Raw genomic sequence first — 56,974 nt, forward strand, 5'->3', positions numbered from 1 at the left:
TACTAGGGGCGCTCGTCGCCGGGCATGGCCGGTTCCGCGACTTCCGCGAGACGGACGACGACCGCCGCGACGGGTTCGACAAGCCCGATCCGAGAAGAAGAAGGACGAGGGGACGCTGGTGGCGACCGGGACGACGGTGTTCAGCCGGGTGACCGTGGTGGCGCCGACCACTCGCATCGACGTCGCCCTGCCGGCCGACGTCGCGGTGGCCGACCTGCTGCCGATGGTGCTGGACATGGCCCGCAGGGCCAGCGGCGAGGGCGGCCCGCTCAACGCCAGGGACGGCGGGGTGCGGCACGGCGGCTGGTGCCTGGCCAAGCTCGGCGAGTCCGAGCCGCTGGACCCGAGCCGCACGCTGGCCTCGCAGGGTGTCGTGGACGGCGAGCTGCTCCAGCTCCGCCGGCGCAACGAGAACCCGCCGCCCCCGCTGTACGACGACGTCGTCGACGCCATCGCGGACTCCGCCCCGGACAGCTACCGGCCGTGGACCACGGAGACCGCCGGCCGGATCGGCCACCTCGCCGGCGGCCTCGCGCTGGTGGGCGCGGCGATGGCCGCGTGGCGCGCCGGCCCGAGCTACCCGCTGGCCACCGCGCTCGTCGCGGGAGTGGCCGCGGTGGTGGCGGTGGTCGTCGGCGCGGTGATCGCCAGGGCGTACGCGGCGGCGACCACCGGCGTGGTGGTCGCGGCGGCGGGCGGCCTGCCGCTGGCGCTCGTGAGCGGCCTCTACATCGTGCCCGGCACCGAGGTGCTCGGCCTCGGCCGCGCGAACCTGTTGCTGGGCAGCGCGTTGGTGCTGGTGGTCGCCACCGCCTCGATCATGGTGCTGGGCGCGGGGGTGACCGTGTTCGTCGCGGCCGCCACCGCCGGCACGTTGGGCGTGCTCGCGTTCGCGGTCGCCACCCTGGTGGACACCCCGGCGCCGGGCGTCGCGGCGGGCGCCGGCGCGGTGGCGCTGGCCGGCCTGTCGACGCTGCCCCGGCTGACGCTGCGGCTGGCCCGCCTGCCGTTGCCCCAGGTCCCCGGCAGCGCCGAGGACCTCAAGGAGGACACCGGCTTCCCCGAGTACACCGTGATCGAGCGGCGCACGGGCCTGGCGCACGAGTACATGACCGGCATGCTCGTCGGCTGCGGCGTGGTCGCGGCGATCTCGGCGATCCTGGCCGCCACCGACGGCAGCGTGTTCGGGCCGCTGTTCGCGGTCGCGCTGTCCGCCGTCATGTTGATGCGCGCCCGCGCCTACGCCAACGGCAGCCAGGCCGTGGCGTTGCTGGTGACCGGCATGGTGGCCGCGACCGGCGTGCTCCTGGGCTGGCTGTGGACCGCCACCCCGTTCACCCTGCTGCTGTGGGTGTTCGGCGCGTTGGTGCTGCTGGCGGCCACCGGTCTGGTGCTGGGCGTGGTGTTCCCGGAGAAGAAGTTCTCGCCGGTGCTGCGCCGCACCGCCGACATCGCCGAGGCGGTGCTCATCGCGTCCGTCCTGCCGCTCGCGCTGGCCGTGATGGACCTCTACAGCACGATCCGCCACCTGAACATCAACATCTGAGGTCGTCGCCGATGCGCAGCCCGCGGACGCTCCGCAGGCTCGTGGCCGCCGTCGCGGCCACGAGCCTGATCACCCTGGCCGGACCGGTGCTGTCGGCGGCGGCCCAGCCGACGCCGACCGGCGGCCAGTCCCCGTCGGGGCAGCGGACGGCGGGCGCGTCGCCCGCCGCCAAGCCGTCCCAGAAGTCGCCCCGGCCGCCGGCCGGCGACATCCCGAAGGGGATTCCGCCGCTCGACCCGGACGAGAGCAAGCTGCCCGGCGCCGGACCGGCCAAACCGGAGATCTCGTACGCGCAGAAGGACGGGTGCGTCAAGACCCTCCCCGACACCGCGAAGAAGATCGAGCACAAGCCGTGGGGCCAGGTCGCGCTGAACTTCGAACAGGTCTGGGCGCTGACCAAGGGCGAGGGCGTCAAGGTCGCGGTGATCGACACCGGGGTGAACCGGCACCCCCGGCTCGGTGACGGCCACGGCGACTACCGGGTCGAGGAGGGCGGCGACTACGTCGTCGAGGCCGAGAAGGGCGTCAAGGACTGCGACGGCCACGGCACCGCCGTCGCCGGCATCATCGCCGCCGACAACCGCGACCCCAGCGTCGGCTTCTCCGGGGTCGCCCCGGAGGCGCGGATCATCTCCTACCGCCAGTCCAGCCCGAACTACCGGGGCAAGGACTCCAGCGGGCGGGAGCGGCCGGCGGGCACCGTGGAGACGATGGCGCACGCGGTCCGCAAGGCGGCCGACGACGGCGCCAAGGTCATCAACATCTCGGAGTCGGCCTGCCAGCCGCCGGTCGCGTCGACCTACTACGCGCCGCTGCACGCCGCCGTGCGCTACGCGACCAAGCAGAAGAACGCGGTCGTCGTGGTCGCCGCCGGCAACGTCGACGGCCAGACCTGCAAGCAGAACGAGCCCTACGGCAAGATCGAGACCCTGCCGAGCCCGGCATGGTTCGACGACGACGTGCTCACCGTCGCCGCCGCCGACGAGAACGGCGCGCCGGCGAGCTTCTCGATGAACGGCCCGTGGGTGGACGTCGCGGCGCCCGGCACGAAGATCACCTCGCTGGACCCGGCGGAGAACGGCAGGGGCCTGGCGAACATGCTGTCCCAGAACGGCAGGTACGAGACCATCCAGGGCACCAGCTTCGCCGCGCCGTACGTGGCCGGCGTCGTCGCCCTGGTCAGGGCCCGGTTCCCCAACCTGCCGGCGAAGCAGGTCATCGAGCGGATCGAGAAGACCGCGCAGCACCCCGCGGGTCCCGGCGGGTGGAACCCGCAGCTCGGCTGGGGCATGGTCGACCCGGTCGCCGCCGTGACCGCGGTGCTGCCGGAGGAGCAGGGGGTCGTCGCTCCGACCGCGACCGGCGCCCGCATGCAGATGCCGCCGGCGGTGGAGAAGGACTGGACGCCGACCATCGTGGCGCTCGGCGGCGCGGGCGGCGGTGTCGTCCTGCTCGGGATCACCCTGTTCGCCGTGCACACCGTGGGGCGGGTCCGCTCGCGGCAGGCGCAGCGCGCTCGCACCTGATCCACAACCCGACCTCCTCCGTCCACAGTGGACGGAGGAGGTCGTTCGTCACCGTCCCCTGAGGACGGTCCCCAGCACTCCTCCAGTCACCCGAACCGTCCTGCGCCCTGGCAGCGAGGCATTGCCGCAGCCTTCGAGAGCACAGCCTGGCGCCGGACGAGCAAGGCCGACGATCTTCGACATGGCCAGTGCCCAAGAGACCGGCAGCGCGGCCGGGGTGGGAAACCAGGTGCCGCCGCAGAACGGCAGACCCGCGCGAGGGTGACCGGCAGACGCCGTATTGCGCCCATCCCGCCAACTGCCAGCGCCTGACCGCCGGTCGGGAGCGGGCAAGGCGAATCCCCACTGTCCTCGGGGCCACCGCCAGGGTGAGCGGCTCCGCGTCGGTCAGCTCCAGCCCGTGTCCCGAAGCCAGATCGGTGCCACCACACGCCTGGCGGGAAGCCGCGACCCCGAACCGCGGGACGGTTGTGGGACCGAGAACACCGGCGGCACACCGGCTTCGTCCTGATCGACCGATTTCCCACGGCGCGGAGGGACGTGGCCGGACACCGACCTGACAGTCCTCAATGGACGATTGTCGGTCACTCGATGACCGGCGGGGCGGCCTTCCTGGGCTCGCCGAACAACTCGGACGGGTCGCTGGTGAGCCGCGACTTGTTCCTGCGCTCGGTCTCGCCGCCGCCCTGGCCCTGCCCGCCACCCATCATGCCGCCCATCGGCATCATCCCGCCCGCCATCGGGGAACCCGCGGGGGACGGCCGACCGGCGGCCGCGGCGGGAGCGCCGGCGAACCCGGACTTCGGTTGCTCCTTCGGCGTTTCCACCGCGGCGGTGTGCGCGCCCGGAACCAACGGCTGTTGCTGTTGGGTCTGGGCGCCCGCGCCCGCGCCCGTCCCACCGCCGAGGGCGCCCCCGGTGACCGCCCCACCGACCGCACCGGCGCCAACACCACCGCCGGCCACTCCGCCGCCGGCCGCGCCCAGTCCCGGGGACTGCTCCTTCGGCGTCTGGGTGGGCTTCGTGTCGGCCGGCGGCCCCTCCTTCGGCTTCGGCACGTCGAACGTCCAGTTCCGGTCAGGGAACGTGTGCGGCATGGCGACCTTGCCGAAGCCCTGACCGGCGTCGATGCCGTCGCACAGGCGGACGAACGCCTCCAGGACCTCCCGCACCGACTCGAAGATCTCCCGCGTCGGGCGCTTCATGTCGTCCAGGTGTGCCCGGGCCCGCGCCTCGCCGTGCAGGGGGACGGTCAGGGCCTGGGACAACGAGTCCGCGCCGTCGGCGAGGACGGCGGCCATGTCCCGCACCAGGCCGCGGATCGCCTCGGCGGTGACGTCCAGCGCCTCGGCCATCGCGGTCATGGCGTCGCCGAGGTCGGTGCTGGCCTGGCCAACCTGGCGCATGTGGTCGAGGAAGGAGTCGGAGTCCGCGCCGTCCCACACCGCGTCCAGCGCGCCCAGCGGCTTGTCGACGTCCTGCCGGACCCGCTCCAGCACCCGGCTCGCCGCCCGCCAGGCCTCGGCCTGCTCGTGCATGTCGTTCCAGCGGCCGACCACGCGGCCGAAGTACTCCTCCACCGGGTCGGGCACGCCCAGGTCCCTCGCGAGGCGGGAGAGGTAGTCGAGGTGTCCGAGCAGCCCGTCGGCCACCCGGTCGCCGTCCGGCCCGTGCGCTCCGGGTCTGGACGCGCCCCGCGGCGGATACGGCAGGGGTGCCGGCGCCACGGGGCCGGGATGCGGCAGGGTGCGGGGCAGATCCGCACCGGGACGCGGGGCCGGCGCGGGCGGCTCGGCTGCCGGATACCGCTGCGGCTCGGGTCGGAGGTGACCCGGCCCGGGATACGGGGCCGGGGGCGGCGAGAAGGCCGGTCGGTACGGGTTTCCGCCGGGCGGCTGGCCAACCGGATCACGTGGCAGCACTGGTGGGCTCCTCCCCCTCGACTCGCACTCGCTCCGCGACGCCGTGCCCCCCGAACGCCGTGCGCCGTGCCCCGCTGTGACTCCGTGCCGCCGGGCTCCGTGGCTCGTGTGGCCCGGTGCCGTGCCCCGTGCCCGTACCGGCGTGCTCAGTGCCGCTGGGTGCGCTTGAGGGTGCTGGCGTTGTCGGAGTCGTGGCCCTCGTAGTGGTCGGCCACCTTCACCAGGCCCACGCCGGCCGCCCCGAGCACCTCGCACGCGCGGTCGAGCTGCTGGCGCAGCAGCGCGGCGGCCCGGCCGTAGGCGTCGGTCACCCGCACCGTCCGCCCGAGCTCGCCGAACGCCTCGGGCGGCAACGGGTGGGCGTTCACGGTGTCGCGGGCCCGCCGCACGGCCTGCGCTCCCTGGTCGACCCGTCGCGCGTAGTCGCGCAACCAGTCCGTCTCGACCCTGATGCCGTCCACGCGCGCCCCCCTCGTCCCCGCGCCCACCGCCGAAGTCACCCGCACCGGCGGGCGCACCCGGGCGGCCGGCCCGGCGCCGTCCCCGCACTGTCGCGAGTGGACGGTCGCCGGGCCGCCCGGTCTCACTTCCCGGTCTGGCCGGTGCCCTGCTGGCCGTTGGCCTGGCCGCCCTGCTGCTCGCCGGGGGGCAGCTCGGCCTTCGGCGCGCTCTGGTCGACCGGCAGGCTGTCGTAGATCCGGTCGGCCATCGCCGGGTCCAACGCCGGCCCGTTGGGCAGCAACTGCAGGATCGACTGCGGCGCCGGCGCGTACTTCTCGCCGAGCCCGAGCCCCTTGGCGATCTCCTCGCTGGGCACGCCGTAGCGCACGCCGCGGTCGGAGACCACCGAGATCGGCCCGGAGGCGACGTCCATCTGCGTGTTCACGCTGCGGACCACCGCACCCTTGCCGGGCGGCATGAACGCCAGGTCGATGTTCTCCAGGTTGTCCAACTTGTACTGGGCGAGCTTGACCGGCCGCATCTTGTCCGGCAGCGGCACGCGGCGGCCGACGGTCACCGAGGTCTCCGGCTTGCCGTCCTTGCCGCTCCACCGCAGGCAGGTCACCGGGGCCTCGGCCACGCCGAGCGCCTTCTCCGGCGTCACCACGGGCAGGTCGTCGATCTTCAGCTTCTGCGCGTCCGGCGCGGTCTTGGCCACGTCGGCCGGCGGCACGTCGATCGGCTTGACGGCGCCGGTCTTCGGGTCGGAGTACCGGATCAGCTCGGCGACGGCCTGCGGCACCTGCTGCACACCGTCCCTGAGCACGACGAAGTACTCCTCGGCCTGCCCGGTGCGGTAGGCCCGGACCACGTTGCCGACCTTCGCGCCGCGGATGGAGAAGTTGGGCTCGCCGTTCTGCCCGGGGATGGCCGGCGCCTCGACCCTGCCCACCTCGGGAATCGTGTTGAGCAGGGCGGTGCTGATCGGCCGCGGCTCCACGTTGGTCAGCCGCAGCGCGCTCATCACCTGCTGGTTCGCCACGTCGATCAGGCCGCGGACGACGGTCCTGCGGTCCTTCTTGTTCGTGTAGAGCAGGTAGTGCTGGCCGTTGCTCGCCCGCACGAGGACCACGCGGTTGTCCCCGAGCGGGTCGATCGTCTGCTCGACGCCGATCAACGCCGTCGTCTCGACGTCCGGCTTCTTCTCCTGCGGCGCGGTCGGGTCGGTCCGCAGCTCGTCGCAGACCGACCACACCGGGACGGCCTGCTGGTCGGCGTGGGTGGGCAGCATCTCCGGGGCGCCCGGCATGCCGGTCAGCGGCCCCTTCGGGGTGTTCTGCAGCGCGGTCTCGTCGACGACGATGGGGTCGCCGCCACCCGGTCCGGGACCGGCGCCGGCCGGGCCGCCGCCCTGTCCGCCCTTCTGGGCGCGCGCCATCAGCAACAACTTGGCCGAGGCGATGTTCGGCGTCGGGATCAGCTGCTGCGGGTTGCCGGCGACCACGTAGACGGCGCCGGTCTGCTTGCTGATGACGATGCCGCCCTCCTTGGGCAGGCTGCCCTTCGGCTTGAGCACGCCGAAGATGAGGAAGCCGAGCACGCCGACCACCGCCAGCAGGGCGCCGGCGGCGAGAGCACGTTGGTGGGTGCGCATCGGCTCGTGCAGCATCACGGCGTCCTTGCGCGTGAGCGCGGACTCCATGCGGCGGAGCACGAATCGATACGCCTGAACCTGGGACTTCGTCGTGGGTGTTGAGGGCATTCTCGGCCTGCAGCTCTCCCGTCCGCGATACGGTTCCGCAGGATAGCCGGCCGGTTCGACGTCCGGGTCCGGTTCGACCGAACCGGATTCCGGGCCGGACGCCGGCCGCACCAGAGCAGTCGCCCGCGCCGACACCGAACCCGACTGACCCGTGCCGGCGCGAAGGGAGCGAGGGGGAGAGACCGAACGGATGTCCGTGACCACATCACGCCCCGCCCCGCCGGGGCCGGCCGCGGCCGTGAACGCGATGCGCGCCGCCATGCGCGCCCGCCGGCGCACGATGGGCGCGAGCCTGGGCGCGTTGCCGGTCGTCAACCTCGTGGTGATCGAGGTCGGGCTGGCGCTCGGGCTCCTGCTGCTCGCGGCGAACTCCGCCCTGTGGCCGGTCTCGGCCGCCGTGCTGCTGATCGCCCTCGTCGTGGCGTTCATCCGCTGGCGCGGCCGCTGGTTCACCCAGTGGGTCGGGCTGACCCTGCGCTACACCTTCCGCTCGCACGCCAGGGTGGTCCGCCCGGCCGAGGTGGCGGCCGCGGCTCCGGCCGCGACCGGGGAGCGGGCCGACGACGAGGCGGTGACCGGCCCGGAGGACCCGAGGGTCGCCGTGCTCCGGCTGGCCGTGCCCGACCTCGTGGTCGCGCACGGCACCGACCACGAGCGCCGGCAGGTCGGGCTGGCCTGGCACGAGGGCACCTGGACCGCCGTGCTGCTGGTCGACACCCCGCAGCCCATGGTCGGCCGGGTCGGCACGGCGCCGAACCTGCCGCTGAGCGTGCTCGCGCCGTGCCTGGAGGACCGGGGCACCGTGCTGGACGCGATCCAGGTGATCTGGCACTGCTACCCCGGCAGCGCGGCCCTGCCGCCGAACTCCCCCGCGTTGGCCTCCTACCTGGAGGTGCTGGGCCAGCTTCCGGCCGCGGCGCGCCGCACCACGTGGATCGCGGTGCGCCTCGACCCGCGGCGCTGCCCCGCGGCCGTGCGGGAGCGCGGCGGCGGCGTGGTCGGCGCGCACCGCGCGTTGATCGGCGCCCTGTCCCGCGTACGCAGCGCCCTGAACGAGCGCGGCATCCCCACCCGCCCGCTGGACGTCGACGAGCTGCTGCGCGCGGGCATCTCCGCGGGAGAGCTGACCGCCGCGCTCGGGTCGAAGTCCTCGGTGACGCTGCGGGAGCGGTGGGCCGGGGTGACCGCGGGCGGCATCGGCCACGCGAGCTACGCGATCACCGGTTGGCCGAGCCGACCGGCGGAGAGCCTCAACGCGTTGACTGGCGTGCGCGCGTTGTCCTCCACCGTGGCGCTGTCGCTGGCGCCCAGCGGCGAGGACGGCCAGGTGGGGTTGCGCGGCCTGGTCCGGGTGAGCGCGCGGACGCCGAGCGAGCTCGACGCCGCCGACGGCCAGCTCCAGCAACTCGGCGACCGGCTCGGCGTCTCGTTGACGCCGCTGCGGGGCCTGCAGGCCGCCGGGCTCTCGGCGACGCTGCCGATGGGAGGTGCCGGGTGAGCCGGACGCGGTTGGAGAACCAGGGCGGGGCCGGTGGGGTCGCGCCGGAGTTCCTGGTCTCGCCCGAGGCGCTGGACGCGGTCAGCCCGTCCGGCGACCGGGGCGGGATGATGCTCGGCGCCACCCCGCAGGGCGAGCCGCTGAGCATGTCGATCCTGCGCGCCGAGCCCACCCGGATCGTGATGGTGGGCGGGTTGTACCTGGCCAGGCAGCTCGCGCTGCGGGCGATGGCGACCGGCGCCTGGGTGATCGTGGCGACCGGCCGGCCGCAGGCGTGGCAGGTGCTGGCGCGGGCCGCCGGGCAGCGCCCCGACGGCGGAGCGGTGCCGCTGGTGCAGATCCGCCGGCTCGTCCCGGTGGAGCTGCCCAGGGCAACCGAGGACGGCCCGCTGCTGGTGATCCACGACGGCGGCGCTGCGCCGCAGGAGATGTTCCCGCCGCGGTCGGCGTGGCAGACCACGGTGTACGTGCTGCCGTACCTGCACCCGAACGCGATGGCCGTGGCGAACACCGCGGACCTGGTGCTGCTCCAGCGGATGCCGATGGGGCAGGCGCAGATGGCCGCCCGCACCTGGCGGCTCGGGCCGCAGCACGTGCAGCAGCTCGCCACGATGAAGAACGACGCGGTTGTGGCGTTGGGCGCCAACCTGTGGCAGCCGCTGCGACTGATCAGCAACGCGCGGGAGCAGCAGATCCTCGGGCCGGTGCGGCTGGGGGACTGAGCTCCTCCGTCACCATCGGTGATCACGGGGCGTCACCTTTTGGGGTGGCGCCCCGTCTCGTTCTCCGAACACCGCGGTCGCCGATCCCCCCGTTCCACCGCACCCGGCACGCTGCGCGCGGATCAGCGGACTAGCCCGAAAAGCCCAGTTTCCGAACGGGCGACAATTCTTTGTGGTACCACGGGCCCACGCCGTTTTCAATGACTGTTTGCCCAGGTCAGGGGACCATATCCTGGGAAGACGTCCCCATGGACGAGTCATTCCCCAGACCGCGCCCGGTTGAACCAACCGATGCGCACCCCTGCCTGAGGGAGCACAGCCATGGAATGGATCATGCGCGCCGCCCGGAGATCAGTCGGGCTCGGCGCGGCGACCGCAGCCGCGGTTGCCGTCACTCTCAGTGGATCATTACCCGCCGGCGCCGACGAGGGCGTCATCCGAGCGGCGGGAGCCGCCGAGCCCGTCAAGGACAGCTACATCGTCGTGTTGCGGAACGACCGGGTCTCCGCCCAGTCGCTGCAGGCGACGGTCGACGGCCTTGTCGCCAGGCACGGTGGAGCCGTCACGCACACCTACCGCTCGGCCCTCCACGGCTACGCCGCCGCCATGAGCGAGAAGCAGGCCCGGCGCCTGGCCGCCGATCCCCTGGTCGCCTACGTCGAGCAGGACCAGGTGGTCCGCGCGAGCACTGACCAGGACGACCCGCCGTCGTGGGGCCTGGACCGGATCGACCAGCGGAACCTCCCGCTGGACAACAAGTACTCGTACGGGAACGACGGCAGCGGCGTCAACGCGTACATCATCGACACCGGTATCCGCACCACCCACACCGACTTCGGCGGCCGCGCCAAGCACGGTCGCGACACGGTCGACAACGACAACGACGCCACCGACTGCAACGGCCACGGCACGCACGTGGCCGGCACGGTGGGCGGCACGGAGCACGGGGTCGCCAAGGGCGTCACGCTGTGGGCGGTCCGGGTGCTCAACTGCCAGGGCTCCGGCAGCTTCGCCGGCGTCATCGCCGGGATCGACTGGGTCACCGCCAACGCGGTCAAGCCGGCCGTGGCGAACATGAGCCTCGGCGGCGGCGCGTCCAGCGCGACCGACGACGCCGTCCGCAAGTCGATCGCCTCCGGCGTCACCTACGCGGTCGCCGCCGGCAACGGCGACGCGGCCGGCAACGCCCAGGACGCGTGCACGGTCACGCCGGCCCGCACCAAGGAGGCCATCACGGTCAGCGCGACCGACAAGGCCGACACCAAGCCGAGGTGGGCCAACATCGGCACCTGCGTGGACCTCTTCGCGCCCGGGGTCGGCATCACGTCGGCGTGGCACACCGGCGACGACGCCACGAACACCATCAGCGGCACCTCGATGGCCACCCCGCACGTGGCCGGCGTGTCCGCCCTGGTGCTCGCGGCCGACCCGTCGGCCACTCCCCAGCAGGTGAGCGACAAGCTGGTGGGCGAGTCCACCCCGGACGTCGTCAAGAGCCCCGGCCGGGGCACCCCGAACAAGCTGCTCTACTCCGCCCCCGGCGGCGACCCGGGGCCGAAGTGCAGCAAGACCAACACCACCGACGTCCAGATCCCGGACGGCGGCTCGACGGTGAGCAGCGAGATCACGGTGACCGGCTGCGCGGGCCGGGCTCCTGCCGCCGCGAAGGTGGAGGTGCACATCAAGCACAGCTACCGGGGCGACCTGGTGATCGACCTGGTCACGCCGGGCGGCGCGGTGAAGAACCTCAAGCAGTCGACCTCGTGGGACTCGGCGAAGGACGTCAACGAGACCTACACGGTGGACCTCTCGGCGGAGAACCGTGACGGCACCTGGAAGCTCCAGGTGAAGGACCTCTACCAGCAGGACACCGGGTACCTCGACAGCTGGTCCGTCAGCCTGTGATCGGCGTGCCCTGACGACCGTGCTCTGACGACCGTGCCCCTGCTGGCACCAGCACCGACGGCACCAGCACTGCCGGCGCCAACACCGCCGGGCCCGGCCTGACCTGACCCGGCGCCCACAGGACGTGACGCTCGGACGCGCCAAGCCCGGGCGTCACGTCCGCGCGCCACCCGGTTCGCCGAGGTCCCGGCACGACGCGTCGGGGACGCGAAGCCGGCGGGTGGCCTCGGCGCGCGCCGCCAGCTCGGCGTCGGCCGGGTAGTCGACGCCGACGAGCGTGAGCCCGTGCGCCGGGGCGACGGTGACGCCGTTGGCCCGCTCCGTCGCGCGCAGCAGGGCGGCCGGCCAGTCGGTCGGCCGGCGGGCCTCACCGACGGAGAGCAGGGCGCCGACCAGGCTCCGCACCATCGAGTGGCAGAACGCGTCGGCCGACACGAACGCCGTGAGGAAGTGCCCGTCCCTGACCCACTCGAACCGCTGCAGCTCCCGGACGGTGGTCGCGCCCTCCCGCCGCCGGCAGAAGGCCACGAAGTCGTGCTCGCCGAGCATCAGCGCGGACGCCGCGTTCATCGCCGCGTCGTCGAGCGGGCGGGGCCACCCCAGGACGTGCCGCCGCAGGGACGGCTCGACGCCCCACGGCGCGTCGCACACCCGGTACTCGTAGTGCCGGCGCAGCGCGGAGAAGCGGGCGTCGAAGCCCTCCGACGCGCGGACGACCGAGAACACCCGCACGTCGTCCGGTAGCAGCCGGTTGAGCCGCCGCGCCAAATCGTCCACTTCGGACTCGGCGGGCACGTCGGCGTGCGCGGTCTGGCCGTTCGCGTGCACACCGGCGTCGGTGCGGCCGGCGACGGTCAGCCCCACGTCGGTGCGCAGCAGGCGGGACAGCGCCGCCTCGAGTTCACCCTGGACGGTGCGCCGCCCCGGTTGCTTGGCCCACCCGGAGAAGTCCGTGCCGTCGTAGGCCAGGTCCAGTCGGACGCGGACCCTCGCCGCCGCGGGCTCCTCGGCCCACCGGCGCGTCCCCGCGGCCTCGTCCCGCGTGCGGACGAGCCCGCCACCCCCGGTGGGGGTGGCGGGCTCGGGACGCACAGCTCCGGTGCGGTCGGGCGAGTTCGTCAGGACTCGTCCTTCTTCTCGGCGGCCTTCTCGTCGGCCTTGGCCTCGGCGCCGGCCTCGTCGGCCTGGACCTCGGCACCGGTCTCCTCGGCCTTGGCCGGGGTCTCGGTCTCGGCGTCCTTGGCGAACTGGGTGCCGCGCGCCTGCTCCGCCTCGGCGGTCACGGTCCGCTCCCGCACCAGCTCGATGACCGCCATCTTGGCGTTGTCGCCCTTGCGCGGCATCGTCTTGATGATGCGGGTGTAGCCGCCGTCCCGCTCGGCGAAGAGCGGAGCGATCTCGGCGAACAGCTTGTGCAGCACGTCCTTGTTGCGGATGACCTTCAGCACCTCGCGGCGGTTGTGCAGGTCGCCGCGCTTGGCCTTGGTGATCAGCCGCTCCGCCAACGGCTTGAGCCGCTTCGCCTTGGCCTCGGTCGTCTGGATCCGGCCGTGCTCGAACAGCGAGGTGGCCAGGTTGGCCAGCAGCAGCCGCTCGTGGGCCGGCGACCCGCCGAGACGGGCGCCCTTGGTGGGCTTGGGCATCGGTTGCTCCTCTTGCTTCCTGGAGGTCTCCCGCCCGACCGGCTCCCCGCCCAGGAGGGCGGGGAGCTGGTCAACGCGTCAGAGCTGCTCCGTCTCTGCGTAGTCCTGGCCGTCGTCGTTGCCGTGCTCGGCGCCGACCGCCCACCCCTCGCTGGGGTACTCGGCGGCGGCGGCGGTCGGGTCGAAGCCGGGCGGGCTGTCCTTGAGCGCCAGGCCAAGGCCGGCCAGCTTCATCTTGACCTCGTCGATCGACTTCGCACCGAAGTTGCGAATGTCGAGCAGGTCGGCCTCGCTGCGCGAGACCAGCTCGCCGACGGTGTGGATGCCCTCCCGCTTGAGGCAGTTGTAGGAGCGCACCGTCAGGTCGAGGTCCTCGATCGGCATCGCGAACGCGGCGATGGTGTCCGCCTCGGCCGGCGACGGGCCGATCTCGATGCCCTCGGCGTCCACGTTCAGCTCGCGGGCCAGGCCGAACAGCTCGACCAGGGTCTTGCCGGCCGAGGCCAGCGCGTCCCGCGGGGTGATCGACGGCTTGGTCTCGACGTCGAGGATCAGCTTGTCGAAGTCGGTCCGCTGCTCGACACGGGTGGCCTCGACCTTGTAGGTCACCTTGAGCACCGGCGAGTAGATCGAGTCGACCGGGATCCGGCCGATCTCGGCGCCGGCCTGCTTGTTCTGCACGGCCGGGACGTAGCCGCGACCACGCTCGACGACGAGCTCGATCTCCAGCTTGCCCTTGGCGTTCAGGGTGGCGATGTGCAGGTCCGGGTTGTGCACGGTGACACCGGCCGGCGGCACGATGTCGCCCGCGGTGACCTCACCGGGCCCCTGCTTGCGCAGGTACATGGTCACCGGCTCGTCCTCCTCGGAGCTGACCACGAGCTCCTTGAGGTTGAGGATGATGTCGGTGACGTCCTCCTTGACGCCCGGCACGGTGGTGAACTCGTGCAGCACGCCGTCGATGCGGATGCTGGTCACCGCCGCGCCCGGGATCGAGGACAGCAGGGTGCGCCGCAGGGAGTTGCCGAGCGTGTAGCCGAAGCCCGGCTCGAGCGGCTCGATGACGAACCGGGAGCGGGTCTCGTTGACCGGCTCCTCGGTCAGCGTGGGTCGCTGGGAGATGAGCACTGTCGGTTTCCTTTCCTACCGGCGCCCGCCATATGACGCCGACGGGGATGGCGCGCCGGCCGGTCCCGTGGCGCGTGCGCCGCGGGACCGGGGCCGGCGAGGCGGTCGACACATCCGGCGTGTCGCCGCCGACCCCGGCGCCGGGGGAGGCGGCGCGGGAGCGGGGTTCCCGCGCCCCGGCCGCCTCCCCCGGGCTGGATCACTTCGAGTAGAGCTCGACGATGAGCTGCTCCTGCACCGGCACGTCGATCTGCGCGCGGAGCGGGAGCTGGTGCACCAGGACACGCAGGGCCGAGGGCACGACCTGCAGCCAGGCCGGCACCGGGCGGTCGCCCATGGCCTCCTTGGCGGCCACGAACGGCAGCGTGTTCAGCGACTTCGGCTTCACGTCGATGATGTCGTACTGCGACACCCGGAAGCTCGGGATGTTCACCTTCTGGCCGTTGACCAGGAAGTGCCCGTGCGACACGAGCTGACGGGCCTGCCGCCGGGTCCGGGCGAGGCCGGCGCGGTAGACCACGTTGTCCAGGCGGGACTCCAGGATCTGGAGCAGGTTCTCACCGGTCTTGCCGGGGCGGCGCACGGCCTCCTCGTAGTACCGGCGGAACTGGCGCTCCAGGACGCCGTAGGTGAAGCGGGCCTTCTGCTTCTCCTGCTTCTGGAGCAGGTACTCGCTCTCCTTGGTCCGCGCGCGGCCGTGCTGGCCGGGCGGGTAGGGGCGACGCTCGAAGGCCTGGTCACCGCCGACCAGGTCGACCTTCAGCCGGCGCGACTTGCGGGTGATGGGTCCGGTGTAACGAGCCATTGGTAGTTAGTCCTCCCCCTGGCCTCAGACCCGGCGCCGCTTGGGCGGCCGGCAGCCGTTGTGCGGCTGCGGGGTCACGTCCTGGATGGTGCCGACCTCGAGGCCAGCGGCCTGCAGCGACCGGATGGCGGTCTCGCGGCCGGACCCCGGGCCCTTCACGAACACGTCGACCTTGCGCATGCCGTGCTCGGCGGCCTTGCGCGCGGCGTTCTCGGCGGCCATCTGCGCGGCGAACGGGGTGGACTTCCGGGAGCCCTTGAACCCGACGTGGCCGGCGGACGCCCAGGAGATCACGTTGCCCGTCGGGTCCGTGATGGACACGATGGTGTTGTTGAACGTGCTCTTGATGTGAGCGTGACCGTGAGTGACGTTCTTCTTTTCCTTGCGCCGGACCTTCTTGACCCCGGCGCCGGTGCGGGACTTGGGTGGCATTGCTTCGATGCTCTCCTAGCTGACGCGAGGCGGCTTACTTCTTGCCGGCCTTCTTCTTGCCGGCGACCGTCTTCTTCGGGCCCTTGCGGGTGCGGGCGTTGGTCTTGGTCCGCTGACCACGCACGGGCAGGCCACGACGGTGCCGCAGGCCCTCGTAGCAGCCGATCTCCACCTTGCGGCGGATGTCGGCGGCCACCTCGCGGCGGAGGTCACCCTCGACCTTGAAGTTGTTCTCGATGAAGTCCCGCAGCCTGGTGACGTCCTCGTCACTGAGGTCCCTGGCGCGCAGGTCCGGGCTGATGCCGGTCCCGGTCAGGATCTCCTTCGAGCGGGTACGGCCGATGCCGTAGATGTAGGTCAGCGCGATCTCCATCCGCTTCTCGCGGGGGAGGTCGACGCCAGCGAGCCGTGCCATACGGCGCGTTCTCCTTCTCTTGGCTCCAGGTCTGCTCCCCGCCCGCCCCGGGAGGGGACTGGCTCGTCGAAGTCGACGACGTCCGCCCGCTGGCGTGGGCGGCCTCCCGGGCCCCGGCCTGGAGACCGGGGGTGGATTGGACCCGTGTGTGTCACGGTCCGTCCGCGTCGTTCTCGGACGGACCGCGCCGGCTCGGTGTCCGGGGGACACGGCGTCCGACAGGTACGGGGAGATTTCGTTTTGTCGCGTCTTCGCCCTGCGACGGACGAGGCGGCGATCAGCCCTGACGCTGCTTGTGGCGCAGGTTCTCGCAGATCACCATGACCCGGCCGTGACGGCGGATCACCTTGCACTTGTCGCAGATCTTCTTGACGCTCGGCTGGACCTTCACGGTCGTGCTCTCCTGCTCGGCCGCGTGCCCGAGCCTCGCGGCCCGGGCACCGTGGAGGTCACTTGTAGCGGTAGACGATGCGGCCGCGGGACAGGTCGTAGGGCGAGAGCTCCACGACTACCCGGTCCTCCGGCAGGATGCGGATGTAGTGCTGCCGCATCTTGCCGCTGATGTGCGCCAGGACCTTGTGGCCGTTCTCCAGCTCGACGCGGAACATCGCGTTGGGGAGCGGCTCGATCACGCGGCCCTCGACCTCGATGGCCCCGTCTTTCTTGCCCATGTCCTCCGCGTTTCGTGACGGTGCGAGTACGGTCACGCTCGGGCGGATCCGGATGACCCGACCAGGCGGTGGGCGCACGACGCCCCGGCTCCGATAATCGCCACGAAATGCTGGTGCACACGCGCACGGCGGAACCGGCGCGAAGTACGCGCCGACACACCAGTGTAGGCACACCCTCCGGAGCGCTTCAAACCAGGGGGACCGGCGTCACCAGGCGTCAAGCGGACGCGCCGGGGTGCTCGGAACGTGAGCGACCCCGACCCGCGACGTAGCTCACCAGGAGGGCGACGCCCCACGGTCCAGCGACCCAGAGCCACCACGGGTACACGAAGTGACCACTGCTGACGCTCACCGACGCCCAGATCCCCACGTTGACCAGGCTGACCCCCGCCCAGGCCGCGAGGCTGGACCGGAACGCGCCCCGACTGGGGACCGCCGGCTCCACCGCGGCCGCATCACCCTTCCGGGCGACATCGGCCGCCGCCGCGGGCGCCGGCAGGTCCTTCGTCAACCGCTCCAGCTCGCCGTAGCTGCGTGACGCCCAGACGTCCCGCACCCGCTGGTCGAACTCGACCAGGTCGATCCGCCCCTCGGCGTGCGCCCGCTCCAGCCGGTCGACCACCTTCTTCCGGTCGTCGTCCGACGCCCGCATGCCATCGCGCTCCATGACCGCCTCCCCACAGTCCGAACGTCGCCCACCACGGTAAGTAACACCGTTACGAAACACAACGCCCATGGCAGCGACGCCACAGGCCGGCGCGGGACTCACCGAACCTGCGCTCCCCGGCACGGGCACGACGAACTCCTCGAACCCGGCTCCCCAGCGCGCTCGTGGTCCGCCGCCGGCGGGGGGACCTGGCCACCTTCCTCCGCGTCGACGGATCTGGTGAGGGCGGCATGGAGCACGGGATCCGCATGCACCGCCGCGGTCGCCTTCCGCTCGTGGATCAGCTGTCCCAACAGGGTCCACCGCGCCGTCTCAGCGGCAGTGAACACGTCGACGAACTCGTCACGCCCCTCAGCCGGGAGGTGCCGAAGCCACGGGAACTCGGCCGCCAGCACCTCCCGCAACACCTCGCGAGGCCCGATCCGGATCAGACAACGCAGGACGTGCCACGCCGTCACAACGCCCCCGACAACACTCGTGAGCTGGGCCTCCGCAACACCACGACAGGCACAGCCGAATTCTGGTCACGCTGGGAAGCAGGGACGCCGAGTCGATCCCGGCATCATCCGTGTGGGTGAGGGTTCCACCGCCTTTGACGGACGGAGTGCCCGAGTTGACCCTCAGCGCTCGTTGTCGCGGCCGACGCCGCTCCACCACAGGACGCCGAGGACGGCGCCGGGTGCGGCGAACCAGATCCACCACGGGTAGGCCCAGCCCGTGCTCAGCACGAGCAGACCCCAGACAGCCACGTTGAAGGCCACCACGGAGAGCCAGATCCGGGTCAGCACCGTCATCGCCACCCGGGCCGACGAGGGCTTGGCCGGTCGCGGCGCCGCCGGGGACGGCAGGTCCGCCACCACCCGGCCCAGCTCACCACGCGTCTTGGCGTCCCAGGCGGTCCGCACCCGGGCGTCGAACTCCGCGAGGTCGATGAGCCCCTGGGCGTGCGCCACGTGGAGGCGGTCCTGCACCAGCTTGCGGTCGATGTCCGACGCCCGGATGTCGTCGGGGTGTAACGGGTCACCCATGCCGCTGATCTTCCCAGTTGCCCGCGCGGCCGGGACGGGGAACCGGACAGCCGGCACGCCCGGCCCGGAACAGCCGAGTGCCCGCGCCGGGAGGGCGCGGGCACTCGGCAGGTTCCTGCGGACCGACGTCAGATCACGGTCTCGTTCTCCGGGGCGGTGAGCACCCAGGGGCCGTCCTCGGTGATGGCCACGCTGTGCTCCCAGTGCGCCGCCCGGGAGCCGTCGACGGTGACCACGGTCCACTCGTCGTCGAGCTCCTCGGTCTCCGGCGACCCCAGGGTCAGCATCGGCTCGATGGCGATCGCCATCCCCACCTTCAGCTTCGCGCCCTTGCCCGGCCGGCCGTAGTTCGGCAGGAACGGCTCCATGTGCATCTTGCTGCCGATGCCGTGGCCGCCGTACTCCTCGACGATGCCGTACTCGACGCCGTCCTTGGCCCGGGAGGCGCGTACCGCGGTCTCGATGGCGTGCGAGATGTCGGTGAGCCGACCGCCCGGGCGCACCGCCCGGATGCCGGCCAGCATCGACTCCCTGGTCGCCTCGGACAGCAGCTGGTCGGCCTCGCTGACCGCGCCAACGCCCAGCGTCACCGCCGAGTCGCCGTGCCAGCCCTCCAGGATGGCCCCGCAGTCCACCGACAGCAGGTCCCCGTCCGCGAGCACCTGGTCGCGGCTGGGGATGCCGTGCACGATCTGCTCGTTCACCGAGGCGCAGATCGAGGCCGGGAAGCCCTGGTAGCCCTTGAACGAGGGCACCGCGCCGGCGTCCCGGATGGTCTGCTCCGCCAGCTCGTCGAGCTCGCCGGTGCTCACGCCGGGGCGGGCGTGGGCGGCCACCGCCGCCAACGCCCGCGCCACGACCAGCCCGGCGGCCCGCATGGCCTCCAGCTGGCCGGTCGTCTTGATCTCGATACCGCGTCCGCGTCGTACCACCGAACCCACCGTCTCCAGCAGGTTCACGACTCGGCGCGCAGCGCCTTGAGCGCGCGCTCGCTGATCTCGTCCACCGGACCGACGGCGTCGACGGTGATCAGGATGTCCCGGTAGTAGCTCAGCAGCGGGGCGGTCTCCGAGCGGTAGATCTGCTGCCGGCGCCGGATGACCTCCTCGGTGTCGTCCGAGCGGCCACGGGCCAGCAGGCGCTCCACCACGACGTCCTCGGGGACGTCGAACTCCAGCACCGCGTCCAGCCTCGCCCCGGACTCGCCGAGGATCTCGGACAGCACCTCGGCCTGCGCCGTGTTGCGGGGGAAGCCGTCGAGCAGGAAGCCCTTGGCGGCGTCCGCCTCGGCGAGGCGCTCCCGCACCATCGCGTTGGTGACCGAGTCCGGCACGAGCTCACCGGCGTCGAGGTACTGCTTGGCCTCCCGCCCCAGCGGGGTCTGCTCCCCCACGTGGGCCCGGAACAGCTCACCGGTGGAGATGTGCGGGATGCCGAGCTTGCCGCTCAGCACGGCGGCCTGGGTGCCCTTGCCCGCGCCCGGCGGGCCGACGAGAACGAGTCGCACTAGCGGAGGAACCCTTCGTAGTTGCGCTGCATCAGCTGGCTCTCGATCTGCTTCACCGTGTCGAGGCCGACGCCGACCATGATCAGCACCGCGGTGCCGCCGAACGGGAAGTTCTGGTTCTGCCCCTGGCCCGTCATGTCCAGGAAGAAGTTCGGCAGGATCGCGATGATGCCCAGGTAGAGCGACCCCGGCAGGGTCAGGCGGTTCAGCACGAACCCGAGGTACTCGGAGGTCGGCCGGCCCGGCCGGATGCCCGGGATGAAGCCGCCGAACTTCTTCATCTCGTCGGCGCGCTCGTCCGGGTTGAACGTGATCGCGACGTAGAAGTAGGCGAAGAAGATGATGAGCAGGAAGTACAGCGAGATGTGCACCCAGCTCGACTGGTCCACCAGGTAGGTGTCCACCAGCCGCTTCCAGGTCGACGGCTCGCCGGTCGGCGAGGCCGCGAGCTGGGAGATGAGCTGCGGCAGGTAGAGCAGGGACGAGGCGAAGATGACCGGGATGACGCCGGACTGGTTGACCTTCAGCGGGAGGTAGGTCGACGTCCCGCCGTACATCCGGCGGCCGATCATGCGCTTCGCGTACTGCACCGGGATCCGGCGCTGCCCCTGCTCCATGAAGATGACGCTGGCGATGATCGCCAGGCCGAACGCGCACACGACGGCGAAGACCAGGCCGCCCTGGGTGCGCAGGATGTTGCCGCCCTCGGGCACCAGGCGGGCCGCGATCGAGGTGAACATCAGCAGGGACATGCCGTTGCCGATGCCGCGCTCGGTGATCAGCTCCCCGAACCACATGATGATCGCGGTGCCCGCGGTCATCGTGATGACGATGACCACCAGGTTGAACACCGACGAGTCGGGGACGATCGGGTAGGTCGTGGTGTCGCAGTTGCGCAGGAGCTGCCCGCGCACGGCCAGCGCCATCACGCCGGTGGACTGCAGGACGGCCAGCGCGACGGTCAGGTACCGGGTGTACTGCGTCAGCTTGTTCTGGCCGGACTGGCCTTCCTTCTTCAGCTGCTCGAAGCGCGGGATCACCACCGTCAGCAGCTGCACGATGATGCTGGCCGTGATGTACGGCATGATCCCCAGCGCGAAGACCGAGAGCTGGAGCAGCGCGCCGCCGCTGAGCAGGTTGATCAGCGAGTAGACGCTCTGGTTCGCGCTGCCCTCGATGAGCCTGATGCACTCCTGGACGTTCTTGTAGGAGACGCCTGGGGAGGGCAGTGTCTGGCCGAGCCGGAACAGCACCAGGATCCCCAGCGTGAACAGGATCTTGCGACGCAGGTCTGGCGTCGCAAGAGCCGAGCGGAAGGCGCTGAGCACGCGGTACCTCCTCGGCATCGCCGAGCCTCGTGGGACCCGACGATCGGCTGGGCCGGCTTCCGTGCCGGCTTAGTTGTCGACAACCTGGCGGGCAAGCCAGACGCGCCCGCCCCACTACGGGGCGAAGCGTGCTGACGACTCTAACAGCCCCGCCCCCTCATTCCGCCCCCGCCGAAGCATTCCCGCCATCGGAGTCCCCCATGTCGGGACGAAGGGCACGCACCGGGCGGGCCCGGTCCCAGGTCAGGGGCGGTGGACGCCAAAACGGGAGGGCCGGACGCCTGCGCGTCCGGCCCTCCCGCTCGGCAGTGAGATCAGCTCACAGCTTGGTGGCGGTGCCACCGGCAGCGGTGATCTTCTCCTGGGCGCTGCCCGAGAAGGCGTGCGCGGTCACGTCGACCTTCACGCCCAGCTCGCCCTCGCCCAGCACCTTCACCAGCTGGCCCTTGCGGACCGCGCCGGCGGCGACCAGCTCGGCGACGCCGATGACGCCGCCCTCCGGGAACAGCCGGGCGATGTCGCCGACGTTCACGACCTGGTACTCGGTGCGGAAGCGGTTCTTGAAGCCCTTGAGCTTCGGCAGCCGCATGTGGATGGGCATCTGCCCACCCTCGAACGCCGCCGGCACGTTCTTGCGGGCCTTGGTGCCCTTCGTGCCGCGACCGGCGGTCTTGCCCTTGGAGCCCTCACCACGACCCACGCGGGTCTTGGCGGTCTTGGCCCCCGGGGCCGGCCGGAGGTGGTGGATCTTGATGGTCATCAGTCAGCAACCTCCTCGACCGCCACCAGGTGGCGGACGGTGTGGACCAGGCCGCGGACCTGCGGGTTGTCCTCGCGCACCACGGACTGGCGGATCTTCCGCAGGCCGAGGGTGCGCAGCGACTCCCGCTGGTTCTGCTTGGTGCCGATGGTGCTGCGCAGCTGGGTGATCTTCAGCTTCGCCATGCCGGTCACGCCCCCTGCTGCCCAGCGCGAGCCCGCAGCATGCCGGCCGGCGCGACGTCCTCCAGCGGCAGACCGCGACGGGCCGCCACCTCCTCGGGCCGCTGCAGCTGCTTCAGCGCGGCGATGGTGGCGTGCACGATGTTGATCGCGTTGTCGCTGCCCAGCGACTTGCTCAGCACGTCGTGCACACCCGCGCACTCCAGCACGGCGCGCACCGGGCCACCGGCGATGACACCGGTACCGGGGGCGGCCGGGCGGAGCAGCACCTGACCAGCGGCGTCCCGCGCCTCGACCGGGTGCGGGATGGTGGTCGCGATCCGGGGGACGCGGAAGAAGTTCTTCTTCGCCTCCTCCACGCCCTTGGCGATCGCGGCCGGCACCTCCTTGGCCTTGCCGTAGCCGACGCCGACCAGGCCGTCGCCGTCGCCCACGATGACCAGCGCGGTGAAGCTGAACCGCCGGCCACCCTTCACGACCTTGGCGACGCGGTTGATCGACACCACGCGCTCGATGTGCGGGGTCTTCTCCGGGGCCGCCCCGCCGCGGCCACCGTCCCGGCGGTCGCGGCGCTCGCCGCGCTCCCCGCCGTCACGACGCATGCGTCCAGGCATCAGGCGTCCCTTCCGGTGATGAACTGGATCTTCTTAATCAGCACTGTCAGAACTCCAGCCCCGCCTCGCGGGCGGCGTCCGCCAGGGCCGCGATCCGGCCGTGGTACTCGTAGCCACCACGGTCGAACACGACCTCGGAGATGCCGGCGTTCTTGGCCCTGGCGGCGACGAGCTCGCCGACCTTGGCCGCGCGCGCCTTCTTGTCGCCGTCGATCGCGCGGACGTCGGCCTCCAGGCTGGAGGCCGCGGCCAGCGTGTGGCCCTGGATGTCGTCGATCAGCTGGGCGACGATGTGCCGCGAGGAGCGGAACACCGCCAGGCGCGGGCGCTCCGCGGTGCCGACGACCTTCTTCCGCAGCCGGAAGTGCCGCTTGATCCGGGCCTCGCGACGCGCCTGGGAGACACCCTTGCCGACGGTGCGGCGCTTGGTAGCAGTGGTCTCGCTCATGCTCACTTACCCGTCTTCCCGACCTTGCGGCGAACGTTCTCGCCCGCGTAGCGCACGCCCTTGCCCTTGTAGGGCTCCGGCTTGCGGATCTTGCGGATGTTGGCCGCGACCTCACCGACCTGCTGCTTGTCGATGCCCTGCACGGAGAACTTGGTCGGGCTCTCCACCGCGAAGGTGATGCCCTGGGGCGGGTCGACCTTCACCGGGTGGCTGAAGCCCAGCGCGAACTCCAGCGAGGAGCCCTTGGCCTGGACGCGGTAACCGACGCCCACGATCTCGAGCTTCTTCTCGTAGCCCTGCGTCACACCGACGACCATGTTGTTCACCAGCGTGCGGGTCAGGCCGTGCAGCGAGCGGCTCTTCCGCTCGTCGTCGGGCCGCTTCACCAGCAGCCCGCCGTCCTCGGCGCGCTCCACGGCGATCGGCTCCGGCACGACGTGGGTGAGGGAGCCCTTCGGGCCCTTCACCGTCACGACCTGGCCGTCGATGGTGATGTCGACCCCGGCGGGGACGGGGACGGGCAGCTTTCCAATGCGCGACATGCCGTAACCCCCTTCCTCACCAGACGTAGGCGAGGACTTCCCCGCCCACGCCCTGCTTCTGGGCCTGCCGGTCGGTCAGCAGGCCGGACGACGTGGAGATGATCGCCACGCCGAGACCGCCCAGCACCTTGGGCAGGTTGGTCGACTTGGCGTACACCCGCAGGCCGGGCTTGGACACGCGCCGCAGGCCCGCGATGCTCCGCTCGCGGTTCGGCCCGTACTTCAGCTCAATGACCAGGTTCCTGCCCTTGTCGCCCTGCTCCGCGCGGAAGCCGGCGATGTAGCCCTCGCGCTGCAGGATCTCGGCGATGTTGGCCTTGAGCTTGGAGTGCGGCATCACGACCTCGTCGTGGTATGCCGAGTTGGCGTTCCGCAGACGCGTGAGCATGTCTGCGATCGGGTCGGTCATCGTCATGGTGACCTAATCAACCTTTCTCGCCGCGGTTCCTCTGCCTGGGCAAGGGGCCTACGGCGAAGTGGGGGTCTGGAGCAGGGCGTAAGGGTTCAGCCTAGCTGGATTACCAGCTGGACTTGCTCACGCCGGGCAGCTCACCGCGGTGCGCCATCTCACGGAGGCACACCCGGCAGAGACCGAACTTGCGGTACACCGAGTGCGGACGACCGCAGCGGTTGCACCGGGTGTAGGCGCGCACCGCGAACTTCGGCTTACGCGCGGCCTTGCTGATCAGCGCCTTCTTCGCCATGGCTCAGTTCTCCTCGTTGCGATCCACGGCCGCGATCACCATCACAGCCCGTCACTGCTCCTTGAACGGGAAGCCCAGGTGCTTCAGCAGCGCCCGGCCCTCCTCGTCGGTGGTGGCGGTGGTGACGACGGTGATGTCCATGCCGCGCGGGCGGTCGATCGAGTCGGGGTCGATCTCGTGGAACATCGACTGCTCGTTCAGGCCGAACGTGTAGTTGCCGTTGCCGTCGAACTGCTTGCCCGACAGGCCGCGGAAGTCGCGGATACGGGGCAGCGCGATGGTCAGCAGCCGGTCCAGGAACTCCCACATCCGGTCGCCACGCAGCGTCACGCGGGCGCCGATCGGCATGCCCTCACGCAGCTTGAACTGCGCGATGGACTTCTTGGCCCGCCGGACCTCCGGCCGCTGACCGGTGATCAGCGACAGGTCGCGCACGGCGCCCTCGATCAGCTTGCCGTCGCGGGCGGCGTCGCCGACGCCCATGTTCACGACGACCTTGACGACGCCCGGCACCTGCATCGGGTTGCCGTAGGCGAACTCGTCCTGCAGGGACCGCTTGATCTCCTCGCGGTACCGGGTCTTCAGCCGCGGAACGATCTTCTCAGCCGTGGTCATGCTCAGATGTCCTTACCGTTCCGACGGGAAATGCGAACGCGCTTCCCCTCGTCGTTCGTGCGGTACCCGACCCGGGTGGGCTTGCCGTCGGAGTCCACGACCATCACGTTGCTCACGTGGATCGAGGCCTCCTGGGTCACGATGCCGCCCGACTGGGCGCCACGCTGGGTCCGCGAGACCCGGGTGTGCTTCTTGATGCGGTTCACGCCCTCGACCAGGACCCGCTGCTGCTGCGGGAAGGCCTGGATGACCTTGCCCTTGGCGCCCTTGTCCTTGCCGGCGATGACGACGACCGTGTCGCCCTTCTTCACCTTCATCACAGCACCTCCGGCGCGAGCGAAATGATCTTCATGAACTTCTTCTCACGAAGCTCACGGCCGACCGGCCCGAAGATGCGGGTGCCCCGCGGCTCGTTGTCGTTCTTGATCAGAACGGCAGCGTTCTCGTCGAAACGGATGTACGAGCCGTCCGGACGGCGCTTCTCCTTCGCGGTGCGGACGACGACGGCCTTGACCACGTCACCCTTCTTCACACCGGCGCCGGGGATGGCGTCCTTGACGGTGGCGACGATGATGTCGCCGATGCCCGCGTAGCGCCGCGCCGAACCACCGAGCACGCGGATGCAAAGGATCTCCTTCGCACCGGTGTTGTCGGCGACGCGCAGTCGCGACTCCTGCTGGATCACGTCAACTCCTGACCCTTGGTGGCGCGCCAGATTTCCGACCTGACGCGCGCGGTCGTCACTTGGCCTTCTCGAGGATCTCCACGAGCCGCCAGCGCTTGGTGGCCGACAGCGGGCGGGTCTCCATCAGCAGCACACGGTCGCCGACGCCGGCGATGTTGCCCTCGTCGTGCGCCTTCACCTTGGAGGTGGAGCGCATGACCTTGCCGTACAGCGGGTGCTTCTTGCGGTCCTCAAGCAGGACGACGATCGTCTTGTCCATCTTGTCGGACACGACGTAGCCCTCGCGGACCTTGCGGTTGTTGCGCACGTTGCTCTCGTTGTTCTCGCTCATGCCGCGCCCTCACCCTCGGGCGACTGCGACAGGCCCAGCTCACGCTCGCGCATCACGGTGTAGATGCGGGCGATGTCATGCCGGACAGTCCGCAGCCGGCGGTTGTTGTCGAGCTGCCCGGTCGCCATCTGGAAGCGGAGGTTGAACAGCTCCTCCTTGGCTTCCTTCAGACGCAGCACGAGCTCCTCGTTGGTGAGCTCACGCAGCTCAGCGGCGGTCGTACCCGCTGCCATCAGAACTCACCACCCTCACGCGTGACGATGCGGCACTTCATCGGGAGCTTGTGGATCGCGCGACGCAGGGCCTCGCGGGCCACGGCCTCGTTCGGGAAGCTCATCTCGAAGAGCACCCGACCGGGCTTCACGTTGGCCACCCAGTACTCCGGGGAACCCTTACCGGAACCCATCCGGGTCTCGGCCGGCTTCTTGGTCAGCGGGCGGTCCGGGAAGATGTTGATCCAGACCTTGCCACCACGGCGGATGTGCCGGGTGATGGCGATACGCGCCGACTCGATCTGCCGGTTGGTCACGTAGGCCGGCTCCAGAGCCTGGATGCCGAACTCGCCGAAGGACACCCGCGTGCCGCCCTTGGCCGCACCCTTGCGGCTCGGGGAGTGCTGCTTGCGGTGCTTGACCTTCCGTGGGATGAGCACTACTCAGCCCTCCGTCTTCTCGACCGCGGCGCTCTCGGTGACGGCCGCCGCGGCCTCCTCGCTCGCCCTGGCCTCGGCCGCGCGGCCGGCCTCGGTGCTCGTCGGCGTGGTGCCGGCGGCTCCGGACCGACGACGGCGCTCGCCGCGCTCGCCACGCTCACCGCGCTCGCCACGCTCACGGCGCGGCGGGCGGGACTCGGCGGCGGTCTCGCGGGACTTGTAGCCGCCCACCAGGTCGCCCTTGTAGATCCACACCTTCACGCCGATGCGGCCGAAGGTGGTGCGGGCCTCGAAGAAGCCGTAGTCGATGTCCGCGCGCAGCGTGTGCAGCGGCACCCGACCCTCGCGGTAGAACTCCGACCGCGACATCTCGGCGCCGCCCAGGCGGCCGCCGCACTGCACCCGGATGCCCTTGACCTGCGGCGAGCGCATGGACGACTGGATCGCCTTGCGCATCGCGCGCCGGAAGGACACGCGGTTGGACAGCTGCTCGGCGACGCTCTGCGCCACGAGCTGCGCGTCCGCCTCGGCGTTCTTGACCTCGAGGATGTTCAGCTGGACCTGCTTGCCGGTCAGCTTCTCCAGCGCGCCGCGGATCCGGTCGGCCTCCGCGCCGCGGCGGCCGATCACGATGCCCGGACGGGCGGTGTGGATGTCCACGCGGACGCGGTCACGGGTGCGCTCGATCTCCACCTTGGAGATGCCCGCGCGCTCCATGCCCTTCGAGAGCATGCGGCGGATCTTGACGTCCTCCGCCACGTACTCCGAGTACTGCTTGTCGGCGTACCAGCGCGACTTCCAGTCGGTGGTGATCCCCAGCCGGAAGCCGTGCGGGTTGATCTTCTGACCCACTACCGGGCACTCCCCTTCGCGCGGTTGGCCTTGCCGGCCTTCGGGCGCGACTCGACCTCGACGGTGATGTGGCTGGTGCGCTTGCGGATCCGGTACGCGCGGCCCTGGGCGCGCGGCCGGAAGCGCTTGAGCGTCGGCCCCTCGTCCACGAACACCGCCGACACCCACAGGGTCTCCGGGTCCAGGTCGAGGTTGTTCTCGGCGTTGGCCATGGCGCTGGCGAGCACCTTCGCGACCGGACCGCTGGCGGCCTGCGGCGCGAACTGGAGCACGCTCAGGGCCTCGCGGGCATTGCGGCCCCTGATCAGCTCGACCACGCGACGCACCTTCATCGGCGTCATGCGGACGTAGCGGGCCCGCGCCACGGCACGCGGAGCCTGCTCCGCCGTGCCGGCGTCGGTGTTACCCATCGCTGCTAACCCCTTGCTTCGTCAGTTCCAGTCACAGCCCGCTCAGCGGCGGCGCGACTTGCGGTCGTCCTTGACGTGGCCCTTGAAGGTCCGGGTCGGGGCGAACTCGCCCAGCTTGTGCCCGACCATGGCCTCAGTGATGAACACCGGGACGTGCTTACGGCCGTCGTGCACCGCGATGGTGTGACCCAGCATGTCCGGGATGATCGTGGAACGGCGGGACCAGGTCTTGATGACCTGCTTGCTCCCCTTCTCGTTCTGCACGTCCACCTTCTTGAGCAGGTGGTCGTCGACGAAGGGGCCCTTCTTAAGGCTGCGCGGCATCCTTCACTCCCTCCCTGCTCAGCGCTTCTTACCGGTGCGACGACGCCGGACGATGAGCTTGTCGCTGGCCTTGCGCCGACGGGTCCGACCCTCCGGCTTGCCGTTCGGGTTGACCGGGTGACGGCCACCCGAGGTCTTGCCCTCACCACCACCGTGCGGGTGGTCCACCGGGTTCATGGCGACACCGCGGACGGTCGGGCGCTTGCCCTTCCACCGCATCCGGCCGGCCTTGCCCCAGTTGATGTTCGCGTGCTCCGAGTTGCCCACCTCGCCGACGGTGGCGCGGCAGCGCACGTCGACGTTGCGGATCTCACCCGAAGGCATGCGCAGCTGCGCGTACGGACCGTCCTTGGCCACGAGCTGGACGCTCGCGCCGGCCGAACGGGCGATCTTCGCGCCGCCGCCGGGCCGCAGCTCGATGGCGTGCACCACCGTGCCGACCGGGATGTTGCGCAGCGGCAGGTTGTTGCCCGGCTTGATGTCGGCCTTCGGGCCGTTCTCGATCTTGTCGCCCTGACGGAGCTTGTTCGGGGCGATGATGTAGCGCTTCTCGCCGTCCGCGTAGTGGAGCAGCGCGATGCGCGCGGTGCGGTTGGGGTCGTACTCGATGTGCGCGACCTTCGCCGGCACGCCGTCCTTGTCCGCCCGCCGGAAGTCGATCAGCCGGTAGGCGCGCTTGTGCCCGCCGCCCCGGTGCCGGGTCGTGATCTTGCCGTGCGCGTTGCGGCCGCCCGACTTGGTGATCGGGCGAACCAGCGACTTCTCCGGGTGAGACCGGGTGATCTCGGCGAAGTCGGACACGCTCGCGCCACGACGGCCAGGCGTCGTCGGCTTGTACTTGCGGATGCCCATCTCTGTGCCAGTCCCTACGTTCTCTTACGCGGCCGGGCCGCCGAAGATCTCGATCGGCTTGCTCTCCGAGGAGAGCGTGACGATGGCGCGCTTGGTGTCCTTGCGCTTGCCCCAGCCGTTGCGGGTGCGCTTGCGCTTGCCCTGGCGGTTGATCGTGTTCACGGACACGACCTTCACGCCGAACACCTTCTCCACCGCGATCTTGATCTCGGTCTTGTTGGCGTCCGGGCTCACCAGGAAGGTGTACTTGTTCTCCTCGAGCAGCCCGTAGGACTTCTCGGAGATCACCGGCGCCAGGAGAATGTCACGCGGGTCGGGAATCACTTCGCCGCCTCCTCCAGCTCACCGGAGCGCGCGCTCGCCTTGGCCGTCTTGCCGCGGACCGGGCCGGCCAGGAAGAGGTTCAGCGCGTCCTTGGTGAACACCACGTCGTCGTTGACCAGCACGTCGTAGGTGTTGAGCTGGTCCGGGTGGATCAGGTGCACGCTCGGCACGTTGCGCAGGCTCAGCCAGGCGATCTCCTCCGCGCGGCTGACCACCACGAGCACCTTCTTCGCCTGGGTCAGCGCGGCCAGCACGGCCATGGCCGTCTTGGTGGACGGCTTGTCGCCCTCGACCAGCGAGGTGACCACGTGCACCCGGTCGGCGCGGGCCCGGTCGGAGAGGGCGCCGCGCAGGGCGGCGACCTTCATCTTCTTCGGGGTGCGCTGGCTGTAGTCGCGCGGCGTCGGACCGTGGACGGTGCCACCGCCGGCGAACTGCGGGGCGCGGGTCGAGCCCTGACGGGCGCGGCCGGTGCCCTTCTGCCGGTACGGCTTCTTGCCGCCGCCGGAGACCTCACCGCGGGTCTTGGTGTCGTGCGTGCCCTGCCGCGCGGCCGCCATCTGGGCCACGACGACCTGGTGCATCAGCGCGATGTTGGCCTGGACGTCGAAGACGTCGTCGGGCAGCTCGACAGTGCCCTCCGCCTTGCCGTCCGGGGTGCGGACCTCAACCGTGGCGGTCACTTGACACCACCCTTCGCAGCGGTCTTGACGAGCACGAGCCCGCCCTTGGGACCGGGCACCGCGCCCTTGATGAGCAGCAGGCCGGACTCGCCGTCCACCTGGTGCACGGTCAGGTTCTGCGTGGTCACCCGCTCGTGGCCCATCCGGCCGGCCATGCGCACGCCCTTGAACACGCGGCCCGGGGTGGCGCAGCCACCGATCGAGCCGGGCGAGCGGTGCTTGCGCTGGGTGCCGTGGCTCGCGCCGAGGCCGCCGAAGCCGTGTCGCTTCATGACACCGGCGTAGCCCTTGCCCTTGCTCGTGCCGGTCACGTCGACCACGCTGCCCGCCTCGAAGACCTCGGCGGTCAGCTCCTGGCCCAGCTCGTACTCACCGGCGTCGGCGGTACGCAGCTCCACCAGGTGGCGGCGCGGGGTCACGCCGGCCTTGGCGAAGTGACCGGCGCGCGGCTTGTTCACCTTGCGCGGGTCGATGGCGCCGAAGGCGAGCTGGACCGCCGAGTAGCCGTCCTTCTCCGGGGTTCGGATCTCGGTGACCACGCACGGGCCCGCCTTGACGACCGTCACCGGGACCACCCGGTTGTTCTCGTCGAAGACCTGGGTCATTCCGAGCTTGGTGCCCAGGATCCCCTTGATCTGCCTGTCAGACATGGGACTGTTAACTCCGCCGCTCTCGCGTCCAGCTCTTACTGGATGTTGACGTCGACGCTGGCCGGCAGGTCGATGCGCATGAGCGCGTCCACCGTCTTCGGCGTGGGGTCGAGGATGTCGATCAGACGCTTGTGCGTGCGCATCTCGAAGTGCTCGCGCGAGTCCTTGTACTTGTGCGGCGAGCGGATGACGCAGTAGACGTTCTTCTCAGTGGGCAGCGGCACCGGCCCGACGACCCGAGCGCCGGTGCGCGTCACGGTCTCGACGATCTTGCGCGCGGACGCGTCGATCGCCTCGTGGTCGTAGGCCTTGAGCCGGATGCGGATCTTCTGTCCCGCCATGGTGGCTTGCCGTTCCTCTTCTCGTACCGCTGCGGTGCGGGTTGCCTTGCCGGTGGGGCCCGAGGGGTCCCGGACCGCGCTCCGCCCCTGTTCAGGTGTCACGGTGCCCGGTCCACGCGGTCGGGCGTGTCGCGCCCTCAAGCACAGACCGGTCCCACTGACTTCGTCCGTGGGATGGATCCTCGCGGACCCGGTGTCCCCCCGCTCACGCCGACGTGGTGCGTCAACAGACGCCGACCGCCGACGACCAGGGGCTGCGGTTGCTTTCCCTACTGGAGGGGCTCGTGCCGGGGCGGCCACACCCGCTGACGGCCAGCATCGCTGGCCGCACGAACTGGCCGCCCCGAACGAGCAACCCGTACAGAATGCCACACCGCAGTGGGGCAGTCCAAATCGGGTGGGGGAGGCCACCCGCGAGCGGACGGCTCCCCCGGCGACTCACTTCAGAATCTTGGTGACCCGGCCGGCGCCGACGGTGCGGCCGCCCTCGCGGATCGCGAACTTGAGGCCCTCCTCCATCGCGATCGGCTGGATCAGGGCGACGGTCATGTTGGTGTTGTCGCCCGGCATGACCATCTCGGTGCCCTCGGGGAGGGTCACCACGCCGGTCACGTCCGTGGTCCGGAAGTAGAACTGCGGACGGTAGTTGTTGAAGAACGGCGTGTGACGGCCACCCTCGTCCTTGGACAGGATGTAGACCTGCGCCTCGAAGTCGGTGTGCGGGGTGACGGAACCCGGCTTGCAGACGACCATGCCGCGCTCCACCTCCTCGCGCTTGGTGCCGCGCAGGAGCAGACCCACGTTGTCGCCGGCCTGGCCCTGGTCGAGGAGCTTGCGGAACATCTCGACGCCGGTGACGGTCGTCGACATGCTCTTTTCCTTGATGCCGACGATCTCGACCGTCTCGTTGACGTTGATCACGCCACGCTCGATGCGGCCGGTCACCACGGTGCCGCGGCCGGTGATCGTGAAGACGTCCTCGACCGGCATCAGGAACGGCATGTCGATCTCACGCTGCGGCTCGGGGACGTTCTCGTCCACGGCCTTCATGAGCTCGAGCAGCTTCTCGCCCCACTCCTTGTCGCCCTCGAGGGCCTTCAGGGCGGACACGCGCACGACCGGGACGTCGTCGCCCGGGAACTCGTACTCGTTGAGCAGCTCGCGGACCTCGAGCTCGACGAGCTCCAGGATCTCCTCGTCGTCCACCATGTCGGCCTTGTTCAGCGCGACCACGATGTACGGCACGCCGACCTGGCGGGCCAGCAGCACGTGCTCCTTGGTCTGCGGCATCGGGCCGTCGGTCGCCGCGACCACCAGGATGGCGCCGTCCATCTGCGCCGCACCGGTGATCATGTTCTTGATGTAGTCGGCGTGACCCGGGCAGTCGACGTGCGCGTAGTGCCGAGACTCGGTCTGGTACTCGACGTGCGCGATCGAGATCGTGATGCCGCGCTGGCGCTCCTCGGGAGCCTTGTCGATCTCGTCGAACGGCGTGAACGGGTTCAGGTCCGGGTAAGCGTCGTGCAGCACCCGGGTGATCGCCGCGGTCAGCGTCGTCTTGCCGTGGTCGATGTGACCGATGGTGCCGATGTTGACGTGCGGCTTGGTCCGCTCGAACTTCGCCTTCGCCACTGGTGTGTCCTCCTGGACTGTGTTAGCTACCCGTCGCGCCGGAGTGGATCCGACGCGGCGTGCCTCAGGGCCGGTTGTGCGGACCCTGGGGAGGAACTCCCCGCGGGCCCCGCACTGGATGTGCGGTTCCGGCTAGGGGGTCACTCCCCCGTCGCCTTCGCGATGATCTCCTTCGCGACGTTCGCGGGAACCTCGGCGTAGGAGTCGAACTGCATCGAGTAGTTCGCGCGACCCTGGGTCTTCGACCGCAGGTCGCCGACGTACCCGAACATCTCCGACAGCGGAACCAGCGCCTTGACGACGCGGTTGCCACCGCGCTCCTCCATGGCCTGGATCTGGCCACGGCGGGAGTTCAGGTCGCCGATGACGTCACCCATGTAGTCCTCGGGGGTGAGGACCTCGACGGCCATCATCGGCTCCAGCAGGGCCGGGTCGGCCTTGCGCGCGGCCTCCTTGAGCGCCATCGAACCGGCGATCTTGAAGGCCATCTCGGACGAGTCGACCTCGTGGTAGGCGCCGTCGAGCAGCGTCACCTTCACGCCGACCAGCGGGTAGCCGGCGAGCACGCCGTACTGCATGGCGTCCTGCGCGCCCGCGTCCACCGACGGGATGTACTCCCGCGGGATGCGACCACCGGTGACCTTGTTGGAGAACTCGTACAGCGCACCGTCCGCGGTCTTCTCCAGCGGCTCCAGCGCGATGATGACGCGGGCGAACTGACCCGAGCCACCGGTCTGCTTCTTGTGCGTGTACTCGAACTTCTCGACCTTGCGGCGGATGGTCTCCCGGTAGGCGACCTGCGGCTTGCCGACGTTAGCCTCGACCCGGAAGTCCGACTTCATCCGGTTGACGAGCACCTCGAGGTGCAGCTCGCCCATGCCCTTGATGATGGTCTGACCGGTGTCCTCGTCCAGGTTGACCCGGAAGGTCGGGTCCTCCTCGGACAGCTTCTGGATCGCGGTCGAGAGCTTCTCCTGGTCGGCCTTCGACTTGGGCTCGATGGCCACCTCGATGACCGGCTCGGGGAACGTCATCGACTCGAGCACGATCGGGGCGCCGGAGTCGCTCAGCGTGTCACCCGTGGTGGTCTCCTTGAGACCGATGCACGCGTAGATGTGGCCGGCGCGCGCCTCGTCGACCGGGTTCTCCTTGTTGGAGTGCATCTGGAAGAGCTTCCCGATGCGCTCCTTGCGGTCCTTCGTCGCGTTGATGACCTGCGTGCCGGCGGCCACCTTGCCCGAGTACACCCGGATGTAGGTGAGCTTGCCGAAGAACGGGTGGGTCATGATCTTGAACGCGAGCGCGGAGAACGGCTCGTCGACCGACGGCTTGCGGGAGGCCGGGGTCTCGCCGTCCTGGAGGGTGCCCTCCACGGCCGGCACGTCCAGCGGCGTCGGCAGGTAGTCGATCACCGCGTCGAGCATCGGCTGGACGCCCTTGTTCTTGAACGCCGAGCCGCAGAGGACCGGGTAGCCCTCGCTGTTGACGGTGATCTTCCGGATGCCGGCCTTGACCTCCTCGACGGAGAGGTCGCCCTCCTCGAGGTACTTCTCCATCAGGGCCTCGTCCGTCTCGGCGACGGCCTCGAGGAGCTTCTCCCGGTACTCGGCGGCCTTGTCGGCCAGCTCGGCCGGGATCTCCTCGACGGCGTAGTCCTCGCCCTTCTGGACCTCACCGCGCCAGGTCAGCGCCCGCATCTCCACCAGGTCGATGACGCCGACGAAGTCCGACTCCGCGCCGATGGGCAGCTGGATGACGACCGGCCGGGCGTTGAGGCGCTCCTCGATCGTGCGGACCGTGAAGTAGAAGTCCGCGCCGATCTTGTCCATCTTGTTGACGAAGCAGATCCGCGGCACGTCGTACTTGTCCGCCTGACGCCAGACCGTCTCGGACTGGGGCTCGACGCCCTCCTTGCCGTCGAAGACGGCGACGGCGCCATCCAGGACGCGCAGGTTGCGCTCCACCTCGACCGTGAAGTCGACGTGCCCCGGCGTGTCGATGATGTTGATCTGGTGGTCGTCCCAGAAGCAGGTGGTCGCGGCGGACGTGATGGTGATGCCGCGCTTCTGCTCCTCCTCCATCCAGTCCATCGTCGCGGCGCCGTCGTGCACCTCGCCGATCTTGTAGTTGACCCCCGTGTAGAAGAGGATCCGCTCGGTCGTGGTGGTCTTGCCCGCGTCGATGTGGGCCATGATCCCGATGTTGCGGACCTTGGCCAGGTCAGTCAGCACGTCGCGTGCCACGAGTCTTCCCCGTTCTGAGATTGCAGCGGTCGCTGTCCAGACGGCGGAGCCGGCGTGGTCAAGTGGGTCTCCCCGCCTGGCCGGCGACCGCCACTACTCACCAGCGGTAGTGCGCGAAGGCCTTGTTGGACTCGGCCATCTTGTGCGTGTCCTCGCGGCGCTTGACCGACGCCCCGAGGCCGTTGCTCGCGTCGAGCAGCTCGTTCATGAGGCGCTCGACCATGGTCTTCTCACGGCGCTGGCGCGAGAAGGAGACCAGCCAGCGCAGCGCCAGGGTGGTGGAGCGGGCCGGACGCACCTCGACCGGCACCTGGTAGGTGGCGCCACCGACACGGCGGCTGCGCACCTCCAGCGCCGGCTTGACGTTGTCCAGGGCGCGCTTCAGCGTCACGACCGGGTCGGTGCCGGTCTTCTCGCGGCAACCCTCGAGCGCCTCGTAGACGATCTTCTCCGCGATCGACCGCTTGCCATCCCGCAGCACCTTGTTGATGAGCTGGGTCACCAGCGGAGAGCTGTAGACGGGGTCGGCGATCAGAGGCCGCTTCGGGGCCGGACCCTTGCGGGGCATCAGCTCTTCTCCTTCTTCGCGCCGTAGTGGCTGCGCGCCTGCTTGCGGTTCTTCACGCCCTGGGTGTCCAGCGCACCCCGAATGATCTTGTAACGCACACCCGGGAGGTCCTTCACACGGCCGCCGCGGACGAGCACGATCGAGTGCTCCTGCAGGTTGTGGCCCTCACCCGGGATGTAGGCGGTGACCTCGACGCCGTTGCCGAAGCGGACACGCGCGACCTTGCGGAGCGCGGAGTTCGGCTTCTTCGGTGTGGTGGTGTAGACGCGCGTGCACACACCCCGCCGCTGCGGGTTCTTCTCGAGCGCCGCGGTCTTCGACTTCGCGGCCTTCGCCTTGCGGCCCTTCCGGACCAGCTGCTGGATCGTGGGCATGGACCGTCTTTCTGTAGCGTTCGCGTGTCGTGCTCAGCGAGCTGTGTACTTGATCCCTCCGTATCCCGAGGTCGGGCGTGTCGCCCTCTTCTCCGGCCCGCGAAGGTCCCGAGCACCCCATGGATAGTGGGAGGGAGCTCCGCACTCCCGGCGCGGTGACCACCGCTCACGGGCACGCGGAGTGGCCCGACGCTAGTCGGGCACGAGTAGCAAAGATACCTGCCTCGTCCGCGCCCGGTCAAAACGGGGGTCGCCTAGCTTAGTGCCCGTTCGCCACCTGTTCGCCCGCCCGTTCAGCGTCCGTTCGACGTCGGTTCCCTGGCCGTTCGCCGGAGGCAAAGCCCCACGTCAGGATACGCGAGTGCGGGCGGAGCCGGCCTGCCGGGCACCGCCGGCCCACGTCGCCCCCAGCCCCGGCGCTCCCCGGCGGGAGCGCTCCGGCGCGGCGGGTCCGCGGGGCGCGGTGTTCGCGGGGTTCGGCACAGAGTCACCTAACTCGCCATACGTCCTGTGACGAATTGGTAGCGTCCCGTGCGGTCCGCGTGATGGGGCGACGAACGGGGTGGATGTCGGTGCTGGACGAGCTCGAGGCACGCAACGCGGCGTTGCGCGAGCAGATCGAGAGCGGTCTGCGGGAGCTGCGTCACCGCACCGAGGGGCTGCGGGCCGCGCGGGAGCGGGTCGCGGAGCTCACCGGCGAGGCGACCTCGCCCGACGGCCGGGTCACCGCCCGGGTCGACGCCACCGGGATGCTGACCGGGCTGGAGCTGTCCGAGCGCGCCTTCGAGCGGACGACCCCGGAGCGCCTGGCCCGGATCGTCACCGAGGTCGTGCGGCAGGCGGCGACCGAGGCCCGGCACCGCGCGCAGGAGGAGCTCAGCGCGTTCACCGGGAACGCGCCGGACCTCCCCGACGTGGTACCCGGCGCCCCGTCGCTGCGTGACCTGTACACAGTGGAGCCACCCGAGGTGGTGACACCCGCCACGGGCACGGCGACCACGCCGCGCGCGTCGGCCGGCGGGTCCACACCGGACCGCTCCGCCCGACGCGAGGACCCGGACGACGACGAGCCGGGCGACATCCTGCGGCGGGCCGACTGGTGAGCACCTGGGACCAGTCGGGCCGCGGCCGCCCCAGCACTCCCAGCGCACCGGCCGGGCAGCCCGCCGCCGCGGGGTGCGGCGTGCCCAGCACCGGGCAGGGCGCGGGCGGCGGCTCCGGCGTGCTCTGGCTCGAACCGGCCGAGGTGCGCTCCGCCGGAGCCAGGATGACGCGCGCCGGCGACGCGATGGAACGCGTCGTCCAGGCGCTGCGCGGCGCGCTCGACGCCGAGGGCGAGTGCTGGGGGCACGACGAGTCCGGCGAGAAGTTCGCCAAGGAGTACGTCCCCCAGCGGGACAAGATGCTCGAGGGCATGGGCAAGGTCGTCGAAGTGCTGCACAGGGTCGGGGAGAACCTCGGGAAGATGGTCGACGACTTCGAGCGGCGGGACGCCGACAGCGCCAGGGGTCTGGGCGGGAACCGCGCGTGACCGGGGGGCCACGCGGTTTCGAGGGGGAGTAGCGGGGCGTGGGGATCGAGATCCCGGAGCCGGTCAGGTGGCTCCTGCCGATCGTCGTGGGCTCGGAGTGGCCGGAGGGGGACGAGACCGCGCTGCGGCGGATCGGCGACGCCTGGCGGCAGGCCGGCGACGCCCTCCAGGACGTGGTCGAGGACGCCGACGGCGCGGCCGCCGAGGCGATCCGGCACATCAGCGGGCAGGCCGGCGAGAAGTTCGAGGAGTTCTGGCGGAAGCTCTCCGGCCCCGACGGTCTGCCGTCGCTGCACGAGGCGTGCGCCGCGCTCGGCGAGATGTGCGAGAAGTGCGCCCTCGAGATCGAGTACACCAAGCTGACGATCATCCTGTCGCTGGTCGTCCTCGCGATCCAGATCGCCGCGATGCTGGCGGCCGCCGTCGCCACGTTCGGCGGTTCGACGGCGGGCATCCCGGTCGCCCAGGCCGCCACCCGGGTCGCGGTGCAGATGGTCTTCCGCCAGCTGCTGACCCGGCTGGCCAGGTGGGCCGGCGAGAGCGTCGCCAAGAAGCTGGTCGCCCGGGTGCTGAGCACCCTGCTGACCAGGGTGCTGCCCAGCCTCCTGATGGAGGTCGCCTCCTCGGTGGCCATCGACGCCGCCGTCCAGGGCGCGCAGTTCGCCGCCGGCACCCGCAAGGAGTGGGACGGCGACCTGACCAAGAGCGCCCTGAAGGACGGGGCGATCTCCGGGGCGCTCGGCGGGCTCGTGCCCGGCGGCAAGGGCGCGGGCCACGCGGTCGGGGAGGCCGCGGAGACGTCGGCCGCGGGCATCGCCAAGGCCATGGGGAAGGGCGCGGCGCGCAACGCCGTCGAGGAGGGCGCGCTCGGCGGGGCCAGCGCGTTCGTCTCGGGCCTGACCAGCGAGGACGGGCCGAAGCTCAAGGACGTCCTCATGGGCGCGAGCTCCGGCGCGGTGGGCGGCGCGCTCGGCGGCGCGAAGCATGGCGCCAGGGACGCCAGGCCCCACGGCGGCGGGAGCGACGTTCCCGACTTCGGCTCCGTGGACGTCCCGGTCTTCGGTGGCGGCACCCGCTCGGCGCCCGATTTCACCGGGACCGACCCGTCGGCGGGTTTCGCCCGCTCCGGCGACGCGGGGACGCGGTCGGCCCCGCCACCGCCCGACCCCTCGGGCGGGTTCACGTCTGGGGGCGACAGCTCCTTCCCCCGCTCATCGGGGGACCCCGGCGGCGCGCCGAGCCGCTCCGCCGACGACGTCCCGCAGCGCCCCTCGACCCCGGCCACCTCCCAGGTCGCCTCGGCCGCGACCCTGGCCCCGCCCGACGCGCCGGCCGGCCCGGCACCCGGTCCGGTGACCTCCTCGGGTCCTCCGCCGCCGGTGCCCACGCCCGACGGGCCAGGTCAGGCCTCGTCTCCGGCCACCACCGGCGGCGCGCCGAGCCAGCCCGGCGGCGCGGGCTCCCTGCCCGGCACGCCGGCCGGCGGCCCGGCGGGGCGTTCTCCCCTCGGCGGCCCGAGCGCCTTCTCCGGCCCCGCGCCCGGCGGCTCCCCGTTCGGTGCGCCCCCTGCCGGTGGAGCGTCCCCGCTGCCGGGCGGCGGACAGCCCGGTGCGCACACGTCCGCCGGACCGCCTTTCAGCTCTCCCTTCGGGGGCGCTCCCGCCGGCGGGCCCTCCCCCTCGTTCGGCGGTTCTCCTTCCGGTGGGCCCGGTTTCGGGGGACCGCACCAGGCTTCCCCTGGCACTCCGCACGTCGGTGGCCCCACCGCCGGCCCGGCTCCGTCCACTTCACACAGTCCACAATCGACTGTTCCGCCGGCCGGCCCCCCACCGCACGGCTCCGCCTCTCCTGGTCCGTCCGGCTCCCCGTTCACCGGTGGACCCGCCCCCTCCGGACTGCCCACTCCGCACGGTGGTCACGGCCCTACCCCTGGCGCAAACCCGTCGATCGGCGCGCCTCCCCCACCGCATCACAGCGGGCCGGCCATCGGCGGCCCCGTGCCGCCCGCGCAACACAGCCCACACGCGACATCCTCTTCGGCCGGTCACACGTCACACGGGCCCGCTCCGTCCACTTCGCACAGTCCTTCACCACAAAGTCCTGCGCCGCACAGCCTGGCGCCGCAGGGCCCCATCTCTCTCGGGTCGTCCAGCTCCCCCGGACCCACCGGCGGCCCCACCCCCGCAGGACCACCAGCTCCGCACGGTGGTCACGGCCCCACGCCTGGCGGGAACCCTTCGATCGGCGCTCCTCCTCCACCGCATCACAGTGGGCCGGCCGTCGGCGGCCCCGTGCCGTCCACACAGCACAGTCCACAGTCGACTGCCCCGCCGGCCAGCCCCACGCCACACGGGCCGGCTCCGTCCACTTCGCACAGTCCTGCGCCGCAGAGTCCTTCTCCGCACAGCCTGGCGCCGCAGGGCCCGCAGCCGCCCCACTCCGCGCCAGGTGGCCCCGGCCCGTTCGCCCCGCTCGGCGGCCCTGCCGGCCCGCAACCCGCCGGTGGCCCCGGCGTTCCGCACGCCCCCACGCCACACCGTGCTGGCCCGGCCACGACCCCCGGCGACGTCCCGCCGCCGAGCTGGGCCGCCGGCCGCGCCGCGCACGACAGCCCCGCCGGGCCTGTCGGCCCGGTCGTCGGCGGCGCCGCGCCACCGATCCCTCCGCCTCCGGGGCACCAGCGGCCCGGCGCGGACCCCTCGACCGCACCGGCGACGGCAAGCCCGCAGTTCGGCTCCGCGCCGGCCGCACCGTCCGCGTTGGCCAATCCCGGCCTGCCCTCCCGCCCGATCGGACCAACGGCGCCCGACCACGGTGGTCCCCAGCAACACCCACAGGGCGGCCCACCGCCCTCGTCCGGTCCGCCCGCCGGGATCACTCCCCCTCCGGGTCAGCCGCCCCGCCCCGCCGGACCCCCACCCCAGCCGCTTCCCCGGGGTCCGCTACCGCCCCCGGGCGCCGGTCCCCTCCCACCCCAGCGCGGCCCCTTGCCGCCGGTCGCCGGGGGCCTCATGCCGCCGCCTCCTCGGGGTCCGCTACCTCCCACGGCCGGCCCGGTGGCACCCCGCCAGCCCCTCATCGGCTCGCCGAACAACCAGGTCGCGCCGCCCACCCGCCCGATGCCACCGCGCCCACCGGCTCCACCGGCCGGCTTCGACCCGAGGACCTCCGGGTTCGCCGGTTTCTCCGGGCACGACTTCCCAAGCCCGCGGACCGAGGGCTTCGGCCCCCTGGGTTCCCAGCACAGCGACTTCGGGCCGATCGGGAGCCAGCACCAGGACCTCGGCCCGACCAGCGGCCGGTCCCACGACCTCGATCCCACCGGTCGTTCGTCGGAGGACCCCACCCCTGCGGCCCCTCCGTCCCGTCAGGACGACCAACACCGCAACGTGGGCCGGGACGACGGCGACCGGTTCACCGCCGACATCGACCAGGCACACGCCGACGACGTCGCCGCAGCTCGCGACCAGGCCCGCACCACCGGCGCGGGACTCTCGCTGTTCGACGAGACAGACAAAACGTCGTACTTCGACCGATCCACCGCGAGCCAGGTCCCGCCCGACCCTCACCGCTTCACCGTCGACATCCACGGCGACGCCAACGCCGCCCGCGTCGGCCGCACCTGGTTGAACCCCAGCGAGCTCGCCGACGTCATCCGCAGCGACCCCCGCTACAAGCCCGGCCAGCCCGTCCGGCTCCTCATGTGTGCCGCCGGCAAGAAGGACAACGGCTTCGCCTCGCAGCTGGCGCGCGAACTGAAGGCGCCCGTCCTCGCCTCCCGCAGCGACGTGTGGGTCACCCACGAGGGCGACGTCTTCGCCAGCCGCACGGAACACGACGGCGCGGGCCCGAAGCGCCCCGGCTGGCCGCCGAACGGTGAGTGGGCCACCTTCCACCCCGACGGCCGCATCGACACCCACGACAGCCCCACCCCTCCTGGCCACCAACCCAAGGGGCTCGGAGACGCCAGGGCCGAGGACGGCCCTCCCACCCTCGTCAGCCGCCGCAGCGCCGACAACAGGCCCTGGCACGACCCGAGGCAGCCCTTCCCCAACACGACCGGCGGCGGCGGGTTGGCACCGCCCCCGCCAGCAGCGGGGGGTCGCGGCGGCCCGCCCGTGGCCCCGTTCGGCCCCGGAGCCTGGAACCAGAATCAGCCCGGCCCGACACCGCCGGCACCGGGTCACACCCAGCCGACGCCGCTCCTCGGTCGCCCAGCCAGCCCTGGTCACCTGCCTGGCCCAGCGCAGCAGTCGACGCCGTCGCGCCCGTATCCCGGCCCAGCGCAGCAGCAGCCGCGGGGTGGCATTCCCCAGAGCCCTGTCCCTGCCCGCGGGCCACAGACATGGCAGGGGCGACCTTCGCCTCAGCAGTCCTCCCCCACCTACCCCCCAGCTCCTGCCCAACGCCCCGGCCCCAGCCCAACCCCGCCTGGCCAGCAGACCCCATCTCCGCGCCCCGGCCATCCGGTCCAGGACGGCTCGCAAAGCCGTCCCCCACAGTCACCGATGACCCGCCCGGAGCGTCCACCAGGAGGACCTGGCCCCACGCGCCAGTCTCCGCCCGGCACTTCCCACGCCTGGCCCGCTCCCGCCGGCACCGCGGCCTACGGCGGCCAGCCGCCACAGAGCACGCCCTTCGGCGGGCGGAATTCCGGGCACCAGCTCCTTGGCAACCAACCACAGGGCAATCCACCGCGTGGCGCGCCAACCTTCAGCAACCACCAACAGGGTGGCCAGCAACGCCGCGAGCCGAATCTCGGCAACCCGTCTCCTGTCGGCCCTGGCCACGGAGAGCAGCCGCGTCACACGCAACCGTGGCAACACCAGGCCAACGCGGCTCGGACGCACCAGCCTGGCGTTCCGACGCGCCAGAACGCCCCATCGCCACATCTGGGCAACCAGCTCCCCGGGGCGCCGCGGGCTCCCCAGCACGCTGGCACACAGCGCTATCCAGAGTTCCAACAGCACGGGATCACGCCGGCGTCGAGGTCTTCGCAGCCTCCTGTCCGCGGTAACAATCCGATCCCGCCTTACGGGCAGTCCTCATCCGGTGACCAGACTCGTCATCCATCCCAGCAGGAGGCGCAGCCCCAGGTTCCCGTCAAGGAGCACACCACCGAACAGTCGCCTGGTGGCCAGGCTCACGACGGGTCTCAGGGGGAGCGACAGGGCACGCGCAGGGCGAAGACCTCCTACGAGATCTATGCGGAATGGGCGCGCGCCGACGAAGCGGTTCGGGCATATGCGGGCGAGCACAACCTCGACCCCGCCCGCGTATGGGACGAGATCAACAACCGAACCCTGCGGATCGACGACAACTGGCAGGTCTTCAAGAGGGAACGCGTGGCGCCCGCCATCGCCGACCCCCTTTCGCCGCCGTCCCACATGTCTCGCGAGTACCTCAACGCGGTGATCGGTCACGACCGGCGTCATCTCGGCCGGATTGGCGACTACAAGAGCATGAAGCTCGACTCGTTCAAGCCGGGTTGCCCGGACAGCGAGCTCCCCGCCCACCTCAGGCGACAGATGCCGCACGGAGCCCTCCACGACACACTCGCCCCGGTGAACCCCGCCGACATCCACGTCGACTCGCCAGGCGATGGCGGCGTGATGTGGCGGGACCTCAGCCGGAACGACGATTTCCTCAAGCCACGCAACGCCATCTTCCGCATGGACTCGCGAGGCGCGTCGATCCTCGACTCCGGCGGCTTCCACACCAGGAACCCGGACAATCTGAGCATCAGCGCCCATGTTGGCCAGTCCACCAATGGTGGCGGATACACGTCCTTCTCGGCGAGCCCGGAACACGCCATCCTGCGCGACACCGTCTACGATCCGCGATCAGACGGAGTCGAACGCCTGCCCAACGGCTACTACAGGCAGATGCGTTACATGCATGAGGCGTACTTCCCGCACGGAATCATGACCGACGCGACCTATCGCGACCGGGGTGATCTTTTCACGCACAAGGAGGCCGAAGTTCTCATCCCCGGCGGGTTGCCCCAGCACTACATTTATCGCATCTGGCCGCGGGAGGTCATCTTCGACGAGAACGGGACCCCCGTGAGCGAGGTGGTCCACAACCCGATCTACAACCCCAAATTCAAGTACAATTATCGCCCAGAATTCGCACAACGAGGGGATCAGTGACGTGCGCGAGCTCCACATCTTCGACTACCTCGCGAAGTCACCGTTGCCGCCCGTGACCGAGGAGGCGATCGAGTACGCCCGGCACCACCCCGGTCAATGGTTGAGCTACGTCGATCCCCACCTGTTCCCCGGAGCCCCGGTGACCACCAGCTTCGTCTTGGGCGCGCGCCAGATCGACGACGAGGGGCGGCTCACGGACGAGATCTGGATCAATTCGAATTTCATCCCGCAGCAGCCGAAGACAGCGGGAATGACCTTCGCCAACCACTTCGAACTGGTGTTCTGGCGCGCCATGACCGGATACAGCAACATCGACCAGTTCCTGAACGCGCTCCAGAAAGCCACCCTGATCACACCCGGTTCTCCGGGCGCCGCCGACCGACTGTGGTTCGACGACGAGCCCAACGGGGACCGGGTGCTTCCGGTCTACTCGTCGCCACAGTTCCTGCCCCCGGACAGGTATCCCTGGCGATCGATCAGCGGCCTCGAGATCCTCGAAAAGGCATGCCCGCAGGAGTCGTCGGTCATCCATTTCAACCCGAACGGGAACCTCAGTGCCGGCTTCGCGGGGTCGGATATGAGCAGATGGTGGGCCGAGTGGAAGAAGTTCGACGCCATGGCAAAGGAGCGGTTCCAGGCGGAGCAGGGCACGTCGTCCACCCAGGGGCCTGCCCCGGAGCCCCGCTGAAGACGACGGCGACGCCAGGAGAAACGGGAAGGGCGCTAGATGATCATCGATGATGTTCCGCCGAGCGGCACCTACGTCGTGTGGTCGAACGAGGTCCACCCAACACTGCCCCGGACGGAACAGGACGAGGCGGGAGTGCTCAGGGTCCGCCTCCCGGACGGTGATATGAGGGCCATCGGCCCGGCTTACGCGGAGTCGGTGTTCGAACTGCTCGCCGTTGCCGGGTCAGGCGACGAGTTGTCCGTGGTCACACCGGGGGACGAGTCGAGCGAATCGGGCGGAGCCGCCCCCCGGCTGCCGGACGACGCCGATCTTCTGCTCCAGCTCCGACTCTCCCCAACGGCCCCACCCACCCCGACGGCTTATCCCCTCCCCGCGCTCCCGGAGGACCACCCCCAGTCCGAGGTCGACCTGACCGAGTCGTCCTGGGGGCGGGGATTCACCAAGGCCCTCCTCGGCCACGCCCCGCAGGGGTGGTCCGAGATCCAGGTCGAGTGCCAGGCGATCGCGGGTCAGATGGAACTGCTGTGTCTGGTCACCTTCGGAGAGGGGCCCGACCGGGACGTCCGCTGCTGGGCTCCTCCTGCCGACATCAGCCAGTGGTTCCACCGCCTCCGACTGATGACCTACCGGCCAGACGAAGGCGCGTGGTTCACCGCCCGTCACCGCTTCGTTCGCGACGGCTCCCACGCCTCCTTCGAGTTCGAACGGGTCACCGAACCGCGTTGGCGGTACCTCTCGGCCGACCGGGAACCTCTCCTCGCCCGCAGGTACGCCGAGGATCTCCTCCTCTTCCCACGGGACCCCGCCCACACTCCGGACTGGCTCTCGGCCGCAATCCACCGAAGCCTGCTCGCCGAGACACGCCAAGTCCTGCTCGACAGGGCCGAACCCAGGCCGGACGGCGCGAACGGTGTGGAGCCTGCCCAGCCCGCTCCGCTCGTCGAGGCGCGTCTGTTCGACCATCTCGACGAGGACGGACACCCTCGGGCCTACCGGCCGTCCCTGGGGGCGACCGAGCGGCGGGCCGTGTTGGAGTACCTGCGGAACGGCACGGTGGTGCTGTCCTCCCGGGGCCAGTCCGAGGACCAGATCGACCCGCGACGGGGTCAGGTCGTCCCGATGGCCTTCCTGACCGATGGCGTATGGGTCTGGTCAGCGGCGCACGCCTACTACCTCGAACACCACGGGCTCACGCCGCCCCTGGAGCTGCTCGGCCACATCCGCGCCCTCCGGTACGAGCCGCCCCGCCAGATCCCGGAGAACACCAAGCGCCGCGCGACCGCGCTGGCGATGGGATCACCGCCGCCGGACTCCGCGATCCAGGAGGAGTTCGGGCAGGCGTACTGGTGGATCCGCTGGTTCGCCCGCCAGTACGACCTCTGCCCGGCGGCCTACGCGATCGGGCAGACCTGGCTCAACGCGTGGTGTCTGGTCCCGGAGGGCGACGAGTACGCCGTGTTCTGGAACGCCGAGGACCAGCGACACGCCGAGACCAGGTTCAGCGGTGTCTGGGAGGCGGCGAACTATCTCGTCGGAACCCTCATCGCCCATGCCGACGACCTCCGACGGCATCCGGAGGACGTCTACGACGACTACGACTGCCCCATCCCCGTTCTGGGCGACGATCCGCCCCTCACCCACTACTGGGACAAGCTGTGGGTTCAGCTTGACGCGGGAACACAGGTCGTCCGGTACGGGGAGCCGGACGGAAACACGACGTTCCTCTCCGGAACACAGTTCGACCAGCTCAACCTCCCGGCCGAGTACGCGGAGCGCGAACTGCGCACCTACTACGTCGCCGCCGACACCATGCTCATCAGCGGTGTGACCGCTGGCGGTGGCCGGGCCTATCTCTTCCCCTGGCCGATCGCGGAGCATCTCGCCGCCGGGCACCTCGTCGAGATCGACCCACGACAGACGCCACCGCCTCAGCCGCCGCCCGCGAGCACGCCGAACCCGCCGGGGCCACCAGCGCCCCCAGCGGACGTGTAGGACGGAAGAAGACCGGCCCCGGACACCACGAGGTGCCCGGGGCCGACGGCGTTCTCCCCTCGACGCGGCGGAATGGCGAAGGGCCCCGGGGCGGCTGCCCCGGGGCCCTTCTCTCGCCTCAGCTACGAGCTCAGCGGTAGTCCCGCCCGAAGTCGTAGTCGTCCAGCGGCACCGCCGCACCCGTGCCCGTGCCGAAGACGTCCGGCGTGTAGTAGCCGTCGTCGTAGGACGGGATGGCGTAGGCCGCGGCCCGCGCCTCCTCCGTCGGCTGGACCTGGATGTTGCGGTAGCGGTTGATGCCCGTGCCGGCCGGGATCAACTTACCGATGATCACGTTCTCCTTCAGGCCGAGCAGCTTGTCGCTCTTGCCATGGATGGCCGCCTCGGTGAGGACCCGGGTGGTCTCCTGGAAGGAGGCCGCCGACAGCCACGACTCGGTGGCCAGCGACGCCTTCGTGATGCCCATCAGCAGCGGACGGCCGGACGCCGGCTCGCCGCCCTCGGCCACCACGCGCCGGTTCTCCGACTCGAACTCCGCCCGCTCGACCAGCGAGCCGGGCAGGAACTCGGTGGCGCCCGAGTCGATGATCGTGACCCGGCGCAGCATCTGCCGGACGATCACCTCGATGTGCTTGTCGTGGATGGACACACCCTGCGAGCGGTACACCTTCTGGACCTCGCGGACCAGGTGGAGCTGCACCTCCCGCGGGCCCATCACGCGCAGCACCTCGTGCGGGTCGACCGCGCCCTCCATCAGCTTCTGGCCGACCTCGACGTGGTCGCCGTCCATCACCGGGCGCTCGGTGCCGTCCACGGCGATGGTCGCCAGCCGCTGACGCTTGGACAGCTTGTCGTAGACGATCTCCTCGCCCCCGTCGTCGGGGATGACGGTGATCTTCCAGAACTTCTCGCCGTCCTCCAGCCGGATGCGGCCGGACGCGTCCGCGATCGGCGCCTTGCCCTTGGGCACGCGCGCCTCGAACAGCTCCTGGACCCGGGGCAGACCGGCGGTGATGTCGTCACCGGCCACACCACCGGTGTGGAAGGTACGCATCGTGAGCTGGGTGCCCGGCTCACCGATCGACTGGGCGGCGACGATGCCGACCGCCTCGCCGACGTCCACCAGCTTGCCGGTCGCCATGGAGCGGCCGTAGCAGGTGGCGCAGACACCGGTGTGCGAGTCGCAGGTGAGCACGCTGCGGACCTTCACCGAGGTGAGGCCGGCGGCGACGATCGCCAGGATGTGCCGGTCGCTGATCTCCTCGCCCCTGGCGACGAGGACGTTGCCCTCGCCGTCCTTGATGTCGTCGGTGGCGATGCGCGCGTAGATGGTGGTCTTCGCGTGCTCGTCGACCGGCAGGGCGATGCCGCGGTCGGTGCCGCAGTCGGTCTCGCGCACGATGACGTCCTGCGAGACGTCCACCAGACGACGGGTCAGGTAACCCGAGTCGGCGGTGCGGAGCGCGGTGTCGGCCAGACCCTTCCGGGCGCCGTGCGTGGAGGAGAAGAACTCCAGCACGCTCAGGCCCTCGCGGAAGCTCGCCTTGATCGGGCGGGGGATGTACTCACCCTTCGGGTTGGCGACCAGACCCTTCATGCCGGCGAGCTGCCGGACCTGGGTCATGTTGCCCGCCGCGCCGGACTTCACGATCGTCGGGATCGGGTTGTCCTCGGGGAAGTTCTCCTCCATGACCCGGGCGATCTCGTCGGTCGCCCGGCTCCAGATCTTGACCAGCTCCTCGTTGCGCTCGCGGTGCGAGAGCAGACCGCGCTGGTAGCGCTTCTCGATCTGGTCGGCTTCCTTCTCGTAGCCGTCGAGGATGTCCTGCTTCTGCGGCGGCACCACGACGTCGGCGATCGCCAGGGTGACGCCCGAGCGGGTGGCCCAGTAGAAGCCGGCGTCCTTCAGCTTGTCCAGCGTCTGGGCGACGGTCACCATCGGGTACCGCTCGGCCAGGTCGTTGATGACCTCGGCCTGCCGCTTCTTCGGCATGACGTCGTTGACGAACGGGTAGTCCGCCGGCAGCAGCTCGTTGAACAGCACCCGGCCCAGGGTGGTGTCGGCCAGCCACGGCTGACCCGGCTCCCAGCCCTCCGGCTCCTCGCCCAGCGGCGGCCGCCGGTCGGTGAGCCGGATCCGGACCTTCGACTGGAGGGTGATCGCCTTGCGGTCGAACGCCATGATGGCCTCGGCCGGCGAGGCGAAGGAGCGGCCCTCGCCCGCCACGCCCTCGCGCAGCTTGGTCAGGTGGAACAGGCCGGTGACCATGTCCAGACGCGGCATGGCCAGCGGACGACCCGAACCCGGCGACAGGATGTTGTTGCTCGACAACATCAGGATGCGGGCCTCGGCCTGCGCCTCGGCGGACAGCGGCAGGTGGACCGCCATCTGGTCGCCGTCGAAGTCGGCGTTGAACGCCTCGCAGACCAGCGGGTGCAGCTGGATGGCCTTGCCCTCGACGAGCTGCGGCTCGAACGCCTGGATGCCCAGGCGGTGCAGGGTCGGCGCTCGGTTCAGCAGCACCGGGTGCTCGGTGATGACCTCCTCAAGCACGTCCCACACCTGCGGCTTGGACCGCTCGACCATGCGCTTGGCCGACTTGATGTTCTGCGCGTGGTTCAGGTCGACCAGGCGCTTCATCACGAACGGCTTGAACAGCTCCAGCGCCATCAGCTTGGGCAGGCCGCACTGGTGCAGCTTGAGCTGCGGGCCGACCACGATGACCGAACGGCCGGAGTAGTCGACGCGCTTGCCCAGCAGGTTCTGCCGGAACCGGCCCTGCTTGCCCTTGAGCAGGTCGGACAGCGACTTGAGCGGGCGGTTGCCGGGGCCGGTGACCGGACGGCCGCGCCGGCCGTTGTCGAACAGCGCGTCGACGGCCTCCTGGAGCATCCGCTTCTCGTTGTTGACGATGATCTCGGGCGCGCCGAGGTCGATCAGTCGCTTGAGGCGGTTGTTCCGGTTGATGACCCGGCGGTACAGGTCGTTCAGGTCGGACGTGGCGAACCGGCCACCGTCGAGCTGCACCATCGGGCGCAGGTCCGGCGGGATCACCGGGATGCAGTCCAGCACCATGCCCTGCGGCGAGTTGCCGGTGGTCTGGAACGCGGCCACGACCTTCAGCCGCTTCAGGGCGCGCAGCTTCTTCTGGCCCTTGCCGCTGCGGATGACCTCGCGCAGGTGGTCGGCCTCGGCGGCGACCTCGAAGTCACCCAGCAGCTTCTGGATGGCCTCGGCGCCCATGCCGCCGGTGAAGTACTCGCCGTAGCGGTCGTACAGCTCGCGGTAGAGCAGCTCGTCCGCGATGAGCTGCTTCGGCTCGAGCTTGGTGAAGGTCTCCCAGATCTCGTCGAGCTTGTCGATCTCGCGCTGCGCCCGGTCGCGGAGCTGGCGCATCTCGCGCTCGCCGCCCTCCTTGACCTTCCGGCGGACGTCGCTCTTGGCGCCCTCGGCCTCAAGCTGGGCGAGGTCGGCCTCGAGCTTCTGGGCGCGCGCCTCGACGTCGGCGTCGCGCTTGTCCTCCAGCCGCTTGCGCTCGACCTGGATCTCGTTCTCCAGCGTCGAGAGGTCGTTGTGACGCATCTCGGTGTTCACCGAGGTGATCACGTACGCGGCGAAGTAGATAATCTTCTCGAGGTCCTTGGGGGCCAGGTCGAGCAGGTAGCCCAACCGGCTGGGGACGCCCTTGAAGTACCAGATGTGCGTGACCGAGGCGGCGAGCTCGATGTGGCCCATCCGCTCACGGCGCACCTTGGCGCGGGTCACCTCGACGCCACAGCGCTCACAGATGATGCCCTTGAACCGGACGCGCTTGTACTTGCCGCAGTAGCACTCCCAGTCCCGGGTCGGGCCGAAGATCTTCTCGCAGAAGAGGCCGTCCTTCTCGGGCTTGAGGGTGCGGTAGTTGATGGTCTCGGGCTTCTTGACCTCGCCGTAGGACCACTGGCGGATGTCGTCGGCCGTGGCGAGTCCGATGCGGAGCTCGTCGAAGAAGTTGACGTCGAGCACGTCGGTTTCCTTCTCCCCTGGGTTGTCACTGGCTAGGGGGGCAGTGGCTGTCCGGTCGGGGTCGGGGCCGCCCCCGCGGGGCGCGGGGGCGGTCGACCCCGACCGGACGGCGAGGTCAGTTCACGACGTCGTCCACGGAGGGCGCCTCGTTCCTGGACAGGTTGATGCCCAGGTTCGCGGCGGCCCGCTCCAGGTCCTCGTCGTCGCCGTCGCGCATCTCGATGGCGGCGCCGTCGCTGGACAGCACCTCCACGTTCAGACACAGCGACTGGAGCTCCTTGAGGAGCACCTTGAACGACTCCGGGATGCCCGGCTCCGGGATGTTCTCGCCCTTGACGATGGCCTCGTACACCTTCACGCGGCCGAGGACGTCGTCCGACTTGATCGTCAGCAGCTCCTGCAGCGTGTAGGCCGCGCCGTAGGCCTGCATGGCCCAGCACTCCATCTCACCGAAGCGCTGACCGCCGAACTGCGCCTTACCGCCCAGCGGCTGCTGGGTGATCATCGAGTACGGGCCGGTCGACCGGGCGTGGATCTTGTCGTCCACCAGGTGGACCAGCTTGAGGATGTACATGTACCCGACCGCGACCGGGTACGGGTACGGCTCACCGCTGCGGCCGTCGAAGAGCTGGGCCTTGCCGCTCTCCCCGACCATCCGCTCGCCGTCGCGGTTGGGCAACGTCGAGCCGAGCAGACCGGTGATCTCCTCCTCGCGGGCGCCGTCGAACACCGGGGTGGCGGTGTTCGTGCCCGGCTCGGCCGAGAACAGCTCCTCCGGCAGGCGCTTGGCCCAGTCCGGGTCGCCGTCGACCGACCAGCCCTGCTTGGCGATCCACCCCAGGTGGGTCTCCAGGATCTGGCCGATGTTCATCCGTCGCGGAACACCGTGGGTGTTCAGGATGATGTCGACCGGCGTGCCGTCCGGCAGGAACGGCATGTCCTCGGCGGGCAGGATCTTGCCGATGACGCCCTTGTTGCCGTGCCGGCCGGCGAGCTTGTCACCGTCCTGGATCTTCCGCTTCTGGGCGACGTAGACCCGGACCAGCTCGTTGACGCCCGGCGGCAGCTCGTCGTCGTCCTCCCGGCTGAACACCCGGATGCCGATGACCTTGCCGCGCTCGCCGTGCGGCACCTTCAGCGAGGTGTCCCGCACCTCGCGGGCCTTCTCACCGAAGATGGCGCGGAGCAGGCGCTCCTCCGGGGTCAGCTCGGTCTCGCCCTTCGGGGTGACCTTGCCGACCAGGATGTCGCCGGGCTCGACCTCGGCGCCGATCCGGATGATGCCGCGCTCGTCCAGGTCGGCCAGCACGTCCTCGGAGACGTTCGGGATGTCCCGGGTGATCTCCTCGGCGCCCAGCTTGGTGTCCCGGGCGTCGATCTCGTGCTCCTCGATGTGGATCGAGGTGAGCACGTCGTCCTGGACGATGCGCTGGGAGAGGATGATCGCGTCCTCGTAGTTGTGCCCCTCCCACGGCATGATCGCCACGAGCAGGTTCTTGCCCAGGGCCATCTCGCCGTTCTCGGTGCACGGGCCGTCCGCGATGACCTGGCCCACCTCGACCCGGTCGCCCTCGTTCACGATGGGCTTCTGGTTGATGCAGGTGCCCTGGTTCGAGCGGCGGAACTTGTGCAGCCGGTAGGTCTGCCGCGTGCCGTCGTCGGCCATGACCGTCACGAAGTCGGCGCACAGCTCCTCGACCACACCGGCCTTCTCCGCCACGACGACGTCGCCGGCGTCCACGGCCGCGCGCAGCTCCATGCCGGTGCCGACCAGCGGGGCCTCGCTGCGCAGCAGCGGCACCGCCTGGCGCTGCATGTTCGCGCCCATCAGGGCGCGGTTGGCGTCGTCGTGCTCCAGGAACGGGATGAGCGCGGTCGCCACGGACACCATCTGCCGCGGCGAGACGTCCATGTAGTCGACGCCCTTGGGGTTGATGTAGTCGATCTCGCCGCCCTTGCGGCGGACCAGGACGCGCTCGTCCAGGAAGTTGCCCTGGGCGTCCAGCACGGCGTTCGCCTGCGCGATGACGTGCCGGTCCTCCTCGTCCGCGGTCAGGTAGTCGATCTGGTCGGTGACCCGGCCCTCGACGACCCGGCGGTACGGCGTCTCCAGGAAGCCGAACGGGTTGACCCTGGCGAACGACGCCAGCGAGCCGATAAGACCGATGTTCGGGCCTTCCGGCGTCTCGATCGGGCACATCCGGCCGTAGTGCGACGCGTGCACGTCACGGACGTCCAGGCCGGCCCGCTCGCGGGACAGACCGCCGGGGCCCAGCGCCGACAGCCGCCGCTTGTGGGTCAGGCCGGCCAGCGGGTTGGCCTGGTCCATGAACTGCGACAGCTGCGAGGTGCCGAAGAACTCCTTGATCGCGGCCACGACCGGCCGGATGTTGATCAGGGTCTGCGGCGTGATGGCCTCGACGTCCTGGGTGGTCATCCGCTCGCGCACGACGCGCTCCATGCGGGACAGACCCACCCGGATCTGGTTCTGGATCAGCTCACCGACGGTGCGCAGGCGGCGGTTGCCGAAGTGGTCGATGTCGTCGACCTCGACCGGCACCTCGTTGTCACCGATCGTCATCTTGGTGTCGCCGGCGTGCAGGCGCACCAGGTACTCGATCGTGGTGACGATGTCGTCCTCGGTCAGCACGCCCACCTCGACCGGCAGGTCGACGCCGAGCTTCTTGTTGACCTTGTACCGGCCGACCTTGGCCAGGTCGTAGCGCTTCTCCTTGAAGAACAGGTTCTCCAGGAGCGCCTGCGCGTTCTCCTTCGTCGGCGGCTCGCCCGGACGCAGCTTGCGGTAGATGTCCAGCAGCGCCTCGTCCTGCCCGGCGGTGTGGTCCTTCTCCAGCGTGGCCATCAGGGTCTCGCTGAAGCCGAACCGCTCGCGGATCTGCTCGTTGGTCCAGCCCAGGGCCTTCAGGAGCACGGTGACCGGCTGGCGGCGCTTGCGGTCGATGCGGACACCGACGGTGTCGCGCTTGTCGACGTCGAACTCCAGCCAGGCGCCCCGGCTCGGGATGACCTTGACGCTGAAGACGTCCTTGTCGGTCGTCTTGTCGACGGCCTGGTCGAAGTAGACGCCGGGGGACCGGACGAGCTGCGACACGACGACGCGCTCGGTGCCGTTGATGATGAACGTCCCCTTGTTCGTCATCCGGGGGAAGTCACCCATGAACACCGTCTGGCTCTTGATCTCGCCAGTGGTGTGGTTGGTGAACTCCGCGGTGACGAACAGCGGCGCCGCGTAGGTCATGTCCTTGTCCTTGCACTCCTCGACGGAGGCCTTGACCTCGTCGAAGCGCGGGTCGGAGAAGGACAGCGACATGGAGCCGGAGAAGTCCTCGATCGGCGAGATCTCGTTCAGGACCTCTTCCAGCCCGCTCACCGGGTTCTCGTCGCCGGCGTCCACCCGGCGCTGGTACCACTCATCGGCACCGATGAGCCATTCGAACGACTGGGTCTGGAGGGCCAGCAGGTCGGGCACCTCCAGCGGCTCACGGATCTTCGCGAACGAGACCCGCTTAGGTGCTCCAGGGATCCCCGACGTGGAGGTGGTCGCAGCAGTGGCCTTGGTCGCGCGGGAGACTGCCAAGATGCGTCCTTCCAGGGACTTGGTAGCTGAGCTAGCGGCTGGACTAGCGCGGCTGTCAAGGGTGCGGTGGGTGCCCGCCAACCAATGCCCCGGGGAAGGGCACACAGAAGGAGGGCAGCGCAAAGGGGCAGTCTAGCCACACATAAGGCGACTGTCGAGAGGCAGGTGCTGACACCTGGCCTCATGCTCACCGACAGAGTGACCCGGCGACGGCGCGGAGTCAAGGTGCCACGCCCCGATCACCCCCGCGGCGGACGCCACAATCACTCGCAGTGACCACTGTGGGCGCTCAAAACCCCAGGTCACCGCATGATCGGTCGCTCTTCACCGCTCGGTGCGGACTCCGGCCGACCACCTCGCCGGCACCTGTCGGTCCGACTTCCGAGATCCATCACGTGATCCACTGTGACCTCACGCACAACGGGTAACGATCTCGGTTGGGGCACCGCACTCGTCACGCTGTCCGCAGCGGCACCGAAGTGCCGCCGACCCCCACTTGTCGACCATTCTCCCAGGTGTCCCACGCGTTCCTCGACGGGGTCCGCACAGGGCGCGTGACGTGGACGAATCCCACGAGCTCACCGCGGCGCCCACACGCGGGACTCAGTCCTCGGCGGACCGGCGCAGAGAGCTCGGCACGGGGAGATGATTCGTCGAACCGACGGCCGGAGCGCATTCCGCCGTCGATTCGGACCCGGCACCGATCCACGGATCGAATCAGGATGAGTCCGAACCGGATATCGGATCACCACCGGCAGAGCCCTCGTGACCTGCGTCTTCACGGTCCTCAGGAGGGGCGGCCGACGCGAGGAGAGCGCACGGCGGGCAGGAAGTCCCGACGGCCAGAACACGTCGGAGACCCACGAAATCGGCAGTGCGATGCGGGGAGGGAAGAGAGCGAAGTCGGCACGACTGACCGCCGAGAGCGGACCCCGCCCGGAAAAGCGGTCGGAAAGCGGTGGGGCGGGCACCCCACGGGTGCCCGCCCCACCGAAGCGCGTCAGCGCGAGATCACTTGAGGGTGATCTTGGCGCCGGCGGCCTCCAGCTTCTCCTTGGCGGCGTCGGCCACGTCCTTGGCCACGTTCTCCAGGATCGGCTTCGGAGCGCCCTCGACCAGCTCCTTGGCCTCCTTCAGGCCCAGGCCGGAGACGACCTCGCGGACGACCTTGATGACCTGGATCTTCTTGTCGCCGGCCGACTCCAGGACGACGGTGAACTCGTCCTTCTCCTCGGCGGCCTCGGCCGGGGCGCCAGCGGCGCCCGGGGCGGCGGCGACGGCGACCGGCGCGGCGGCGGTGACGTCGAACTTCTCCTCGAACTTCTTCAGGAAGTCCGACAGCTCCAGCAGCGTCATCTCACCGAACGCGTCGAGCAGCTCGTCAGCGCTGAGCTTCGCCATGGTGGCGGTTCCTCTCTCTTGCCGCGCCCGTGCGGGGGCGCGGGGATGGGGGTGGGTGGCGGTGGGTCAGGCGGCGGTGTCGCCCTCGTCGCCCTGCTTCTTCTCCTGCAGGGCGGCGGCCAGGCGGGCTGCCTTGGTGATCGGCGCCTGGAACAGGCCGGCGGCCTTGCTCAGGTTGGCCTTCATCGCGCCCGCCAGCTTGGCGAGCAGCACCTCGCGGGACTCGAGGTCCGCGATGCGGTTGACCTCGTCCACGGAGAGCGCGCGGCCCTCCATGAACCCGCCCTTGATGACGAGGGCCTTGTTGTCCTTCGCGAAGTTGCGCAGCGCCTTCGCGGCGTCGACCGGCTCACCCTCGATGAAGGCGATCGCGGTCGGGCCGGAGAGCAGGTCGTCGAGGCCCGCGACGCCGGCGTCGGCGGCAGCGCGCTTGACCAGCGTGTTCTTCGCGACGGTGTACGAGGCACCCTTGCCAAGGGCACGACGCAGCTCCGTCAGCTGCGCCATGGAGAGGCCGCGGTACTCGGTGACGACGGCAGCCGAGGCACCACGGAACTTGTCCGTGATCTCGGCGACGGCCTGCACCTTGTCGGGCTTCGCCATGGTCGCCTCCTCTCTAGTGGGGTAGTGCGCGGGCTGGCCGGCACTCGGGCCCTCGTGGGCCCTGGACCCCGGAGACGACGAACGCCCCGGCGCAGGATCTGCGGCACGGGGCGTGGACTCTCTCGACACGCACGTCGTCGGGCGTGGAGATGGGTGCTGCCTCGTCCCTCCTGCGCGGGCCGCCCACGTTCACGGGGCCTTCGTCCTGCCTCGCACGGGGCGGGGCACGGAGACCAGCGGTCTTTGGTGGAACCGGCGACAACTCTACGTGAGCCGCGCACGAGGAACCAAACCGCCCCCCGCGACGTGCGTCACCACTCCGCCGACGAGGCCCTCCCCCGAGCCCCGACACCCCGCCTCTAACCAGCGCACGCCTACTGCCCGAGGTGACGGCGCAGGACCTCGTAGATGTTGTCGCGACTGCTGATGGTAATGACGAGGATCAGAAGTTCGCCGTCATTGATCTCGCAACAAACGCGGTAGTTCCCCACGCGGATGCGCCGCACTCCCGCGTAACCCTTGAGCTGTCTGCACCCGCCCGGACGCGGGCTTACGGCCAAGCCCTCGATCGCGTCTTCGAGTGCCTCCGTGTGACCGGGCTACTGACGGCTGAGCTTGTCGAGAAACCTCTCGGCTCTACGCGCGATGACGATCGAGTACCGCAATCACGGTTCCCGGCGGCGAGTACGACGGACGAACGGGACTGGCTGGTCAATTCCCGCGCGCAGGTCGGCCAATGCGGCGGCGACGGCCTCACTGTCCAGCAGCTCTTCGATCTGCTCCAGCAGCTCGGCGGCGGCCGGGACCACCGCGACGGCGCGGCGTCCGTGCTTGGTCAGACACACCGTTTCGCCGCCGTACTCGACCTGGTTGGTCACCGCTCCGAGGACCGCGCGAGCGTCGCTGACGGACATCTCGATGGACATGTACAAGAGGTGCACTTCTTCGTTGCCGGTATCCCGGCCGCGGGCGTGAACTCACCCGGTTGGACCAGCTCGCTGCCGCCCGGGCGTCGGGCCTCCTCTCACTCCGCAACGGCGTCCACCGCTGTCGCACAAGATCGCTGTCCGACAAGATCGCTGCCCGCCGGTCGGGCGCAGGCTTGGCGAGAGGACCGCGCGGGGCCGCCGAGGTGGCACGATCATGGACGCCGGTGACGCGCAGAACCCCGCGCGGGAGGTTGGACGTGGCGAAGAAGAGGTCACGCAGGTCGCTGTGGTTGTTCCTCGGCGGGTTCCTGCTGGTCGTGGGCGGCTACTGGTACC

General features: G+C 70.4%; 57 protein-coding genes and 2 pseudogenes (1 of these 59 running past the window's edge). 12 read left to right on the forward strand and 47 right to left on the reverse strand.

The features are described 5' to 3' along the window. Positions 1–118 precede the first annotated feature (118 nt). Both eccD and mycP read left to right on the forward strand, forming a co-directional pair. Complete coding sequence (gene eccD, locus BUE43_RS00255) at positions 119–1,546, forward strand: type VII secretion integral membrane protein EccD (protein WP_073479309.1); 1,428 nt, start codon at positions 119–121, stop codon at positions 1,544–1,546. Positions 1,547–1,557: 11 nt separating this feature from the next. Continuing rightward, complete coding sequence (mycP, locus tag BUE43_RS00260; protein ID WP_073479310.1) at positions 1,558–3,072, forward strand: type VII secretion-associated serine protease mycosin; 1,515 nt, start codon at positions 1,558–1,560, stop codon at positions 3,070–3,072. A 584-nt stretch (positions 3,073–3,656) separates the two neighbouring features. Here mycP and BUE43_RS00265 read toward each other — a convergent pair. The 3 genes from BUE43_RS00265 to eccB form a co-directional block, all read right to left on the reverse strand. Then, positions 3,657–4,799: a WXG100 family type VII secretion target gene (locus BUE43_RS00265; protein WP_234995459.1), complete on the reverse strand. Its 1,143-nt coding sequence runs from the start codon at positions 4,797–4,799 to the stop codon at positions 3,657–3,659. A gap of 341 nt (positions 4,800–5,140) precedes the next feature. Further along, positions 5,141–5,455, reverse strand: coding sequence for a hypothetical protein (locus tag BUE43_RS00270; protein WP_083959198.1), 315 nt, complete (start codon positions 5,453–5,455; stop codon positions 5,141–5,143). Between the two features lie 122 nt (positions 5,456–5,577). Next, complete coding sequence (eccB, locus tag BUE43_RS00275; RefSeq protein WP_143173881.1) at positions 5,578–7,458, reverse strand: type VII secretion protein EccB; 1,881 nt, start codon at positions 7,456–7,458, stop codon at positions 5,578–5,580. Between eccB and eccE the strand changes: the two genes are divergently transcribed. The 3 genes from eccE (at position 7,445) to BUE43_RS00290 (ending at position 11,322) form a co-directional block, all read left to right on the forward strand. Continuing rightward, positions 7,445–8,695 (forward strand): type VII secretion protein EccE, encoded by a 1,251-nt coding sequence (gene eccE / locus BUE43_RS00280; protein WP_073480130.1) that lies wholly within the window; start codon positions 7,445–7,447, stop codon positions 8,693–8,695. The genes eccB and eccE overlap by 14 nt on opposite strands. Then, on the forward strand, positions 8,692–9,417 hold the full coding sequence (locus tag BUE43_RS00285) for a hypothetical protein (RefSeq protein ID WP_200797331.1): 726 nt from the start codon (positions 8,692–8,694) through the stop codon (positions 9,415–9,417). Before eccE ends, BUE43_RS00285 begins: the two co-directional genes overlap by 4 nt. Before the next feature lie 321 nt (positions 9,418–9,738). Continuing rightward, a complete protein-coding gene (locus tag BUE43_RS00290; RefSeq protein WP_200797332.1) occupies positions 9,739–11,322 on the forward strand; it encodes a S8 family peptidase in 1,584 nt (527 codons plus the stop codon). 153 nt (positions 11,323–11,475) lie between these two features. Here the strand turns inward: BUE43_RS00290 and truA are convergent, their stop codons facing one another. The 38 genes from truA to rpsL all read right to left on the reverse strand — a co-directional run bounded on the left by truA (position 11,476) and on the right by rpsL (position 35,732). Then, entirely contained in the window at positions 11,476–12,414 is a 939-nt protein-coding gene (gene truA, locus BUE43_RS00295) for a tRNA pseudouridine(38-40) synthase TruA (protein ID WP_407697071.1), read from the reverse strand. Between the two features lie 26 nt (positions 12,415–12,440). Further along, positions 12,441–12,965: a 50S ribosomal protein L17 gene (gene rplQ, locus BUE43_RS00300; protein ID WP_073479312.1), complete on the reverse strand. Its 525-nt coding sequence runs from the start codon at positions 12,963–12,965 to the stop codon at positions 12,441–12,443. A gap of 78 nt (positions 12,966–13,043) precedes the next feature. Beyond that, entirely contained in the window at positions 13,044–14,093 is a 1,050-nt protein-coding gene (locus BUE43_RS00305; protein ID WP_073479313.1) for a DNA-directed RNA polymerase subunit alpha, read from the reverse strand. A gap of 199 nt (positions 14,094–14,292) precedes the next feature. Next, the gene (rpsD, locus tag BUE43_RS00310) at positions 14,293–14,898 is read right to left on the reverse strand and encodes a 30S ribosomal protein S4 (protein ID WP_073479314.1); all 606 of its coding nucleotides are present in this window, start codon (positions 14,896–14,898) and stop codon (positions 14,293–14,295) included. A gap of 24 nt (positions 14,899–14,922) precedes the next feature. Beyond that, positions 14,923–15,330: a 30S ribosomal protein S11 gene (gene rpsK, locus BUE43_RS00315; protein ID WP_073479315.1), complete on the reverse strand. Its 408-nt coding sequence runs from the start codon at positions 15,328–15,330 to the stop codon at positions 14,923–14,925. Positions 15,331–15,364: 34 nt separating this feature from the next. Further along, positions 15,365–15,745, reverse strand: coding sequence for a 30S ribosomal protein S13 (gene rpsM, locus BUE43_RS00320; RefSeq protein WP_073479316.1), 381 nt, complete (start codon positions 15,743–15,745; stop codon positions 15,365–15,367). 277 nt (positions 15,746–16,022) lie between these two features. Next, positions 16,023–16,136, reverse strand: coding sequence for a 50S ribosomal protein L36 (rpmJ, locus tag BUE43_RS00325; RefSeq protein ID WP_010148647.1), 114 nt, complete (start codon positions 16,134–16,136; stop codon positions 16,023–16,025). Positions 16,137–16,194: 58 nt separating this feature from the next. Beyond that, the gene (infA, locus tag BUE43_RS00330) at positions 16,195–16,416 is read right to left on the reverse strand and encodes a translation initiation factor IF-1 (RefSeq protein ID WP_009948665.1); all 222 of its coding nucleotides are present in this window, start codon (positions 16,414–16,416) and stop codon (positions 16,195–16,197) included. 217 nt (positions 16,417–16,633) lie between these two features. Then, positions 16,634–17,083 carry a DUF1707 SHOCT-like domain-containing protein gene (locus BUE43_RS00335; RefSeq protein ID WP_073479317.1) on the reverse strand — a complete coding sequence of 150 codons (450 nt, stop codon included), beginning with the start codon at positions 17,081–17,083 and terminating at the stop codon, positions 16,634–16,636. A gap of 620 nt (positions 17,084–17,703) precedes the next feature. Then, a complete protein-coding gene (locus tag BUE43_RS00345) occupies positions 17,704–18,111 on the reverse strand; it encodes a DUF1707 SHOCT-like domain-containing protein (protein WP_073479319.1) in 408 nt (135 codons plus the stop codon). A gap of 128 nt (positions 18,112–18,239) precedes the next feature. Then, positions 18,240–19,043 (reverse strand): type I methionyl aminopeptidase, encoded by an 804-nt coding sequence (map, locus tag BUE43_RS00350; protein ID WP_073480134.1) that lies wholly within the window; start codon positions 19,041–19,043, stop codon positions 18,240–18,242. Positions 19,044–19,066: 23 nt separating this feature from the next. Beyond that, positions 19,067–19,618 (reverse strand): adenylate kinase, encoded by a 552-nt coding sequence (locus BUE43_RS00355; protein ID WP_073479320.1) that lies wholly within the window; start codon positions 19,616–19,618, stop codon positions 19,067–19,069. Then, entirely contained in the window at positions 19,618–20,946 is a 1,329-nt protein-coding gene (gene secY, locus BUE43_RS00360; RefSeq protein WP_073479321.1) for a preprotein translocase subunit SecY, read from the reverse strand. The genes BUE43_RS00355 and secY overlap by 1 nt, the downstream gene beginning before the upstream one ends. A gap of 319 nt (positions 20,947–21,265) precedes the next feature. Continuing rightward, positions 21,266–21,706, reverse strand: coding sequence for a 50S ribosomal protein L15 (gene rplO, locus BUE43_RS00365; protein WP_073479322.1), 441 nt, complete (start codon positions 21,704–21,706; stop codon positions 21,266–21,268). Next, a complete protein-coding gene (gene rpmD / locus BUE43_RS00370) occupies positions 21,706–21,891 on the reverse strand; it encodes a 50S ribosomal protein L30 (protein ID WP_073479323.1) in 186 nt (61 codons plus the stop codon). The genes rplO and rpmD overlap by 1 nt, the downstream gene beginning before the upstream one ends. A 5-nt stretch (positions 21,892–21,896) precedes the next feature. Further along, complete coding sequence (gene rpsE, locus BUE43_RS00375) at positions 21,897–22,502, reverse strand: 30S ribosomal protein S5 (protein WP_073479324.1); 606 nt, start codon at positions 22,500–22,502, stop codon at positions 21,897–21,899. A 46-nt stretch (positions 22,503–22,548) separates the two neighbouring features. After that, positions 22,549–22,950 (reverse strand): 50S ribosomal protein L18, encoded by a 402-nt coding sequence (gene rplR, locus BUE43_RS00380; RefSeq protein WP_073479325.1) that lies wholly within the window; start codon positions 22,948–22,950, stop codon positions 22,549–22,551. Positions 22,951–22,952: 2 nt separating this feature from the next. After that, positions 22,953–23,492 carry a 50S ribosomal protein L6 gene (rplF, locus tag BUE43_RS00385; protein WP_073479326.1) on the reverse strand — a complete coding sequence of 180 codons (540 nt, stop codon included), beginning with the start codon at positions 23,490–23,492 and terminating at the stop codon, positions 22,953–22,955. A gap of 16 nt (positions 23,493–23,508) precedes the next feature. Then, a complete protein-coding gene (rpsH, locus tag BUE43_RS00390; protein ID WP_073479327.1) occupies positions 23,509–23,907 on the reverse strand; it encodes a 30S ribosomal protein S8 in 399 nt (132 codons plus the stop codon). 103 nt (positions 23,908–24,010) lie between these two features. Continuing rightward, positions 24,011–24,196, reverse strand: coding sequence for a type Z 30S ribosomal protein S14 (locus tag BUE43_RS00395; protein ID WP_073479328.1), 186 nt, complete (start codon positions 24,194–24,196; stop codon positions 24,011–24,013). 51 nt (positions 24,197–24,247) lie between these two features. Beyond that, on the reverse strand, positions 24,248–24,811 hold the full coding sequence (gene rplE, locus BUE43_RS00400; protein ID WP_073479329.1) for a 50S ribosomal protein L5: 564 nt from the start codon (positions 24,809–24,811) through the stop codon (positions 24,248–24,250). 2 nt (positions 24,812–24,813) lie between these two features. Then, on the reverse strand, positions 24,814–25,128 hold the full coding sequence (gene rplX, locus BUE43_RS00405; protein ID WP_073479330.1) for a 50S ribosomal protein L24: 315 nt from the start codon (positions 25,126–25,128) through the stop codon (positions 24,814–24,816). After that, positions 25,128–25,496 (reverse strand): 50S ribosomal protein L14, encoded by a 369-nt coding sequence (rplN, locus tag BUE43_RS00410; protein ID WP_073479331.1) that lies wholly within the window; start codon positions 25,494–25,496, stop codon positions 25,128–25,130. Before rplN ends, rplX begins: the two co-directional genes overlap by 1 nt. A gap of 55 nt (positions 25,497–25,551) precedes the next feature. Next, positions 25,552–25,827 carry a 30S ribosomal protein S17 gene (gene rpsQ, locus BUE43_RS00415; RefSeq protein WP_073479332.1) on the reverse strand — a complete coding sequence of 92 codons (276 nt, stop codon included), beginning with the start codon at positions 25,825–25,827 and terminating at the stop codon, positions 25,552–25,554. Continuing rightward, positions 25,824–26,060, reverse strand: a complete 237-nt coding sequence (gene rpmC, locus BUE43_RS00420) for a 50S ribosomal protein L29 (protein ID WP_073479333.1) — start codon at positions 26,058–26,060, stop codon at positions 25,824–25,826. The genes rpsQ and rpmC overlap by 4 nt, the downstream gene beginning before the upstream one ends. Beyond that, a complete protein-coding gene (gene rplP, locus BUE43_RS00425) occupies positions 26,060–26,479 on the reverse strand; it encodes a 50S ribosomal protein L16 (protein ID WP_073479334.1) in 420 nt (139 codons plus the stop codon). The genes rpmC and rplP overlap by 1 nt, the downstream gene beginning before the upstream one ends. A gap of 3 nt (positions 26,480–26,482) precedes the next feature. Continuing rightward, the gene (gene rpsC, locus BUE43_RS00430; RefSeq protein ID WP_073479335.1) at positions 26,483–27,331 is read right to left on the reverse strand and encodes a 30S ribosomal protein S3; all 849 of its coding nucleotides are present in this window, start codon (positions 27,329–27,331) and stop codon (positions 26,483–26,485) included. Next, on the reverse strand, positions 27,331–27,741 hold the full coding sequence (gene rplV, locus BUE43_RS00435) for a 50S ribosomal protein L22 (protein ID WP_073479336.1): 411 nt from the start codon (positions 27,739–27,741) through the stop codon (positions 27,331–27,333). Before rplV ends, rpsC begins: the two co-directional genes overlap by 1 nt. 42 nt (positions 27,742–27,783) lie before the next feature. Beyond that, positions 27,784–28,065 carry a 30S ribosomal protein S19 gene (rpsS, locus tag BUE43_RS00440; RefSeq protein WP_073479337.1) on the reverse strand — a complete coding sequence of 94 codons (282 nt, stop codon included), beginning with the start codon at positions 28,063–28,065 and terminating at the stop codon, positions 27,784–27,786. An 18-nt stretch (positions 28,066–28,083) separates the two neighbouring features. Then, positions 28,084–28,917 carry a 50S ribosomal protein L2 gene (gene rplB / locus BUE43_RS00445; RefSeq protein ID WP_073479338.1) on the reverse strand — a complete coding sequence of 278 codons (834 nt, stop codon included), beginning with the start codon at positions 28,915–28,917 and terminating at the stop codon, positions 28,084–28,086. A gap of 24 nt (positions 28,918–28,941) precedes the next feature. Then, the gene (gene rplW / locus BUE43_RS00450; protein WP_073479339.1) at positions 28,942–29,241 is read right to left on the reverse strand and encodes a 50S ribosomal protein L23; all 300 of its coding nucleotides are present in this window, start codon (positions 29,239–29,241) and stop codon (positions 28,942–28,944) included. Further along, positions 29,238–29,924: a 50S ribosomal protein L4 gene (rplD, locus tag BUE43_RS00455; RefSeq protein WP_073479340.1), complete on the reverse strand. Its 687-nt coding sequence runs from the start codon at positions 29,922–29,924 to the stop codon at positions 29,238–29,240. The genes rplW and rplD overlap by 4 nt, the downstream gene beginning before the upstream one ends. Next, positions 29,921–30,574: a 50S ribosomal protein L3 gene (rplC, locus tag BUE43_RS00460; RefSeq protein ID WP_073479341.1), complete on the reverse strand. Its 654-nt coding sequence runs from the start codon at positions 30,572–30,574 to the stop codon at positions 29,921–29,923. Before rplC ends, rplD begins: the two co-directional genes overlap by 4 nt. Before the next feature lie 35 nt (positions 30,575–30,609). Then, positions 30,610–30,915 (reverse strand): 30S ribosomal protein S10, encoded by a 306-nt coding sequence (gene rpsJ, locus BUE43_RS00465; RefSeq protein WP_003938093.1) that lies wholly within the window; start codon positions 30,913–30,915, stop codon positions 30,610–30,612. A 438-nt stretch (positions 30,916–31,353) separates the two neighbouring features. After that, positions 31,354–32,547 (reverse strand): elongation factor Tu, encoded by a 1,194-nt coding sequence (gene tuf, locus BUE43_RS00470; protein ID WP_073479342.1) that lies wholly within the window; start codon positions 32,545–32,547, stop codon positions 31,354–31,356. Positions 32,548–32,687: 140 nt separating this feature from the next. After that, on the reverse strand, positions 32,688–34,790 hold the full coding sequence (gene fusA / locus BUE43_RS00475) for an elongation factor G (RefSeq protein ID WP_073479343.1): 2,103 nt from the start codon (positions 34,788–34,790) through the stop codon (positions 32,688–32,690). 97 nt (positions 34,791–34,887) lie between these two features. After that, positions 34,888–35,358: a 30S ribosomal protein S7 gene (gene rpsG / locus BUE43_RS00480; protein WP_073479344.1), complete on the reverse strand. Its 471-nt coding sequence runs from the start codon at positions 35,356–35,358 to the stop codon at positions 34,888–34,890. After that, positions 35,358–35,732 carry a 30S ribosomal protein S12 gene (gene rpsL / locus BUE43_RS00485; protein WP_073479345.1) on the reverse strand — a complete coding sequence of 125 codons (375 nt, stop codon included), beginning with the start codon at positions 35,730–35,732 and terminating at the stop codon, positions 35,358–35,360. Before rpsL ends, rpsG begins: the two co-directional genes overlap by 1 nt. A 572-nt stretch (positions 35,733–36,304) precedes the next feature. On the opposite strand from rpsL, the gene BUE43_RS00490 reads away from it, so the two are divergent. From BUE43_RS00490 to BUE43_RS00515, 6 genes and pseudogenes are all read left to right on the forward strand, one after another. Beyond that, the gene (locus tag BUE43_RS00490; RefSeq protein WP_159447667.1) at positions 36,305–36,835 is read left to right on the forward strand and encodes a YbaB/EbfC family nucleoid-associated protein; all 531 of its coding nucleotides are present in this window, start codon (positions 36,305–36,307) and stop codon (positions 36,833–36,835) included. 80 nt (positions 36,836–36,915) lie between these two features. Beyond that, positions 36,916–37,263, forward strand: coding sequence for a WXG100 family type VII secretion target (locus BUE43_RS32490; protein ID WP_143173882.1), 348 nt, complete (start codon positions 36,916–36,918; stop codon positions 37,261–37,263). A 38-nt stretch (positions 37,264–37,301) separates the two neighbouring features. Then, positions 37,302–37,733 (forward strand): annotated as a pseudogene (locus tag BUE43_RS36095) (WXG100-like domain-containing protein); the annotation flags it as partial. A gap of 2,919 nt (positions 37,734–40,652) precedes the next feature. Next, positions 40,653–43,415: a hypothetical protein gene (locus BUE43_RS33190; RefSeq protein WP_143173883.1), complete on the forward strand. Its 2,763-nt coding sequence runs from the start codon at positions 40,653–40,655 to the stop codon at positions 43,413–43,415. 1 nt (position 43,416) lies between these two features. Continuing rightward, a complete protein-coding gene (locus tag BUE43_RS00510) occupies positions 43,417–44,103 on the forward strand; it encodes an SseB family protein (protein WP_073479349.1) in 687 nt (228 codons plus the stop codon). 39 nt (positions 44,104–44,142) lie between these two features. After that, entirely contained in the window at positions 44,143–46,098 is a 1,956-nt protein-coding gene (locus BUE43_RS00515) for a glycohydrolase toxin TNT-related protein (RefSeq protein ID WP_073479350.1), read from the forward strand. 130 nt (positions 46,099–46,228) lie between these two features. Here BUE43_RS00515 and BUE43_RS00520 read toward each other — a convergent pair whose 3' ends face one another. The 6 genes and pseudogenes from BUE43_RS00520 to BUE43_RS00545 form a co-directional block, all read right to left on the reverse strand. Further along, positions 46,229–50,107 carry a DNA-directed RNA polymerase subunit beta' gene (locus BUE43_RS00520; RefSeq protein ID WP_073479351.1) on the reverse strand — a complete coding sequence of 1,293 codons (3,879 nt, stop codon included), beginning with the start codon at positions 50,105–50,107 and terminating at the stop codon, positions 46,229–46,231. 115 nt (positions 50,108–50,222) lie between these two features. Then, a complete protein-coding gene (rpoB, locus tag BUE43_RS00525; RefSeq protein WP_073479352.1) occupies positions 50,223–53,705 on the reverse strand; it encodes a DNA-directed RNA polymerase subunit beta in 3,483 nt (1,160 codons plus the stop codon). 1,011 nt (positions 53,706–54,716) lie between these two features. After that, positions 54,717–55,106: a 50S ribosomal protein L7/L12 gene (gene rplL, locus BUE43_RS00530; RefSeq protein ID WP_073479353.1), complete on the reverse strand. Its 390-nt coding sequence runs from the start codon at positions 55,104–55,106 to the stop codon at positions 54,717–54,719. A gap of 66 nt (positions 55,107–55,172) precedes the next feature. Then, positions 55,173–55,709, reverse strand: a complete 537-nt coding sequence (rplJ, locus tag BUE43_RS00535; protein ID WP_073479354.1) for a 50S ribosomal protein L10 — start codon at positions 55,707–55,709, stop codon at positions 55,173–55,175. 374 nt (positions 55,710–56,083) lie between these two features. Beyond that, positions 56,084–56,287: pseudogene (locus BUE43_RS35860) on the reverse strand (type II toxin-antitoxin system RelE family toxin); the annotation flags it as partial. Positions 56,288–56,374: 87 nt separating this feature from the next. After that, positions 56,375–56,635, reverse strand: a complete 261-nt coding sequence (locus tag BUE43_RS00545; RefSeq protein ID WP_073480136.1) for a type II toxin-antitoxin system prevent-host-death family antitoxin — start codon at positions 56,633–56,635, stop codon at positions 56,375–56,377. A gap of 260 nt (positions 56,636–56,895) precedes the next feature. On the opposite strand from BUE43_RS00545, the gene BUE43_RS00550 reads away from it, so the two are divergent. Then, positions 56,896–56,974: the 5' portion of a hypothetical protein gene (locus tag BUE43_RS00550; RefSeq protein WP_073479355.1), read on the forward strand. The gene runs 425 nt beyond the window's last position; the window shows 79 of its 504 coding nt (coding positions 1–79); its start codon is at positions 56,896–56,898; the stop codon falls past the right edge of the window.

The sequence above is a fragment of the Streptoalloteichus hindustanus genome (assembly GCF_900129375.1).
Lineage (GTDB): Bacteria > Actinomycetota > Actinomycetes > Mycobacteriales > Pseudonocardiaceae > Streptoalloteichus > Streptoalloteichus hindustanus.

What these genes read in the sequence shown, in the direction of transcription:
- mycP (WP_073479310.1), top strand. Translation starts at nt 1,558, where the DNA reads ATGCGCAGCCCGCGGACGCTCCGCAGGCTCGTGGCCGCCGTCGCGGCC.
- eccE (WP_073480130.1), top strand. Translation starts at nt 7,445, where the DNA reads ATGCGCGCCGCCATGCGCGCCCGCCGGCGCACGATGGGCGCGAGCCTG.
- eccB (WP_143173881.1), bottom strand. Translation starts at nt 7,458, where the DNA reads ATGGCGGCGCGCATCGCGTTCACGGCCGCGGCCGGCCCCGGCGGGGCG.
- BUE43_RS00290 (WP_200797332.1), top strand. Translation starts at nt 9,739, where the DNA reads ATGGAATGGATCATGCGCGCCGCCCGGAGATCAGTCGGGCTCGGCGCG.
- rplQ (WP_073479312.1), bottom strand. Translation starts at nt 12,965, where the DNA reads ATGCCCAAGCCCACCAAGGGCGCCCGTCTCGGCGGGTCGCCGGCCCAC.
- rpsD (WP_073479314.1), bottom strand. Translation starts at nt 14,898, where the DNA reads ATGGCTCGTTACACCGGACCCATCACCCGCAAGTCGCGCCGGCTGAAG.
- rpsK (WP_073479315.1), bottom strand. Translation starts at nt 15,330, where the DNA reads ATGCCACCCAAGTCCCGCACCGGCGCCGGGGTCAAGAAGGTCCGGCGC.
- rpsM (WP_073479316.1), bottom strand. Translation starts at nt 15,745, where the DNA reads ATGGCACGGCTCGCTGGCGTCGACCTCCCCCGCGAGAAGCGGATGGAG.
- infA (WP_009948665.1), bottom strand. Translation starts at nt 16,416, where the DNA reads ATGGGCAAGAAAGACGGGGCCATCGAGGTCGAGGGCCGCGTGATCGAG.
- BUE43_RS00335 (WP_073479317.1), bottom strand. Translation starts at nt 17,083, where the DNA reads ATGGAGCGCGATGGCATGCGGGCGTCGGACGACGACCGGAAGAAGGTG.
- BUE43_RS00345 (WP_073479319.1), bottom strand. Translation starts at nt 18,111, where the DNA reads ATGGGTGACCCGTTACACCCCGACGACATCCGGGCGTCGGACATCGAC.
- rplO (WP_073479322.1), bottom strand. Translation starts at nt 21,706, where the DNA reads ATGACCATCAAGATCCACCACCTCCGGCCGGCCCCGGGGGCCAAGACC.
- rpmD (WP_073479323.1), bottom strand. Translation starts at nt 21,891, where the DNA reads ATGGCGAAGCTGAAGATCACCCAGCTGCGCAGCACCATCGGCACCAAG.
- rpsE (WP_073479324.1), bottom strand. Translation starts at nt 22,502, where the DNA reads ATGCCTGGACGCATGCGTCGTGACGGCGGGGAGCGCGGCGAGCGCCGC.
- rplR (WP_073479325.1), bottom strand. Translation starts at nt 22,950, where the DNA reads ATGAGCGAGACCACTGCTACCAAGCGCCGCACCGTCGGCAAGGGTGTC.
- rplF (WP_073479326.1), bottom strand. Translation starts at nt 23,492, where the DNA reads ATGTCGCGCATTGGAAAGCTGCCCGTCCCCGTCCCCGCCGGGGTCGAC.
- rpsH (WP_073479327.1), bottom strand. Translation starts at nt 23,907, where the DNA reads ATGACGATGACCGACCCGATCGCAGACATGCTCACGCGTCTGCGGAAC.
- BUE43_RS00395 (WP_073479328.1), bottom strand. Translation starts at nt 24,196, where the DNA reads ATGGCGAAGAAGGCGCTGATCAGCAAGGCCGCGCGTAAGCCGAAGTTC.
- rplE (WP_073479329.1), bottom strand. Translation starts at nt 24,811, where the DNA reads ATGACCACGGCTGAGAAGATCGTTCCGCGGCTGAAGACCCGGTACCGC.
- rplX (WP_073479330.1), bottom strand. Translation starts at nt 25,128, where the DNA reads ATGAAGGTGAAGAAGGGCGACACGGTCGTCGTCATCGCCGGCAAGGAC.
- rpsQ (WP_073479332.1), bottom strand. Translation starts at nt 25,827, where the DNA reads ATGAGCGAGAACAACGAGAGCAACGTGCGCAACAACCGCAAGGTCCGC.
- rpmC (WP_073479333.1), bottom strand. Translation starts at nt 26,060, where the DNA reads ATGGCAGCGGGTACGACCGCCGCTGAGCTGCGTGAGCTCACCAACGAG.
- rplV (WP_073479336.1), bottom strand. Translation starts at nt 27,741, where the DNA reads ATGGGTAACACCGACGCCGGCACGGCGGAGCAGGCTCCGCGTGCCGTG.
- rpsS (WP_073479337.1), bottom strand. Translation starts at nt 28,065, where the DNA reads ATGCCGCGCAGCCTTAAGAAGGGCCCCTTCGTCGACGACCACCTGCTC.
- rplB (WP_073479338.1), bottom strand. Translation starts at nt 28,917, where the DNA reads ATGGGCATCCGCAAGTACAAGCCGACGACGCCTGGCCGTCGTGGCGCG.
- rplC (WP_073479341.1), bottom strand. Translation starts at nt 30,574, where the DNA reads ATGTCTGACAGGCAGATCAAGGGGATCCTGGGCACCAAGCTCGGAATG.
- rpsJ (WP_003938093.1), bottom strand. Translation starts at nt 30,915, where the DNA reads ATGGCGGGACAGAAGATCCGCATCCGGCTCAAGGCCTACGACCACGAG.
- rpsG (WP_073479344.1), bottom strand. Translation starts at nt 35,358, where the DNA reads ATGCCCCGCAAGGGTCCGGCCCCGAAGCGGCCTCTGATCGCCGACCCC.
- rpsL (WP_073479345.1), bottom strand. Translation starts at nt 35,732, where the DNA reads ATGCCCACGATCCAGCAGCTGGTCCGGAAGGGCCGCAAGGCGAAGGCC.
- BUE43_RS00515 (WP_073479350.1), top strand. Translation starts at nt 44,143, where the DNA reads ATGATCATCGATGATGTTCCGCCGAGCGGCACCTACGTCGTGTGGTCG.
- rplL (WP_073479353.1), bottom strand. Translation starts at nt 55,106, where the DNA reads ATGGCGAAGCTCAGCGCTGACGAGCTGCTCGACGCGTTCGGTGAGATG.
- rplJ (WP_073479354.1), bottom strand. Translation starts at nt 55,709, where the DNA reads ATGGCGAAGCCCGACAAGGTGCAGGCCGTCGCCGAGATCACGGACAAG.
- BUE43_RS00545 (WP_073480136.1), bottom strand. Translation starts at nt 56,635, where the DNA reads ATGTCCATCGAGATGTCCGTCAGCGACGCTCGCGCGGTCCTCGGAGCG.